Here is a 55,652-nt window from a genome sequence, read left to right on the forward strand (position 1 = left end):
CAACTTCGTGTCGCTGCGCGATGCGGGGGACCCCGTGGAACAGGCGCGCCTCTATGACGCCGAGGGCGCCGACGAGATCACCTTCCTCGACATCGGCGCGACGCATGAGAACCGCGGCACCATGCTCGACGTCGTGTCGCGCACCGCGGAGAAGGTCTTCATCCCCCTCACCGTCGGCGGCGGCGTCCGCTCGGTGGAGGATGTGCGCGCCCTGCTCCTGGCCGGCGCCGACAAGGCCTCGATCAACTCCGCCGCCGTGGCCGATCCCGACCTCGTGCGCCGCGCGGCGGAGGCCTTCGGCTCCCAGGCCATCGTGGTGGCGGTGGATGCGCGCAACGTCGCACCCGGGAAGTGGGAGGTCTTCACCCATGGCGGCCGCTGCGGCACCGGCATCGACGCGGTGGAATGGTGCCGCCGCGTCGCCGCGCTCGGCGCGGGCGAGCTGCTGCTGACCTCCATGGACCGGGACGGCACGAAGTCCGGCTTCGACCTGGATCTGCTGCGCGCGGTGCGGGCGGCGGTGCGGCTGCCGCTGGTCGCCTCCGGCGGCGTCGGCACCGTGTCGCATTTCGTGGAGGGCGCGCGGGCCGGGGCCACCGGCCTGCTCGCCGCCAGCGTGTTCCACTATGGCGAGATGCGCATCGGGGAAGCCAAGGCGGCGCTGGCCGCCGCCGGCCTGCCGGTGCGCCCGACCAGCGAGGCGGAGGCCGCCTGACATGGCCAGGGACAGCAAGAGCGCCCGCGGGGATCTCGCCAAGGGCAAGAAGAAGCGCGCCACCGCCATCCCGGCCGCGAAGGGGAAGCCGAAGGCGGCCGCCAAAGGCAAGAAGAAGGCCGTCCCCCTGCTGCCGCTGCCGGAAACCCTGCCGGCCGTGCCGCTGCCGCCCGCCAAGCGCGCCCGCGTGGCGGAGAAGAAGCATCTCCTGCCGCTCGACATCCCGGCGCGGGGCGATGCCACGATCCTCGACCGGCTCTGGCAGACGGTGGAGCAGCGCCGCCTGTCGGGGGATGTGAACGCCTCCCACTCCGCGCGGCTGATCGCGCGCGGCACCGCCAAGGTCGCCCAGAAGCTGGGCGAGGAGGCGGTGGAGTGCGTGATCGAGGCCACGCTCGGCAACCGTCCCGCCACGGTGCTGGAAAGTGCCGACGTGCTCTATCACCTGATCGTGGTCTGGGTGGATGCGGGCATCCGCCCCGAGGAGGTCTGGGGCGAGTTGGCCCGCCGCGAGGGCATCAGCGGCATCGCCGAGAAGGCGGCCCGGCCCAAGGGCATCCTGCGCGCGGCCAGGACCACCAAGCTGCCCTGACGGCCCCCGGGGCTGAGGACGGCCGGCGATCACGGCTGCGCCGCCCCCCTTGCGTCCCGCCACGGCGCGTCCCAGGAAGAGGGGGACAGACGCGTCCCGGAGGAGCCTCACCATGCCTGTCAGTGGTCTTCCGCCCTATGACGACGGCAACATCTTCGCCCGCATCCTGCGCGGCGAACTGCCGGCGAAGACGATCCATGAGGATGAGTGGGCGGTCGCCTTCCATGACATCGCGCCCCAGGCCCCCATCCATGTCCTGGTGATCCCGCGCGGCCGCTACGTTTCCCTGGCGGATTTCGCCGGGAGCGCCAGCGAGGCCGAGATCGCCGGCTTCTGGCGCGCCGTGGCCAAGGTGGCCCGGGACCTGGGCCTGGAGCAGCCCGGCTACCGCACCCTGTCCAACATGGGGGAGAATGCCGGGCAGGAAGTTCCGCATTTCCATGTCCACCTCTTCGGCGGCAGGCCGCTGGGACGGATGCTCAGCCCGGCCGAAGGCTGAGAGGCCGTGGCCCCTCTGGTGAACCCCCTGGCGCCCCCCTGGCGGTCCCTTGGGCATGAGCGCATCCCAGGCCGAGGCCCGGGCCGCGCTGGACGCGGCCGGCAGCCTCCCCGACCCGGAGCTGGACCTCGTCACCGTCGCCCTCCAGTTCGCGCGCATCGACGCGCCGGAGGCCGACTGGCAGGCGGCGCAGGAGCGCCTTTCCGCCCTGGCGCGCGAGGCGGTCCAGGCCGCCATGGCCGATCCCGAAGCGGATGGCGGCGACCCGGAGGCGCGGCGCGCCCTGCTGGCGCAGGTGATCCACGGCGCGGGCGGCTATGTCGGCGATGCCGAGAGCTATGACGATCTCGCCAACGCCAACCTGATCCGCGTCACCGAGCGGCGGCGCGGCCTGCCGGTGGCGCTGGGCATCCTCTGGCTGCACGCGGCGGAGGCTGCCGGCTGGGGCGCGCACGGCATCGACTTCCCGGGGCATTTCCTGCTGGGCATCGAGGGCGGACGCGGCCAGGTGGTGACCGACCCCTTCTCCGGCGGCCAGTCCCTGGGCCCGCGTGAGCTGCGGGGCCTGCTCAAGGCCGTGGAGGGCGACCGCGCCGAGCTGCGCCCCGGCCTGCTGGCCCCGATGGGCAAGCGCGCCGTGCTGCTGCGCCTGCAGAACAACATCAAGCTGCGCCGCCTGCGCGCCGGCGACGTGGCGGGTGCCCTGTCCTGCACCGAGGACATGCTGCGCCTTGCCCCCGATGCCGCCATGCTGTGGCGGGAGGCCGGGCTGATGAACCAGCGCCTGGACCGCATCGGTGCCGCCATCGCCAGCCTGGAGCGTTTCCTGGAACTGGCCGGCGCGGGCGAATCGGCGGAGCGCATCCGCCAGCTCATCGAGGAACTGCGGCAAAGGCTGAACTGAGCAGGTTTCCCCTTTTGGCCGGTGCCGGGGCGCGCTTAGATGACGGGGATGAGTGAAGTCGTCAGCCTGCGGCCCTCCCAGGGCCTCTCCTCCCGCGGTTCTCCGGAGGACAGGATCTGGGCGGTGATCGCCTCGGTCGGCAAGACCGACCGCGTGGCCAATATCTATGCCAGCCGCGACGCCGCCCTGGCGGACCGGAACTGGCGCGAGCAGCAGGTCCGCGCCTACGCCACCTTCCTGCGCAGCAGCCAGCAGCCCGTGCCGCATTACAGCGTGTCGCCGATCCGCCGCGCCGACCTGCCGCGCAAATGGTCGCCCCTGCCGGCCCTGGGCTTCCTGCGGGGGCAGTTCGCCTAGGCGGTGTGGAACGGGGCGATGTGGCGCGGGGCGGCTTGCGTCATGAGGCGGCTCCGGGCGCTGGTCACGCCACCCGCCTGAGCCGGCGGAGAAGCCGCCCATCCAGCGCCAGCAAGCCCAGGCCCACGAGCGACATCCCGCCGAGCTGCGACGCCGAAAGCCGTTCGTGCAGGATGCCCACGCCCAGCAGGATCGCGCTGACCGGGACCAGCATGGTGACCAGCGAGGTGTTCGTGGCCCCGACCGCGCCGATGAGGCGGAAGTAGATGATATAGGCCAGGGCCGTGGAGAGGAGCGCCAGGCCAGCCAGGGCGCCCCATGTGGCCGCGCCCGGCGCGGCGATCTGCCAGGGGCGGTCGACCAGCAGCGTGAGCGGGAGGGCCATGGCCATGGTGCTCGCGATCTGCCCGAAGGCACCCAGGGCAGGCTCGATGCCCATCCTCCGGAAGCGCCGGCCATAGGTGTTGGCGAGGCCGTAGCACAGCGCAGCCCCCAGGCAGGCCAGCACGCCGGGAAGCGCACCACCCGATCCGGGCGCGATCTCCCCGCCCAGAAGGACGATGACGCCCGCGAGCCCGAGGGCGACCCCGGCCAGCTTGCCGAGGGACAGCTTCTCGTCATCGGTCAGGGCATGGGCGACCAGGATGGAGAAGACCGGCGTCGTGGCGTTGATGATGGAGGCCAGCCCGCTGCCGATGAAGGTCTGCCCCCAGAAGATCAGCGTGAAGGGGAGGAGGCTGTTCAGCATCCCCATACCGAGAAAGGCTCGCCACAGGCCGGCCCTGGCCGGGACCGGGATGCCGCGCAGCCGCAGATAGAGCCACAGGGCGCCGGTGGCGATGCTGACGCGCACCAGCACCACGGTCAGGGGCGGCAACTCGGCCAGGGCGACCTTCGAGAAGAAGAACGATCCACCCCAGAGGAGCGAGAGGAGACCGAGCAGCCCCCATTCCGACAGGCGCATGCCATGGGGCTTGGACAAGGGGCGGAACCTCGTGGTGGTGCTGGCGGATCGCCCAACGGGCGGATTCGGCCGTCTTCGACGTTTCGCCACCCTTTTGCCGGGTTCCGTCGCCACCCCCAAGCGCGCCCCGGACAAAGCAGGTGGAGCACCGCTCCGGCCCGGGCGGCCGCGCCGCGCCCCGCCTCCGGGGGCAGTCCTTCCGCGCGGGGCGGCGCGCCGCTTGCCCAGGCGCCGCCGCTCCCCTCATGCTCCCCGTCCCGGTGCGGCGCGAGGAGCGCCCGCCGCGAGGGGAGAGAAACCGCATGTGCCCACCCGGCTGCCTGGACGCCGTCTGCCGCCATGTCGGCCGGCGCGGCCTGTTCCGCACCGGCTTCGCCGCCACTGCCGTGGCCGCCGCCGGCCTGTCCGCCGCCCCACAGCCCGCCCAGGCCGCGCCCGGCCCCGTCACCTTCCGCGAGGCGCTGGACCTGACGCATCCGCTCTATGAGGGCTTTCCCACCTTCGACGGATCGAAGTGGTTCAGCATGGAGCCCTTCCTGACCTATGCGAAGGACAAGCTGAACATCAACCGCTGGACGCTGATGGAGCACACCGGCACGCATATGGACGCGCCGCTGCATTTCTCGGCGGATGGGCGCAGCGTGGATGCCATCCCCGTCGCCGACCTGATCGTGCCCATGGCCGTCATCGACATCCGCCGGCGCGCCCAGGAGAATCCGGACGCCACCGTGACGCCGGACGACATCCGCGCCTGGGAAGCCCGCAACGGCCCGCTGCCCCAGGGCTGTTGCGTGGTGATGAATTCCGGCTGGCATGCGCTGCTCGACTCGCCCCGCTTCGCCGGCAAGGGCGCCGATGGCCGCAACCACACGCCCGGCTTCCATGGAGAGACGGCGCATCTGCTGCTGGAGCGCGACGTGAAGGGCATCGGGGTGGACACGCTCTCCCTCGATGCCGGGATCGAGACCGGCCCCTTCCCCGTCCACTACAGCTGGCTGCCCGCCGGTCGCTGGGGCGTGGAGTGCCTGGCCAATCTCGACGCGGTGCCGGAGAAGGGAGCGCATCTCGTGCTCGGCGGGCCGAAGGTGAAGGGCGGCACCGGCGGGCCGAGCCGGGTGATCGCGCTGGTCTGAAGGCCGTCCGCCACGAAAAAGGGCGGCGCACCCTTCGGCGCGCCGCCCTTTTCTCGTTCCGGTCCCGGGGCGCGTGGCCCCGGGGGCATGGCTCACGCCGCCGCGCTCTCCGAGCGGCGGGCGTGCTTCTTGCGCTCGTGCGGGTCGAGGTAGCGCTTGCGCAGGCGGATCGCCGAGGGCGTCACCTCCACCAGCTCATCCTCCTCGATATAGGCGATGGCCTGTTCCAGGCTCATCCGCCGGGGCGGCACCAGCAGCAGCGCCTCGTCCTTGCCGGCGGCGCGGATGTTGGTGAGCTTCTTCTCCTTGATCGGGTTCACTTCCAGGTCGTTGTCCCGGGAGTGCTCGCCGAGGATCATGCCCACATAGACCTTCACGCCCGGGTCCACGAAGAGCGTGCCGCGCTCCTGCAGGTAGAACAGCGCGTACTGGATCGCCTCGCCATCGGAGTTGGAGATCAGCGAGCCGTTGCGGCGGCCCTCGATCGGCCCGGCCCAGGGCTGATAGCCCAGGAAGAGCCGGTTCATCATGCCGGTGCCGCGCGTGTCCGTCAGGAACTCGCCGTGATAGCCGATCAGGCCGCGCGAGGGCATATGGAAGGTCAGCCGCACCTTGCCGCCGCCCGAGGGGCGCATGTCCTGCATCTGCCCCTTGCGGATGGAAAGCTTCTCCACGACGACGCCGGAGAACTCCTCGTCCACATCGACGAGCACCTCCTCGAAGGGCTCCTCGCGCTCGCCGGTCTCGGGGTTCTCGCGGGTCAGCACGCGCGGGCGGCCGATGGTGAGCTCGAAGCCCTCGCGCCGCATGGTCTCGATCAGCACGCCGAGCTGCAGCTCGCCGCGGCCGGAGACCTCGAAGCTGTCGGCCTCCTCGCTGTCCTTCACGCGGATCGCGACATTGCCCTCGGTCTCCTTGAAGAGACGGTCGCGGATCTGGCGGGAGGTGACCTTCTTGCCCTCGCGGCCGCCGAGCGGGCCGTCATTGATGCGGAAGGTCATGCTCAGGGTCGGCGGATCGACCGGAATGGCCGGCAGCGGCTCCGTCACCTCGGGGGCGGCGATGGTGTCGGGGATGGTGGCGTCCGACAGGCCGGCGATGGCGATGATGTCGCCCGCCTGCACCTCCTCCACCGGCACGCGGTCCAGGCCGGAGAAGGTCATCAGCTTGGTCAGGCGCCCGGTCTCGACCAGCGAGCCGTCCTGGCGCAGCACGCGGACGGGCATGTTCAACTTGGCCACGCCCTGCTCCACGCGGCCGGTCAGGATGCGGCCGAGGAAGTTGTCCGCCTCCAGGATCGAGGCGTTCATGGCGAAGGGCTTGTCGAGATCGACCTTCGGCGCCGGGACATGGCTCAGGATCAGGTCGAACATCGGAGACAGGTCCTTGCGCGGCCCGTCCATCGAGAGGTCGGCCCAGCCCTGGCGGCCCGAGGCGAACATGGTGTGGAAGTCGAGCTGCTCATCCGACGCGCCCAGGGCGGCGAAGAGGTCGAACACCTCGTTGTGCACCTCGTCCGGACGGGCGTCCTGGCGGTCCACCTTGTTGATGACCACGATGGGCTTGAGGCCGCGGGCCAGCGCCTTGGTCAGCACGAACTTGGTCTGCGGCAGCGGCCCCTCGGCGGCATCGCAGAGCACGATGGCGCCATCGACCATGGAGAGGATGCGCTCGACCTCGCCGCCGAAATCGGCGTGGCCCGGCGTGTCCACGATGTTGATCTTGACGCCCTTCCACTCGACGGCGGTGGACTTGGCGAGGATGGTGATGCCGCGCTCGCGCTCCAGGTCGTTGCGGTCCAGGGCGCGTTCGGCGACCGCCTGGTTGGCGCGGAAGGCGCCCGCCTGCTTCAGCAGGTTATCGACGAGCGTGGTCTTGCCGTGGTCGACGTGCGCGATGATCGCGACGTTGCGAAGTTCCATGAGCAGGGATGTCCCGGTAGCGTTGCGCAAGCCGGAAATGCCCCGACAGCGCCATGTTGCGGCACACAAATAGGCGACCGGGCGGCAAAAAGCGAGTGTTGAAGCCTTGCACCGGGCTCGCCACAGACGCGCGCGCCTGCTCCCTGGGTTGGGAAAGGCGGGTCCGGATGGCATCTGAACCCGGAATCCCACTCTTGGGAAGCCGCTCCGGGGCACGCCATCCCGGGAAACACCGGAAAAATCCACCCGGCCCATTCCAGGACAGGCTGGGGACCAGCCCGGGACCTGTCCGGACCGTCCCCAGCCGCGATGCTCAGCGCATCGGCGGCGGCGGCATGACGCCCGGAGGAGGCGGGGGCATCGGCCGGCCGTCGCGCGGCGGCGGGGCGGGGCGGGCCAGTGCCGCATCCGCCTCATCCAGCGCGGCCTGCGTGCCCCGGATGTCGCGCTGGGCCAGCGCGGCCCGTGCCTGGGACAGAGCCCGCACCACGGGGCCCTCATAGGGCCGCGCGGCCCTGGCCAGGACCTCGGCATTGGCGGCGGAGGCGCTGGGCGCGGTCACCGACAGGCTGCGGGTCAGGATGCGGCTTTCCGCCCGTTCTATGAACTCGTTGGCCTGGCCGAACTGGCGCCGCGCCAGGGCGGCGCGCGCCGAGGTCAGGAAGCCATGGATGTCGTTGATGTCGCTCTGGTCCGCCTGCCGGGCGATCTGCTCCTGGCCAGGCAGCGGAGGCAGCGCGGCGTTGTTACCGGCGGCACCTTGCGCCCGGGCCGTCCCGGCGGTGGCCAGCGCCATGGCCGAGAGCGCGATCGCGCTCAGGGGCAGGGATAGGAAGCGCATGGACATGAGTTTCTCCTCGTTTCTTCCAATCGTCTCGGCGAGACCGGGGCGACTCCCATTTCGGGAGAGATCCGGAGCCACGGAATCCGGTCCGGCGGGAAGCAGCTTGGGTAACCGGCAGGCCGGATGGAAGAGCCGGCCGCCTGCGGCCACCCCTTTCGCCCGGCCGGAACGTCTCCGGCTCAGTTCGTGATCCGGGCCGGCGAATTGGCATCCACCGTCGGTTCCATGCCGTCCGGGCTCGGGCGGAGGGAGGCCAGCGGGTGGTCCATGTCCCGCCCTGGCACGAGCTGGGTCGGGCCGAGGCCCGCCGAATAGGGCGAGGTCGCCGCCGCAGCCCCGGCGCCGGGCGGCCGGCCGCCGGCGCAGGCCGCCAGCCCGGCCAGCATGGCGGAGGCCATGGCAAGGCGGATCAAGGCTCTGGGCATGGTCTTCTCCTTATCGGAGGTCAGGTTTGTCCGGGGGGACACGGGCGATCAACCTCCCCGGAACGGGAAGGTTGCCATCCTGTCCCCGGTCCATGGCGACAAAAGGGCCGAAGCAGGGCCGCCCGGTCTCCTCAGCCCGCGCCGACCAGCGCCTTCAGATCCGCCTGCGGGCGGGCGCCGAAATGCGAGATGACCTCGGCCGCCGCGACGCTGCCCCAGCGGCCGCACTCCCCCGGCGGCAGGCCGCGCGTATAGGCGGCCAGGAAGCCAGCCGCATAGGCATCGCCCGCGCCGGTCGTGTCCACCACCCGTGTCGGCACGGCGGCGACCTCGTGCACCTGCCCGTCCAGGGCCACGATGCTGCCCTTCTCGCTGCGCGTCAGCACGGCCACCCGCACCTCGCGCTGCGCGGCGGCCAGCGCCTCCTCGAAGCTCTCCGTCTCGTAGAGGCTCAGGATCTCCGTCTCGTTGGCGAAGAGGATGTCCGTCCGCTCCTTCACGAAGGCCCGGAAGGCATCGCGGTGGCGGCCCACGCAGAAGGGATCGGACAGGGTGATCGACACCTCCCGCCCCGCGGCGCGGGCAATGTCGGCGGCGGCGCGGAAGGCCTGCTGCGCCGCCGGCGGGTCGAAGAGATAGCCCTCCATGTAGGTCACCTTCGCGCCGCGCACGGCGGCCTCGTCCACATCCGCCGGGCCGAACCCGACGCAGGCGCCGAGATAGGTGTTCATGGTCCGCTGCCCGTCCGGCGTCACCAGGATCAGGCAGCGCGCGGTGGGTGTGCCGCCCGTGGACGGCGCGGTCGGGAAGTGCACCCCGATCGAGCGCATGTCATGGGCGAAGACCTGGCCGAGCTGGTCGTCCGCCACCTTGCCCAGATAGCCGACCTTCGCCCCCAGCGCGGCCGCGACGGCGCAGGTGTTGCCGGCGGAGCCGCCGCTGCTTTCCGTCCCCGGCCCCATCACCGCATAGAGCGCATCGGCCTCGGCGGTGTCGATCAGGCGCATCTCGCCGGGCGTCAGGCCGCGGCTGCGCAGCAGGTCCGGCTCGGCACGGGCGATCACATCCACGATGGCATTGCCGATGCCGAGGATATCGAGGGACGGGGCGGTCATGCGCGGACTCCGGAAAGGGAGTGCGGGCGTAGCAGGCATGGCGCCGGGCGTCAGCCGGGCAGCGGCATTCCGCGCACGCGGACGCAGGGATGGCGATTCTGCAACACCTGTTGTGCCGATCAGCCACAATTGATGATCGTCACGCCACCGTGCTAGCCGGAGCTTCCCGGAACTGCGCGGCGGGGGCCGTGCCAGCCGGGACTGCCGGGCCGAGGGGAGACCGTTCCGGTGGTCGCTCAACGCAAAAAAGGGGGAGCAGCTTCATGTCCGTCTTCCGACGCAAGCGGGAGGATGCTGTTCCGCCCGCGCCCGAGGCTTCGTCGGCCGCAGTGCCTGTTGCCCGTGACCCAGAACTGACCGTGCCGCCTTTTCGCCCGGCACCGCCGGCGGGCGCCGCCGTGAAGGACCCCGCCATGAGCCTGCCGCCAAAGCCGAACGCCATGCCGGGCCTGCCCCAAGGCATGAACCCCGGAGGAATGAATCCCGGAATGAACACCCCGCCCAACGCCCAGCCCGGCCCCTTCCCCGGCGCGCAGCCGCGCCCCGGCGCGCCGTCCGGTCCCCTGCCCGCCTCGGCCGCGCCGCAGCGCCCGCAGGCGCCGCAGGAGTCCGAGCGCCGCACCCTCGTGGTCGGCAAGGGCATCAGCCTGCAGGGCACCGTCTCGGATGCCGAGCGCCTGGTGGTCGAAGGCACGGTCGAGAGCCAGATGATCCACGCCCATGAGCTGAACATCAGCGGCACCGGCGTGTTCAAGGGCGAGGTCGAGGTCGAGAATGCCGAGGTCGCCGGCGTGTTCGACGGCACCATCACCGCCCGCGGCAACCTGGTCATCCGCGCCACCGGCCGGGTGCTGGGCGTGGCCCGCTGCCGCCGCCTGCAGGTCGAGGATGGCGGCCAGCTTTCCGGCCGCATGGAGATGCTGACGGACAACAACCCGCCGCGCATGGGCGTGCCGGCCTTCCCCAGCGCCGAGCCTGCCGAGGTCTGATCCATGGGGCGGCACCATGCCGCCGCACACCGGATGCAAGGGGGCAGGCTCTTCAGGGCCTGCCCCCTTCTTCTTGCGCTCCTTGTGGCGCCCCTGCTGGCCGCCTGCGCGGGACCGGCGGACGGGTTGCCGGACCGCGGCGCGGTCCTGGACGAGGTGATGCGGAACTACCGCGCCAGCCTGATCGCCGTGTCCGGCGAGAACCCGCTGCCCGGCGCCGGAGAGGGTGGAAAGGCGCAACCGATGACGGCCCCGCAGCCGGCCGTGGCGCTGCGCCCTGGCGCCCCGCCCGCCAGCGTGGCCAGCCTGCGGGGGCAGACGGGACCGGCGGTCCGCGCCGCGCTCGGTGCGCCCGTCTTCCGGCGGGCCGAGGGGCCGGCGGAGATCTGGCTCTACAGCGGCCAGCGCTGCCAGCTCGACCTGATCCTCTACCCGAGCGGTCGGGAGTTGCTGGTCGCCTGGGCCGCCGCACGCGCCGCCGGAACGGAGCGGGTGACCGAGGAAGCCTGCCTGCGCGAACTCGGCGGCAGGCCGCCGGGCGTGTGATGGCGGCCCCGCCGCCTGGCGGATGGAACCCTGCACCCCGTCGCCTTCCCCGCCGTTAGGCTGATGCCCTCCGGCCGGTCCGGAAGGCCGGCACGGGAGGAGGCGGCATGAAGGCGTTCCTGGATTTCGAGGCATCCTCGCTGGAGAAGGGCGGCTTTCCGGTCGAGGTCGGCTGGGTCCTGGAGGATGGCACGGAGGAGGCGCACCTGATCCGCCCCGCCCCGGACTGGACGGTCTGGTCGGCGGAAGCCGAGGCGATCCACCACCTGTCGCGTTCCCGGCTGGAGGCGGAGGGGGAAGTGCCCGACGCCGTCGCGGCGCGGATGATGGAGGCGCTGTCGGGTCACGAGATCCTGGCCAGCGCTCCGTCCTGGGACGGGCAATGGCTCAGCCGACTGCTGCGCGCGGGCGGGCTGCCGCGCCACGCCCTGCGACTGGGCGACACGGACGCCGCCGAGGAGGCGGAGGCCGAACGCATCCTTCGTGAGGCGGGCCTCCCGGTGGCGGAGCGCGCCACGCAGGTCCGGCGGATCGTGGAGGAGGCGCGGCAGGCGGATGAAGCGCTCGGCCCGGCGGAACACCGCGCTTTGGCCGATGCCCGGCGGTCCCGGCGCCTCTTCGAGGCCGTGCGCCAGGGTGCACGGGCCATGGCGGAACAGCACCAGGCCGCCAGGACAGCCCAAGGGTGATCCGGCGATAAGAGGGGCCGGCCGTCAGCCGGTGCCGCCGTCATCCGTCTTGTCGCTGCGGGCCTGTTCCCGCAACTGCTCCAGCGTCAGGCCGGCCGGGGTGGAACCCGCCAGTGTCCCGTCGCCGGCTTCCTCATGGGCCTTGTCGGTCGGGGCGCCCTGCGGCGTGTGGCTGGGGCCTTTGGCCTTGCTGGGGTCCTCCGCGCCGCGATCCCCTGGCTTGCGCGCATCATTCATCGGGCTTCTCCGGTTTCCGGGGGTGCCATGCCCCTCTCCCCGGACCAACGCCCGGAGGCCCGTGAGGTATGCCTCGTCAATGCCGCGCGGATTCCGCGACCCGCCGGAATGGCAGGTCGCGCGCCAGCCAGCAGCCGACCCTGATCTCGGCGATCCCCCCGGCATCGCCGCGCAGGGCGCGCAGTGTCCAGTCGCCCGGCGGGGCGAAATCCAGCGCGCGGGGGCAGGGCAGCAATAGGATGTCCGAGGCGAAGGGCAGCAGCGGCTGCATCATCCCCTCCCCCAGCCGGCCGGAGAAGGCGCCGTAGAGCACGCCGCCCGACGCAACGATGGTCAGTTCCGCCCCCAGTTCCTCGCAGCGGAATCGTCCCTCGAAGCCGCGGCCCGGTTCGCCGTTGCGCGGCTCCAGCCGCGTCCGGAGATTGTCGCCGGCGCGTTCCAGGATGACGGCCTCGCCTTCCCGGAACAGGCGGCTCGCGCCGCCGCCGGCACTGCCGTCCTCGCGCCCCGACAGGAGTTCCGGCCCGCCCGAGAAGCCCAGCCGCAGGCGTCCGTCCGGCATCGCCTCCACCCGGGTCGCCAGCCCGGTCTCGGGCTCCAGGTAGCAGCCTGCCAGCCTGGGATCGGCGGCGGGCGGGACCGGATCGGCGGGCAGGTCCAGCAGCGCGCCAAAAAGCTCCGCGGCGGCAGCGCGGGGATCGGCCATGTGATTGAACAGCACCACCACGGAAACGCGTTCCGCTGCCGCATGGGCCCGGAAGCTCCGCCAGCCACGCAGGCCGCCGCCATGGGCGGTGATCTCGCGCCCCAGCAGCCTGCCGCGCCCCAGGCCGAAGCCATAGGCGGCGGGCTTCCCGTCGCGGAAGGTCACGGGCGCGGAAAGCCGGTTGTACAGCCCGCCGGCCTCGTCCCGCGTCGCGTCGATGAAACGCTCCCAGGCGATCATGTCCTCCAGCGAGGCGGCGAGGCCGGCATCGCCCGTCCAGTGGATATGGTTCTCCGCCATGCGGAAGCCGCCGGCGAGCGAGCCCTCGTAGCCGATCGTGCCGTCCCGCACCGTGGAGGTGTCCGGGTTCAGCCCCGCCCGCGGCATCTCCGCGCGGTCGAGGATGCGTTCGCGCAGCAGTTCCGCGAAATCCCGGCCGGTGCGGCGCTCGATGATTGCGGACAGGAGGCGGAAGTTCTGGTTGACATAGGAGAAGCGCGTGCCGGGCCGGAAATGCAGGCTCCGCGTCCGCCCGATCAGCCAGCGCGCCTCCTCCGGCCCGAAATGCCCCTCCACCGGCGCACCGCAGAGCATCGCCTCGGCCCAGTAGTCCCGCAGCCCCGACTGGTTGTGGCAGAGGTCGAGGATGCCGGGCGCCTCCCCCGCCAGCTCCGGCATCAGCCGGCGGATCTCCCCGTCCAGCGCCTTGGGGTCGGGAAACAGGTCCAGCAGCAGGGCACAGGTGAACTGTTTGGTGATGGAGCAGACCAGGAAGGGCGTCCGTTCCGTGAAGGGCAGGCGCCGTGCGGCATCCGCCCAGCCCCAGCAGCGGCTCGCCACCACCCGCCCCTCGCGCAGCACCGCCACGGCGCCGCCGGGGCCGGGATAACGGGCCGGCAGGCTGTCGAGGACTCGGTCGAGGCGGCTGGCGGTCTGGCTCATGCGCCGCATTGAAGCCGCTCCCGCCCTGCCCGCAAATCCCCGCCCCCCCTGCGGACACCCGGGTGCCCGCCGGGGGGGCGGCCGCGCCGGTCAGCCGATCGCCGCGACGATCTCCCCCAGCATCGGCTTGAGGTGGAAGTTCTCGCCCGGCTGGATCGCGACATGGCCGCCAGCCTCCTCCACCGCCCGCGCCACCAGCGGGCCGACAGCGGCGATGCGGGTGCGCGCCAGGGCCTCGGCCAGCAGATCCTCCTCGCCGGCGGCCTTCGCCACCTCGCGCAGGCGCCGGACCTGCGGCGAGGAGGTGAAGGCGATCAGGTCCACCGCCCCGTCCGCCATCTCGCGGATCACCGCCAGCACCCGCCCGTCATCCTCCTTCGAGGCATAGGCATAGGGCACCACCGGGTCGGGCCGGGCGCCACGGTCGCGCAGGAAGCCCAGCAGCGCCTCGTTGGGATTGTCGGGATAGAGCTGCACCGCCACGCGCCGCCCCTCCAGCGGCAGGGATTCCAGCGCGGCGATCACCCCGGCCGTGGTCGGCGTGGCCGCGGAGATGTCGGGCCCCAGCCCCAGGCTCCGAAGCCGGGCGGTCGGCTTCGGCCCGCGCACGATGCGGCGCGCCCCGGACAGCGCGGCGCGGAAGCCTTCCGCCAGCCCGGCCCGCTCCGCCACGCCCATCAGGCGCGACAGCCCCTCCCCGGTCAGCAGGATCAGGTCGTCCGGCGGCGTCGCGATGAAGCGCCGCAGCCAGGCCTCGGCGGGTGCCGGGTCCTCCAGGTCGAGAATGGCGACCAGCGGGCAGCGCAGCACCGCAGCCCCCTGGCGCTCCAGCATCCGGGCCATGGTCTCCAGCTCGCGCGTTTCCGGCACCACGACGCGGCGGCCGGCCAGCGGCCCGGCCATGGGTGAGGCCGTGCCCCGGTTCCCCGCCTCGCCATCCACAGGACTGCTCATGGGCTCTTCCTTGGCTTCTCGCTCCGGCCGGGAGTTACCCGCATGGCGCAAAGGCCGCGAAACCCGTGCCGGATGCGAACGTTTGGAGAACAATCAACGCAAGGATGCCAGATCCATGGCCCAGAAGCACGGCCAGCACGCCGAATCCGCCCATGAGGCGGCCCAGGCCGGGGCGGAGAATCCCAAGGCCGATCCCAACCCTGGCTCCAACACGGTGAAGGACCCGGACGACTGGACCACCGGCGGCGAGGCGATGACCGGTGCCCAGGCCAGCTATCTCAGGACGCTGAGCGAGGAAGCCGGCGAGGAATTCGATCCGTCGCTCAGCAAGGCGGATGCCTCGAAGCGGATCGACGCGCTGCAGGCCAGGACCGGGCGCGGCCGCGACCACTGAGGCTGGGCCGCCATGGGGCGGCCTGATGGAACGGCCTGATGGAACGGCCTGGGCTGGAAGCCCGCCACCCCTCCGCGCCTATCCCCCCCGCAGGCCCAGCTTCGCCGCCGCCTGGGCCACACAGAGTTCGAACACATCCAGCGCGTCGAAGGCCCGGTCCCGTCCGTCCGGCGGCAGCACCATGGGCAGCCCCCCGCCATCCAGCACCGCGCCGGGGATCATCAGGTTGTCGGGCGCGCCGAAGCCCTCGATGGTGATGCCCTCCAGCGGGTCCGGCAGTGCCGCCACCTGCGCGCGGCTGCGTGCCTCGAACAGGCTGGCACTGTTGGAATAGCCGAAGACCGGCTTGCCGCGCCCAAGGAACCAGCCGACCTCCACCAGCGTGCCCGAATCGGCGGAAGGACCGCGGAAGGGCGTGAGGTTCGCGATCACGATGTCGCATTCCTCCATCATCGCCACATCCTTGCGATAGATGCCGAGCCAGGTCGTTTCCGCCGCCAGCCCCTCCGCATCCTCGTTCAGCGGCGGGCGCCCGGTGATGCCGTAGCGGGCGCAGATCGCGGTCTTGCGGCGCGCATGCTCGCGCGCCTTCGGCAGGAACACGTCCGGCCCGGCCAGATAGGCCCTCATCCCCGTTGTCTCCCTCGGCTGCCCCGGCCCTCTGTCGCGCAGGCGCCGCCCGGCGTCCAGGGGCGGTCCGCCAGGCCCTTCACCTTTGCGAAGTGCATTGAAGTGGCCCGCGCGGGCATTCTAGAATCGAAACGTCACAGGGCGGATGGCCATGTCTCGCTGGACGGAAGTCCTGGCCGGTGCCGGGCTCGGTTGCCTGATGGGTCTGATGCTGGGCCTCGCCGCCACGCCGGTCGTGGCCAGCGCCCTTGCCGCCCTCACCGCCCTTCTGGCGGCCTTTTTCGGACTGGTGAAGGCTGAGGACAGCCCCGACCGCGCCCTTCGCATCGGCAGTTTCGGTGCCGCCTGCAGCCTCGCCCTCCTGCTGGGCCTCGGCCTCCGGACCCATGACCTGCTCTCCCCCAGTATCCGCGCCGAGGTCCGCCAGTGGACCGATGCCGGATTCGAGGAAAAGGAGGCCCGTGCCATGGTGGCTTTCCAGCGCCTGGGCATCGCGCCACCCGATTCCGCGAAGCCCGCCGACAGGCCGGCCAAGGCCGACGCGCCCGCCCGCCCGCAGCCCGGCACCTATGCCACCGCCCTCTTCGCCAGCACGACCGATATGTGTGGCCGGATCGTCCCCTTGCCGGACGAGGCCGTGCTGGACCTGTTCCGGCACGAACCCGAGCGGATCTGGCAGAGCTTGGCCGCGGCCGCCGACAGGGCCCCCACCGGGGCGCGCCCGGCCATCCTGGACGCCATCCGGAGCACCTTGTGCGGATAGCCCGCCCCCGGCCCGCCGTGCCGCTGGCGCCCGTGCTTCCGGCCGCGCTCTGCCTGCTCGCGGCCATCCCGGCCCAGGCGCAGCAGGGCCCTGCCGGCGACGTGCTGGCACGCCTGGCGCCCGCCGTCGTGCGGGTGATCGCCCGGGACTGCAGCGGCGCGGAGGACCGGAGCGGCAGCGGCTTCGTCTGGCAGACGCCGCAACAGGTCGTCACGGATTTCCACGTGGTCAGCGGCTGCAGCAGGCTGATCGTCAGCTACCAGGGACTGCGCGAGGTCGAGGCCCGGGCGGAGCGCGTCTATCTTCCCGCCGACCTCGTCGAGCTGCGCGTGCAGCCGCCACCGGGCTTCGCCCTGCCGGCGACGGTGCTCTCCTCCATCGGGCAGGTCCCCAGGCCCGGCGAGACCGTCAGGGTCTATGGCTATGCGCTCGGCGTTCCCACGCGCGACGACAAGCCCCTCACCGTGACCCAGGCCAATCTCGACGCGCCGTTGCTGAACGACAGTGTGGATGCCAAGGCCCGCGAGGAGCTGCGCCGCCTCGGCGCGCCGAGCCTGCAGACCGAGGTGCTGCGCCTCGACGGCAATCTCCTGCCCGGCCATTCCGGCGCCCCGATCCTGGACCGTGACGGGCAACTCGTCGGCATCGGCTCGGGCGGGTTGCAGAACGGCACGGTCGGCACCGGCTGGGCGGTACGCGCCCGCTATCTGACCGAATTGCTGCGCGCCCCGCCCGGGGTCCTGCCAGCCCCCTCCGGCTCCTCCGGACCACTTTTCGCCCAGCCCGCATTGCCGCCGGATGGCCAGGTCAGCCAGATCCGCTGTGGCGAGCTTTCCCTGGTGCGAACGCGGCGGCTGTCGCTGGAGGCGCTGGTGGCCAGCTCCGATGACCCGGTCGGCCTCTACCAGATCGCGGCCACGACACAGCGTCCGCTCGACAGCTTCCGTGACCTGCAGTTCGACATCTGGACGGAACGGAACAGCGGCGCCGGCATCGCCGTGCCGACCGGGGCACGGCTGGATAGCCGCGCCGATGGTTGCGCCGCCATCTGGCACGGCGGGGCGGTCGAGATGCGGATCGCCGGGGCGAGGCTGCCCGATGCCCCGCCCTCGGAGATGGGCTGGCAGGCGCAGGTGCAACGCACCTCCAGTGCCTTCGAGATGGCATGGGCGCGGGAGTTCCTGCCGGCCCTCCAGCAGAACCCGGCCTTCTCCTACATCATGCCGCAGGAAAGGCGGGGCGGCATGGTGGTGAACCGCAAGTTCTTCGCGGGCATGCGGCCGGACCATCCCTATCCCTATGGCATCTTCGAAACGCTGATGGCACGCCGGACCGCCTTCATCGGCGTGGCCGCCATCGACCGCCGCTACATTGCGGCGCCGCCTTTGCCGGAAGAGATCTTCCGCACCTGGATCGCCGCCGGTTTCGCGACCCATCTCTCCACCTTCCCCCCTGAGGCGGGGCCAGCGAAAGCCCCGATGGCGGCCGCGGCGGCAGCCCGCCTTGCTGCGGACCCCATGCCGGTGCCATTGAACCCGGATGGCCCCGACACGCCGCTTCCCCCTGCCCGCGCCACTTGGCCTCGCCCTGCTGCTGGCCGCCTGCGCCACGCCGCAGCCCCCGATCGTGGCGGGCCAGCCCCTGCCACCGCGGGAGCCGGTCTCGGTCGATGTCACCGATGACCCGGCGCAGCCTTTCCTGGTCTACAGCGTCACCCCCAGAATCGAGGAATATCCGGACGGCCCGCCCCTGCCCCGCGTCCTGACCGCGCTGGGCGCCGGGCGGGCGCGGCAGGATGCGCGGGAAAGGGTGTTCCGCGCCACGGTCGAGGTGACCTATGCCGGCCCGGGTCGGCAGCGCTTCGTGAGCATCAGCATCGCCAACCATGTCCCCGCCCCGATCCGGGAGATCGACCACACGCTGCGCTGCGGCCAGGGCCCTTCGGGGCGGGACTGCCTCTACACGGAAACCGTGGCCAGCTTCTTTCCGGAGGTGGAGCTGCGCGCCGCGGCGGCGAAGAACCAGCCGTTGCGCTTCCGGCTCAACGGCGCCCGGCCGGTCGAGGCATCCCTGCCGCCGGACCGGGTGCGGGCCCTGCTCGCCAGGATGGACGCCGCCGGGGCCTGAGCCTGCCTCCGTCCCCTGGGCCAGGATTCAGAACTCGGCCTCCAGGTCCAGTTCCGTGACATGCTCGGGCTCGACCCTCGCGGCCTCCACCCATTCCGCCATGTCGGGCCAGGACATGATGGTGTCGGCATAGCGGGCCGCCGCACCGTTCAGGCGGACGTCATAGGTCAGGAAGCGCGTCACCACCGGCGCGTACATGGCATCGGCGATGCCGGGCCTGCCGCCGAAGAGCCAGGGGCCGCCCCATTTGCCCAGGCACTCGTTCCAGATCACCAGAATCCGCTCGATATCGGCCTTCGGCCCCGACCAGAGCGTGAAGCCCGGCACATGCGCCCGCAGGTTCATCGGCAGCGAGGAGCGCAACGCCGAGAAGCCGGAATGCATTTCCCCCGAGATGGAGCGGCTGCGCGCCCGCGCTGCCCGGTCCTCCGGCAGGAGGCCGGCCCTGGGGAAGGTCTCGTTCAGGTATTCGGCGATGGCCAGCGTGTCCCAGACCGTGACCTCGCCATGGATCAGGCAGGGCAGCAGGATGGAGGAGGAGCGCATCAGCAGCTCCGCCCGGGCCGCCGGATCGTCCGCCGCCGCAACGGAAACCTCGACCTCCAGCCCCGCCAGGCGGCAGAGTAGCCAGCCGCGCAGCGACCAGGAGGAATAGTTGCGACTGCTGATCAGCAATCTGGCATCCGCCATGGCACCCGGCCTCCAGCCCTGAATCCGACGCGACGCAGCTTAGGCGCTCCGGAACCGCCAGGGAATCGTGGGCTTGCCCCCGTGGCCCATGCCAGGGGGAAGCCCGCCGGGTGCATCGCGTTCAACCCGGCATCGCATCCCACCGGATCGTGTTTCGCTTGGGTCTCCCGGGCCTCCCGTTGTATGTTGCAACGCAACAAATCCTTCTGGCCGGCGCGGCTTGCCCCGATCCGGCCCATGGCCATGCGCGGAGACCGATCGGCCCCATGAACTACGCGCTCTACCAGTCCGGGATCGATGCCCTCGCTCCCTGGCAGGGCTTCGCCCAGGGGCTGGCGCCGCTGCTCCGCCCGCTGCATCCTCTGCAACCGGGCGCGCCCCTGCTCCGCCGGGCCTCGGCGGCGCTGGAACTCCTGTCCGAGTTCCGCGTCACCCACAAGCGGCCGGCCTTCAACCTCGCCCCCGTCCGCATGGGCAACGCCCTGGCCGCGGTCGGGGAGGAAGAGGTCTTCGCCACCCCCTTCGGCCGCCTGCTGCATTTCCGCAAGGACAGCCACCTGCCGCAGCCGCGCGTGCTGGTGGTGGCGCCGATGTCGGGGCATTTCGCCACCCTGCTGCGCGGCACGGTGCAGGTCCTGCTCCAGGACCATGACGTCTACATCACCGACTGGGCCAATGCCCGCGACGTGCCGGTCGGGGCCGGGCGCTTCGACCTCGACGACTGCATCGGGCACATCATCCGCTTCCTGGAGGAGATGGGGGGCGAGGAGCGCGCGCCCACCCATGTCCTCGCCGTCTGCCAGCCCGCCGTCCCGGTGCTGGCCGCCGTCTCGGTCATGGCGCAGACCCGCAACCGGCACCAGCCGCGCTCCATGACACTGATGGCCGGGCCGATCGACACGCGGCTGAACCCGACCGAGGTGAACCGCCTCGCGCAGTCGAAGCCCATCGAGTGGTTCGAGCGGGAGCTGATCGACACCGTGCCCTGGCGCTTCGCCGGGCATGGGCGGCGCGTCTATCCCGGCGTGACCCAGCTCACCGCCTTCCTGTCGATGAACCTGCAGCGGCATGCCCGTGCCTTTGCCACGCAGTACGAGAACATCGCCGCCGGTGCCCTGGCCGCGACGGAGGCGCATCGCCGGTTCTATCAGGAGTATTTCGCGGTGATGGACCTCACGGCCGAATTCTATCTCCAGACCATCCGCTCGGCCTTCCAGGAGAATGAGCTGCCGCGCGGCATCATGCAGTGGCGCGGCGAGCCGGTGCGGCCGGAGGCGATCCGCCGCACCGCCCTGCTGACCGTGGAAGGCGAGAACGACGACATCTGCGGCATCGGGCAGACCATGGCGGCGCTGGACCTGTGCAGCGGCATCCCCGTCGCGATGAAGCGCCATCACCTGCAGACCGGCGTCGGCCATTACGGCGTCTTCAACGGCCGTCGCTGGGCGAACGAGATCTACCCGGTCGTGCGCGAGATGATCCAGACGATGAGCTGATGCCGGGCGCCCCCGCGCTCCGGTGATGGCGGAGCGATGGTGGTGCGGGTCGGAACGAGGCGCGGCGCTTACAGGAGCAGCCGCCCCTCCGCCTCCGTGTCCAGCGGCCGGATCGGGCGGGCCACCCTCGACCAGGGATAGCGGCGGTAATCCGTGGCCAGGAGTCCGTCGCCGGTCGCGTAGAGAACAGCCGCGGAGATCGGCGCGAAGGACGCATGGAAATGCTGGTTGGACTTCACCACCAGCAGCCTCTCGCCGGCCGGGTCGATCCCCATGTTCGAGAAAAGGTCATGGCCCATGGCCTGGCGCCGCCGGGACACCAGCACGGCGCCGACCCCCTCCGTAGTGCGGATCCCGACGGCATCCCCGAGATCGACCGGCCCGCCGGCGAAACTCTGATACGCCTCAGGCACACAGGACAGGATCTCCACCTCCGCATCCAGCGGCTGCCCCGAGGCCCAGCAGGCCTTGCCCCCGATGCGCAGGCGCATCCGCGCACCGGGCCCGGCGTCGAAGGCCATGCGGACCGCGACCGGATCCCAGATCGGCCCGACCGAGGCACCGGCGATGCCACCCTCGGTCAGCAGGCGCAGGAATGTGGTGTTATCCGACGGAGCGCCGCCGCCGGCATTGTCTGAGGTATCGGCGATGGTCACGGGCGCTTCCGCCGCCGCGGCAAGCCGCAGCCCCTCGGCGAGTGCCTCCGCCGGCTCCAGGAAATGCTTCGCGGGGCGGGCATGGATCGCGGCCATGGCCTCGCCGAATTCGCGGGCCAGACGGTCACCCACGGGCTTGGCATCGTCCGTGACGACCAGCACCCGCGCACCGCTCTCCGGCACGTCGCCCGACGGGAAGCCGTGGCCCAGCGAGATGGAGAGCACGCCCGCCCGTCCCTCCAGCGCCATCGCGCGATCGACCAGCCCCCGCATCGGCTGTTCGGTTGTGGGGAAGGAGGCGATCAGCCGACAGTCCCAGAGCGACATCACCGGGCGGATCCGCCCGCGCAGGGCCGCCAGGACCAGGTCGAGCAGCTCCTCGCCGCGTTCGACGAAATCGGTGTGCGGGTACTCCTTGTACAGGACGATGATGTCCGCGAGCTCGCAGCGCCGGACAGTGAGGTGGCAATGCGGGTCGAGCTCGACGCCGATCACCGCCTCCGGGCCGACCATGCGGCGGACATGCTCCAGCAGATCGGCTTCGCAGTCGTCATAGCCCTGCGCCACCATCGCGCCGTGCAGGCCGAGCATCACCGCATCGACAGGCAGCGCTGCCTGGAGCTGCGCCAGTATCTCGTCACGCATCCGCTCATAGGCGCTGCGGCTGGCCATCCCGCCCGGCATGGCCCAGAAGCAGGAGCCAGGGATGAATTCATACCCATCGGTCGCCGCGCGGCGGCGGGTCACCCAGAAGGCAGCCGTCTGCATGGTCGGCTCGGCCGGATGCTCGCCGGGCCGCCAGGCCTGCTGGTCCAGGAAGCTTTGATAGCTCGTCGGCATCGGCGAGAAGGTGTTGGTCTCCAGAGCCAGACAGGCGGAGAAAATGCGCATGGCGAATCCTCGTGTGGAGATACACGGCGCGCCATGATCCCAGGGCGGCGGCCGGATATACCATGGTGCGGGGATGTCATTCCCCCTGTCGCGGCGCTTTTCCGCCAGATCGGCCATCAGTCCCAACCCAGGGAGAGATTCGCCTCATGCCGGACCGGTATCGCCCGGGATCTTCCGCAGATCCGTCCGCCGGCTCCTTCCTGGCGCGATCTCGGCCAACCCGGTCAATGCCGCCCTGCTGGAGCGACTGCCGGCGCTGGGCCTGCCGCAGGGCTTCCTGACGGCGGGCTGCCTGTTCCAGGCGGTGTGGAACCACCGCTCCGGCCGCTCCGCCGGGAAGGGCGTCAAGGATTACGACGTCTTCTACTTCGACGACCGGGACCTGTCCTGGGAGGCGGAGGATGCCGTGATCCGGCGCGTCGCCGAGGCCACGCGCGACCTGACGGAGAGGATGGGCGCCGTGATCGAGGTGAAGAACCAGGCCCGCGTGCATCTCTGGTACGAGCGCCGCTTCGGCTCGCCCTATCCCCGGCTGGCCTCCGCGCGGGACGGCATCGGCCGCTACCTCGTCGCCTGCACCTGCCTCGGCATCGAACTGGCCAGCGGCGCGATCCACGCCCCCGATGGCTTCGGCGACCTGGAGGCCGGAATCCTGCGCATGAACCCGTTGAGCGGGAACCGGCCCGACCTGTTCCGGCGCAAGGCGGAATCCTACCGCGCCCGCTGGCCCTGGCTGCGCATCGTGGCGGCGGGCTGAGCGGGGCGCGGCCTCAGCCCATGAAGCTCCCCGGCCCGAAACTGTCCGGCAGCAGTTCGCCCAGCCGCCGCAGCAGCACCGTCTCCCCCGCCGCATCCACCATCCGCACGGTGGTCGCTGCCGTGCCGAATTCCCGCAGCTTCTGCCGGCAGCCGCCGCAGGGGGTGCAGGGCTCCTTCGCCGCGGCGGCCACCACCACCTCCGCGATGCGCCGACTGCCACCGCCCATCACCATGGCGGCGATCGCCCCGGCCTCGGCACAGGTGCCCTCGGGAAAGGCGGCGTTCTCCACATTGCAGCCGGCGAAGACCGCGCCATCCTCCGTGCGCAGCGCGGCGCCGACCTGGAAGCGGGAATAGGGCGCATAGGCCCGCGCCCGCGCCGCCAGCGCGGCCGATACCAGTTCGTCGGGCCCGGACATGCTCAGCGCTCCTTCACATAGGGAATGCCGCTGGCCCTGGGCGGGACGGAGCGCCCGACGAAGCCGGCCAGCAGGATCACCGTCAGCAGATAGGGCAGCGCCTGCACCGCCTGCACCGGGAAATCGCCGATCAGCGGCACGGGCACGCCCTGCATGCGGATCGCCACCGCGTCCAGCACGCCGAAGCCCAGGCAGGTGAGCAGGATCGGCCAGGGCCGCCACTTGCCCAGGATCAGCGCCGCGAGCGCGATGAAGCCCCGCCCCGCCACCATGTCGCGCACGAAGCCCGCCCCCTGCGCGGTGGCGATCGTCGCCCCCGCGATGCCGCAGAGCAGCGCCGCGATGACGACGCCGGAAAAGCGCAGCCCGGTCACGGAAATCCCCGCCGTGTCCACCGCCGCCGGGTTCTCCCCCGCCGCGCGCAGCCGCAGCCCGAAGCGCGTCCGCCCCAGCACCCAGGAGGACAGCGGCACCAGCAGCAGCGCCAGATAGACCGGCAGGGTCTGCCCGCCGATCACCACGCCCCAGAGCCGCCCCAGGAAGGGGCCCACCACCGGCACCTCCGCCAGCGTGGCGGCACCGGGAAAGGGGATGCCCAGGAAGCGCCCGGAAGCCGGCAGTGGCGGCGTCTGCCCGCCCTGGCGGAACCAGGCCAGCGCCAGCACCGCCGTGAGCCCCGAGGCCAGGATGTTGATCGCCATGCCGGAGACGACCTGGTTGCCGCGCAAGGTGATGCAGGCCCAGCCATGCACCAGCCCCAGCGCCAGCGCCGCCGCCATGGCCGCCAGCAGGCCCAGCAGCACATTGCCCGTCACCGCCGCGGTGGCGGCGGCGGCGAAGGCGCCGACCAGCATCTTGCCCTCCAGCCCGACATCCACGATGCCCGAGCGTTCGGTGAAGAGCCCCGCCAGCGCGGCCAGGATCAGCGGCGCCGCGGTGCGCAGCGTCGCCGCCAGGACGGAAAGGACGAGGTCCTCCATCAGATGGCCACCCGCCGGGGCGCCAGCAGCCGCGCCAGGGCCGGGCGGAACAGGTTGCCCAGCGCCCCGGTGAAGAGGATGACCAGCCCCTGGATCATGATCACCATCTGCGCCGGCACGTCCGGCATCTCGAAGGCCAGTTCCGCCCCGCCCTGGGTCAGCGCGCCGAAGAGCAGCGCCGCCAGCACCGTGCCGAGGGGGTGGTTGCGCCCCATCAGCGCCACGGCGATGCCGGTGAAGCCATAGCCGCCGGTGAAGCCGATCAGCAGCTTGTGCTGCGCCCCCAGCAGCTCGTTCACGGCGACGCCCGAGGCCAGCGCGCCGGACAGCGCCATGACCAGCACGATCTGCCGCCTCGCGTCGATGCCGGCATAGGCGGCCACGGCGGGGCTGACGCCCGAGACCCGCACGCCGTAGCCCCAGGGCGTGCGCCAGACCAGCAGCCAGACCGCGAGGGCGCAGAGCAGCGCCAGCGGCAGGGCGAGGTTCACCGGCACATCGGGCGAGAAGCCGAGGAAGCCCAGCCCCGGCAGATGCGCCGCCTCCGTGAAGCCGCGCGTTTCCGGCGCCATGGAGCCCGGCGCGATCAGCACGTTGACGATCAGGTAGACCATCAGCGAGGCGGCCAGGAAGTTGAACATGATGGTGGTGATGACGATGTGGCTGCCGCGATGCGCCTGCAGCCAGCCCGGCACGGCGCCCCAGGCCCCCCCGAAGGCGGCGCCCGCCAGGATGGCGAGCGGGATCAGCAGCGGCGCGGGCAGGAATTCCAGCTTCAGCGCCACCAGCGCCACGCCGAGCCCCGCGATATAGGCCTGCCCCTCCCCGCCGATGTTGAACAGCCCGCACTGGAAGGCGAGCGCCACGGCCAGCCCGGCGAAGATCATGTCGGTCGTGTAGTAGAGCGTGTAGCCCAGCGCGTCGAAGGAGCCGAGGCTGCCCAGCACCAGCGCCTTCAGCGCCTCCAGCGGCGGCTGCCCCACGGCCAGGATCACCCCGGCCGTCACCAGCAGCGCCAGGAACAGGTTCACCAGCGGCAGCAGCACCAGATCCGCCCAGCGCGGCAGTTCCGCCGCATTGCTTCCGCTCATGCCCGGACCTCTTCCCCCGCGCCCATCCCGGCACCCGCCATCATCAGGCCGAGCCGTGCCTCGTCGGCCTGCTCCGCCGGCAGTTCGCCCATCACCCGGCCGCCGCACATCACCAGGATGCGGTCGGACAGGCGCAGGATCTCGTCCAGCTCCACCGACACCACCAGCACCGCCTTGCCCGCCGCCCGGGCCGCGAGCAGCCGCGTGTGGATCGCGTCGATGCCGCCGATATCCACGCCGCGCGTCGGCTGCCCGACCAGCAGCAGGTCCGGGTCGCGTTCGATCTCACGCCCCATGATCAGCTTCTGCTGGTTGCCACCGGAGAAGAGCGCGGAGCGCAGCCGCGGCGCCACCGGGCGTACATCGTGCTCCCGCATCAGGCGTCCGGCATGGGCCTCGATCCGCGCCGGGTCCATCAGCCCCGCGCGCCGCCAGGCAGGGTCGTGCTCATAGCCCAGGATCGCGGAATCCATCGCCGGGAAGCTGCGCACCAGCCCGGTCCGCAGCCGGTCCTCCGGCACATGCGCCACGCGGCGGCGGCGCATCTCCGCCGGGCCGGGCATCCGCCCGCCCGCGCCACCCGGGAAGATTTCTTCCCCCCGCAGCCTGATGCGGCCCGCCGTGGGCGCCCGCATCCCGGCCAGCACCTCCAGCAGCTCGCTCTGCCCGTTGCCGGCCACGCCCGCCACGCCCAGCACCTCGCCGCCCCGCAACGCGAAGCTCACGCCGGACAGCCGATCCACCCCGGCGGCATCGCGCAGGCCCAGCCCCTCGACCTCCAGCAGCACCGGCCCGGGCCGTGCCGGCGGCCTGACATGGTCGCGCCGCAGCCGGCGGCCGATCATCAGCTCGCCCAGCTCCTCCACCGAGGTCTCCGCGGTGGTCCGGTGCGCCACCATCTGCCCCGCCCGCATCACCGAGACCTGGTCGGTGATCGCCATGATCTCGCGCAGCTTGTGCGTGATCAGCAGCACCGTCTTGCCCTGGTCCCGCAGCGCCCGCAGCACGCGGAACAGGTCGTCCGCCTCCTGCGGCGTCAGCACGCCGGTGGGCTCGTCGAGGATCAGCACCTCCGCGCCCCGGTACAGCGCCTTGAGGATTTCCACCCGCTGCTGCGCGCCCACCGGCAGCTCGCCCACGATGGCGTCCGGATCGACCGAGAGCCCGTATTCCGTGGCGAGCCGCCCAAGCTCCGCCCGTGCCCGCGCCCGCCCCTTCGCCAGCAGGGCGCCGCCCTCGGCGCCAAGCATGACGTTCTCCAGCACGGTGAAGTTCTCCACCAGCATGAAGTGCTGGTGCACCATCTCGATGCCGAGCGCGATGGCGTCGGCACTGGTGGCGATCCGCACCTCCCGCCCGCCCACCAGGACCCGCCCGGAATCAGCTGTGTAGAAGCCGTTCAGGATCGACATCAGCGTCGATTTCCCGGCCCCGTTCTCGCCGATGATGCCGTGGATCTCGCCGCGGCGGACCACGAGGTCCACCGCGCGGTTGGCGTGCACCGCCCCGAAGCGCTTGTCGATCGCCACCAGCTCGATGGCGGGCGCGCTCTCGGGCGGGGGCGTGCTCAGTTCGGGCACGAATTGTCGGTCATGTAGTCATGCACCTTGACCTTGCCCGCGATGATGTCCTGCTTCGCCTGGTCCACCTTCGCGCGCATCTCCGCGGTCACGATCGTCGCGTTGTTCTCGTCGAAGGCGAGCGAGACGCCGTCATCCTCCAGCCCCAGCACGCGCGTGCCGGGCACGAACCTGCCCTCGCGCGCCTCCTGGAAGGCTTTCTGCACCGCGACGTCGAGGCGCTTGACCATGCTGGTCAGCACATGGCCCGGATGCAGGTGGTTCTGGTTGGAATCCACGCCGATGCCGTACTTGCCCGCATCGGCGGCGGCCTGCAGCACGCCGATCCCCGTGGCGCCGGCCGCCTGGAAGATCACGTCCGCCCCGCGCTCGATCTGCGAGCGCGTCAGTTCCGCCCCGCGCACCGGGTCGTTCCAGGCGGTCGGCGTGGAACCGGTCATGTTCTGCAGCACCTCGATCCTCGGGTTCGCCGCCCGGGCGCCCTGGACATAGCCGCAGGCGAACTTGCGGATCAGCGGGATGTCCATGCCGCCGACGAAGCCGACCTTGCCGGTGCCGGAGCGCAGCGCCGCCAGCATCCCGGCGAGGTAGGAGCCCTGCTCCTCGCGGAACACCACCGACTGCACGTTCGGCGCCTCGACCACCGTGTCGAGGATCACGAAATGCAGCTTCGGGAACTCCGCCGCCACGACCTTGAGCGCGCTGGCCTGGTTGAAGCCCACCGCCACGATCGGGGTCTGGCCGCGCCGTGCCAGGTTGCGCAGCGCCTGTTCCCGCTGCGTGTCGTTCTGCGGCTCGAACTCCCGCACCTCGATCCCGGTGGCCTTGGTGAAGGCCTCGGCGCCGTTGTGGACGGCCTCGTTGAAGCTCTTGTCGAACTTGCCGCCCATGTCGAAGACGACGGCGGGCTTGATCTCCTCCGCCCGGGCGGGCGCCGGGACGGAAAGTGCGGCCATCACGGGAAGGGCGCAGAGCGCGCTCAGCAGCAGGCGTCGCATGGGCAGGGTCCTCGCTCGTTCGGGCTGTTTCGTGGGGGGATGGGGCGCGATCGGGAAACGCGGCCAAGCCGCCCTGTCCGGACAGGGCGGCCTCAGCCGAAGGAGACCCGGAACTTCGCGAAGCCGCCCGGCGCGTCGCCCAGCGGTTCCGCCTTCAGACCCGCCGGCAGCGCGACCTTCGCCGCCGCCGGGGAGGTGACGTAGGACACCACGACATTCGCCGGCAGCGGCACGATGGACCAGTTGCCGTCCGCCTTCGGGTCCACGCTCTTCTGCTCGACGATGTAGCGCACGATGACGTCGCGGTTCAGGTCCGGCGCGTCGAGCACGATGGTCTTGCCATCCGCGCCCGGGAAGTTGCCGCCGCCCCCGGCGCGGTAGTTGTTGGTGGCGACCAGGAACTCCGCCGTCTCGTCGATCGGCCTGCCCTCGAAGCGCAGGTCCAGGATGCGGTGAGCATCGGGCGCCACCAGCCTGCCATCCAGGTCGTAGCGGGATTCCTGCGTCACATCGATGCGGTAGGTGACGCCGTCGATGACGTCGAAGTTGTAGGACGGGAACTTCCCGTTGATCAGCTCCTGCTCGGCGTTGGAGGACGGGTCGATCCGGTTGAAGATGCCCGCCGAACGTTCCAGCCATTCCCGCACCTGCGCGCCGGTGACCTTCACCACGCGCACGGTGTTCGGATAGAGATAGATATCCGCCATGTCCTTGATGGCGAGCGGCCCCGGCTTCACATCGGTGTAGTAGTCCGGCCCCGAGCGCCCGCCCGCCTTGAACGGCGCCGCCGCCGAGAGCAGCGGCAGCTTGTCCAGCCCCGACCCGGCGGCGATGCTCCGGATGTACCAGGTCTGCGCGTTGCTCACGATCTGCACCGAGGGATCGTCGGCCACCAGCGCCCAGTAGCTGTTGATCGGCGCCTTCGTCTCGCCCACCGGCTGGCGCACATAGGCGAGCGTCGCCTCGTGCTCCGCCTTCGCCGCCTCCAGCACCGCTGGCGCCGCCGTGGTCAGGGCCGCGATGCTGCGATCCGGCTTGCGCTCATAGATCGGCCGCGCCTCGACCTTGAAATCGGCCACCTTCCAGACGCCGTTCTGCCCTTCGAGCTCCAGGTCGATCACGCCCAGATGGCTGCCCCAGAAGCCCGCCATCACCGCCGGCACGCCGTGCAGCGTGCCGCGCGTGGCATCCACGCCGTCGATATTGGCGAAATCCTTGCCCGGGAAGACGAGATGCTGGTGCCCGGTGAAGATCACGTCGATGCCCGGCACCTTCGCCAGATGCAGCGCCGCGTTCTCGTCGCCCTTCTGGTGCTCCCCGCCCGCGATGCCGGAATGGCACAGCGCCACCAGCAGGTCGCATTGCCGCCGCAGCTCCGGCACGTAGCGCACCGCCACATCCACGATGTCGAGGGTGGTGGCCTTGCCGTCGAGGTTCGCCTTGTCCCACTGCGTGATCTGCGGCGGCACGAAGCCGATCACGCCGACCCGCAACAGGCGCCTGTTTCCCTTCTCGTCCACCATCTCGCGCTCGAAGACGCGGGTGGGCGCGACCAGGGGGGAACCGTCGGCCTTGAACACATTGGCGCAGACACTGGGGAAGTTCTGCCCCGCCAGCGAGGTGCCCAGATAGTCCAGCCCGTAGTTGAACTCGTGATTGCCCAGCGTGCCGCAGAGATAGTCCAGCCTGTTCATCGCGGCGATGATCGGATGCACCTGCCCCGGCTTCAGCCCATGGCTATAGGCCATGTAGTCGCCCATCGGGCTGCCCTGGATCACGTCGCCATTGTCGAAGAGCAGGCTGTTCTTCGCCTCCGCCCGTGCCGCCGCGATCAGCGTCGCCGTCTTGGCCAGGCCCACCGTGTCGTCCGTCCGGTCCCGGTAGTAGTCATAGGGATAGACGTTCACATGCAGGTCGGTGGTTTCCAGCAGCCGCAGCCTGATCCGCGTCGGCTCCGTCACCGTGCCGGTGGTGCCGGCGCTGGTCTGGGCCAGGGCCCTGGGCGCGAGTGCTGCGGGGGCGATCGCCGTGGCGACACCCGCCAGGAGCAGGGAGCGGCGGGAGAAGGGAGGCTGGCTCATGGGCACCTTGGGGTCCGTGCGGCGGCGATAGTCTTCCCCCGCCCCCGCGCGCCGATCAATCCCCGTCCCCGGTCACATTGAGCCGTGGCCACAGGGCCCTCCGGCGGGACCGGGTGGGCCTCAGAAGAACCGCACCAGCCCGCGTTCGAGGCGGCGCCCGGCCTGGTCCAGGTCCTCCGGGGTGGAAAGGTGGAACCACACCCCGTCATGCACCAGGGCGAAGGCGCGTCCTTCCGCGATCGCCTTGTCGTAGAGCCGGTTCATGGACCATGCCCCCTCCGGCGCGCCGTCGAAGAGGCGCGGATGCAGCACCTGCACCCCGGCATAGGTATAGGGCACCACCTCCCGCTCCTTCGGCCGGCGGATGCGCCCCAGCGGGTCCAGCGCGAAATCCCCGCGCCCCACATCGCCCTCCACCGTCGCGGCGCGCGCCACCAGCAGCAGCACGTCCATGACCTCCGGATCGAAGGCCGCGCAGAGCCGCCGCAGCGCCGGCACCGGGCCGTTCAGCCAGAAGGAATCGCCGTTCACCGCCACGAAGGGGTCCGGCCCCAGCCTCGGCAGGGCATTGCGGATGCCGCCGCCGGTCTCCAGCAGCTCCGGTTCCACGATCGCCTCGCAGGCGGGCTTCCGCCGCGCGGCGCAGGCGACCTCGATCTGGGGCGCCAGATGATGCGCGTTCACCACCACGCGCCCGATCCCGGCCGCGTCCATCTGGTCGAGGATATGGTCCAGCAGGCTTCGCCCCTGCAGCCGCAGCAGCGGCTTCGGCGTGGTCTCCGTCAGCGGGCGCATGCGCGTGCCGAGGCCGGCAGCCAGCACCATCCCCGTGCGCGGGCTGATACCCGGCGCCGGCAGGGCGGGAGCCGGCAAGGGAGGCTCCCCGGGGGCCCGGGGGGTTGCGGAGGCGTCGGTCGGTTCGCTCACGCGGCCAGTCCCTTCAAGAGCCCTGCGGGGGCGGGTTCATCCGGCTCGCCAATGGCACATGCGCATCCAGGAAGGAAGCGAGCGGCCGGGCCGCCGGATGCGCCAGCGATGCCGCCAGCAGGCGCCAGCAGCGCGGCCCATGGGCGAGGTAACGCGGCTTGCCGTCGCGGCGCGCCAGCCGCACCCAGAGCGCGGCGACGCGCAGGTGCCGCACCGCGCCATGGGCGGCCATGGCGGCCTCCAGATCCGGCACGTCCCGTGCCCGGCGATAGGCATCGATGGCGGCGGCCCGGGCCTCCGGCGCCACGTCGCGCCGCGCGTCCTCCACCAGGCTCAGCAGGTCATAGGCGGGGTGGCCCAGCGCGGCGTCCTGGAAGTCCAGGATGCCCACGGCGCGCCGGCCCTGCCGCCCCGGCACCACCGTCAGGTTCGCCGGGAAGTAGTCGCGATGCACGATGCCGCGCGTGCCGCCGAAGGGTGCGATCGTGTCGCGGACGGCCTGGGCGAATGCCTCGCGCTGCGCCGCGGAGGGGGCCTCGCCCAGCGCCGCGGGCCACCACCAGTCCAGGAAGGTGCCACCCGCCGCCCGGGCCATCGCCGCGCCATCCCAGGCCGGCAGGTCCGGCGGCGGCGGCACCGCATGCAGCGCCGCCAGCGCCTCGCCCGCCGCGGCATAGAGCGGCGCCGGCATGGCCCCCGCATCCAGCAGATCGGCATGGGTGCGCTCGCCCAGATCCTCCACCAGCAGCAGCCCGGCGGCCTCGTCGCGCGCCAGGATGCGCGGCACGGAAAGCCCGGCCGCGGCCAGCGGCGCCTGCATCCGGAGGAAGGGGTGCAGGTCCACATCCGGCTCGGCGGAACAATCCATCAGCAGGGCGGGCGCCGGCCCGCCCCGCAGACGGGTATAGCGGCGGCGCCCGGCATCGCCGGGCAGGGGCTCGCGCGCCGCGCCGGCATAGCCGCTCGCGGCCAGGAAGGCATCGATGCTCGAGACATCGATGGCCGGGGCATCCACGGTCATAAGGCCAGGATCATAGGGAAAGTCTTTCGATTCGTCCGGGCCAGCCCCGCAGCGCAGCCCGCCGCGCCTCGCCCTCCAGCGGCGTCAGGCGGATGCGCAGCGCATCCTCCGGCGCCAGCTCCTCCAGCCGCTCCGGCCATTCCACCAGCACCACCCCGTCGCGCGCCTCCTCCCAGCCCAGTTCCTCCACCTCCTCCGCCCCGCCGAGGCGGTAGAGGTCGAAGTGATGGGCCATGCGGAAGGGCGCGGCGGGCGGCATCTCGTAGCCCTGCACCAGGGTGAAGGTGGGCGAGGGCACCTCCAGCCCAGGATCGCCGGCCGCCGCCCGCAGGAAGGCCCGCGCCAGGGCGGACTTCCCCGCCCCCAGCGGACCGTCGAGCAGGATGGCGTCACCGGGCCGGGCCAGACGGGCCAGCCGCGCCGCGAGCGCCTCGGTCGCGGCAAGGTCGGGCAACAGGATATCAAGGGAAGCGGGCGCCATAGGGGACGCAACATGCCCTGGTGCATCGCACAGGGACAAGCGGGCTGAACCAGCTTAGCGCTGGTGGCGGCGAAACGGTGCCGCGATGCATCACCCGCAGCCCTTCGCGGCTGGCCCCCGGAAGAGGCTCCGCCTCTCCCGGACCCACTTCGCCCATGACCAGGATGAGGGACCGAAGCCGGTCCCCGGACCCCGGGCTTTCGTGGGCACCGGTGGATGCCATTGTTCCGTAGCCCGATCCCTGGGCGCAGGTGGACCAGTGGGGCTCCCGAAAAGAAGAACGCCTTTTCCGCACTGATGGCATCGGCATTCGCCGGGGAGCCATGCTCTCCGGCGCGATCCGGCCGCAGCAGGAACCAACGAACCGGGTCCAGGGCGCGCAGCGTCCTGGCGGATAGGGGGTCCGGGGGAAAGGCAGCGCCTTTCCCCCGGGACAGAGCGGCGCCCAAAATCAGAGGCGCCAAGCCAGGCGGATCAGACCACCGTCAGCCCGACACCCACATTGTTACGCGTGGCGTTGGAATAGGGGCAGATCTGGTGCGCAGCCTGGACCAGCTCCTCGGCCTTGGCGCGCTCGACGCCCGGCAGGGAGATCTTCAGGTCCGCGGTGATACCGAAGCCGCCCTCGGAACGCGGGCCGATGCCGACCGTGGCGGTCACCTTGGCGTCGTTGGGCACGCGCACGCCCACCTTGCCGCTGACCGCCTTCATGGCGCCCAGGAAACAAGCGGAATAGCCCGCCGCGAAGAGCTGCTCGGGGTTGTTGCCCTCGCCGCCGGCGCCGCCCAGTTCCTTGGGCGTGGTCAGCTTCACGTCCAGCGAGCCGTCCTCGGTGGTGGCGCGGCCGTCACGGCCCCCAGTGGCGGAGGCGGTGGTGCGGTACTTGACGTCAACGCTCATGCTCTTCTCCTCATCGCCGCCTCCCTCGCCGGGGCAGGCGGCCGTGATCAGGCCGCCCGCAAGGCATCGCGCAGGCGGATCAGGTTGTCGCGCAGCCCCCCGATTTCGGTGGGGGAACGGTCCATCGCGCAGGCCAGGCGGCCGGGGATCTCCCGCGTCTTCTCCCGCAAGGACCACCCCGCTTCGGTCAGGCGGACCCGGACCAGGCGCTCATCCGATGGATCGCGCGTCCGCCGCACCAGCCCGGCCGCCTCCAGCCGCTTCAGCAGCGGCGTGAGGGTGCCGGAGTCCAGGAACAGCCGCTGTCCCATCTCCTTCACCGTCAGGCCATCCTTCTCCCAGAGCACCAGCATGGCCAGGTACTGCGGGTAGGTGAGCCCCACCGGTTCCAGCAACGGGGCATAGGCACGGCCAAGCGCGTTCATCGCCGAATAGAGGGCGAAGCAGAGCTGGTCATCCAGCAGGGTGATGTCCTGCGTTCCGTCCGACATGCCGCGTCTCCATTCGGGGATTTATCTGGGTCGTTTTTTGGTTGTTCGCAATTGAATTGCTTTCAATAAAATGTGAGCCCGGCCATCCAGGCCGTCGCCAACCCGGCATCTCCAAACCTCACGAAATCGTGATATTAGATGCTCAACTCCTTGTTCGCGCACCGAATCCCAGCCTGGATGATCTCCTCGCCGGGGCAGGCACCACATTCGCCCCTTGTTTTCCGGGATGCACTTCCCCACCCTATGGCCCATCAAGTGTTTGGTTCGGCCTGCTCTCCGAGCTCGTGACGGAGCGCCGAGCCTGGTGTCTGCATCCTTTCCAAAGGCTTGGTTCGCCGTGCATGTCTGCACGGCGGGGATTTCTGCCAAGGATCGGAAAACACCATGGCAACCGGCACTGTTAAGTGGTTCAACGCAACCAAGGGCTATGGCTTCATCCAGCCGGATGATGGCTCCAAGGATGTGTTCGTCCACATCTCCGACGTTGAGCGCTCTGGAATCGGCAACCTGAACGAGGGCGACAAGCTCGAGTTCGAGATGCAGCGCGGCAATCAGGGCAAGGTCTCGGCCGGCAACCTGAAGCGCGCCTGAACAGGCGTGACCGGGGCCGCAAGGCCCCGTCGGCCACTCCCCGCATCCGCCGGCCATGCCGGCCGCGGGGATGATGGCCGCGACGGCAGAGGGTGGTTCCAACCTCCCTCCGCAACACTGGAACGGCAAGCTGCCGTGGCCTGAACTTCCGTGACCGCTGTCACGCGACGATCGCACAGGGCATTAGGCCCCTTCACGGGCGCCCCGCGGTCCATGTCCCCGCCACCGACATCGTTCCGGTGATCCTCTTCCAGGCGAAGGCCGCCTGATCGATCGCCCCCACCACGCTGGCTTCGCCCGCGATGACGGATGGCGATCTTCATCATGAAGTCACCGACTTCGGGCCATTCTCCACGTTATCTTACATCGGCACCGAACGGCTCCAGTCCCGGAGGCCGCGGCAAAAGGAATACCATGAACAAGATTTCCAGTACCCATTCCGGCCATCCGGCCGTCATCGCCAGCCTGCCTTTCCCGGCGGTCCTGGCTTCCACCCCCTCCCTGCCCCCGCGCCCGGAATCCTCCGGCCTGAGCAGCGAGGAAATCCGCCGCATCGTGCAAGAGATCATGGGCTGACCCGCAGCGGGTTTCCCCTCTTGCCCCGGATCCTCCCCTGCCGGCTCTTCCCTTAACCGGTACCTGTCCGCGATCCGGGCCTGCCCGGCGGGCCGCACGCCCCGCCCCGGCCTTTCCCTCCCCCTCATATTCCCCCGGTCCGGCCCCGTGTGGAGGCTTATTTCCGCCCCAGGCTGGCAGGTGGCGACCGCGGCGCGCTTGCCTGTATCACCCAGCCCCGGACTTGCCCGCAGCGATGGGAATTGGGGAGACAGGGATGACCGCGCGCATCGAAACCGACGTCGCCGTCATCGGGGCAGGCCCTGCCGGCCTGTTCGCCGTGTTCGAATGCGGCATGCTGAAGATGCGCTGCACGGTGATCGACACACTGGATGCCATCGGCGGCCAGTGCACGGCGCTCTACCCCGAGAAGCCGATCTTCGACATCCCTGCCTTTCCGCGCATCCCGGCCGGCGAGCTGATCGACCGGCTAGAGGAACAGGCGCGCCCCTTCACCCCCACCTATCTCCTCGGCCGCCGGGTGGAGCGCCTGGCGCGGGAGGGCGACAACCTCGTCCTCGGCACCAGCGCGGGCGACACGGTGGTGGCCAAGGCGGTGATCCTGGCCGCCGGGGCCGGCGCCTTCGGCCCCAACCGCCCGCCCCTTCCCGGGCTGGCGGGCTATGAGGCGGGCGGCGCCGTCCGCACTTCGTCGCCCGGCGCGAGGATTTCCGCGGCAAGCGCGTGGTGATCGCCGGCGGCGGCGACTCCGCCGTGGACTGGACCCTGTCGCTGAAGCAGGTGGCCGCCAAGGTCATCGTCGTCCACCGCCGCCCCAAATTCCGCGCCGCGCCGGAAAGCGTCTCCCAGATGGAGGAGGCCGCCGCGCGGGGCGAGATCGAGATGGCCATCCCCTACCAGCTCCACGGGCTGAAAGGCGATGGCACGAAGCTCACCCATGTCACCCTCTCGACCCTGAAGGGGGAGGAGCGGGACGTGGAGGCCGACCATCTGCTGGCCTTCTTCGGCCTGGCCATGGAGCTCGGCCCCATCGCCGAATGGGGTCTGGGGCTGGACAAGACCCATGTCACGGTGAACCCGGCGACGATGGAGACCAGCATCCCCGGCGTCCATGCCATCGGCGACATCGCCACTTATCCCGGCAAGCTCAAGCTGATCCTGCAGGGCTTCGCCGAGGCCGCCGTGGCCGCCCATGCCGCCCATGGCCGCGTCTTCCCTGGCGAGGCGCTGCACTTCGAATACTCCACCAGCAAGGGCGTTGCCGCCGTCCCGGCGGAATAAGGGAGCAGTCCTATGTCCGAAGGCCGCCTCGTCATCGGCACCAAGCGCTATTCCTCCTGGAGCCTGCGCGGCTGGCTCGGCGTGCATCTCGCCGGGCTGGAGGTGGAGGAGGTGGTGATTCCCCTCGCGGGCGGCGGTGGCACGGAGGCCATCAAGCAGGCCACCCCGGCCGGTCTCGTTCCCTATCTGGAACATCGCGGCGCACGCGCCTGGGAGAGCCTCGCCATCCTGGAATACTGCGCCGAGCAGAATCCCGCGCTCTGGCCCGCGGACCGCGCGGCGCGCGCCCAGGCCCGCTCCGTGGCGGCGGAGATGCATGCCGGCTTCCGGGCCATGCGCATCGCCATGCCGATGAACCTGGGCCGCGACTATGCCGGCCTGGGCCGCAACCCGGAAAGTCTGGCGGACATCGCCCGCATCGAGGCGGTCTGGGCGGAATGCCTCGCCGCCCATGGCGGCCCCTTCCTCTTCGGCGCGGGTTTCGGCGCGGCGGATGCGATGTATGCCCCCGTGGTCGCCCGCTTCCTGACCTACAGGCCGGAACTCTCGCCCCGCTCCCTCGCCTATCTGGAGGCCGTGCGCCGCCACCCGCTGATCGAGCGCTGGTATGCCGAGGCCGCCGCCGAGCCGAAGGAATGGCTTCTGCCGAAATACGAGAACCTGGCTTGACCGGCCCCGCCGCCGGCGAGGAAGGCAACGGCACCGCCTCGGATCTCGACCATATCGGCGTCTGCACCCGCGACGGCCCCGCCCTCTGGGCGCAGTGGGAGCGGCTGGGCTTCGCCCTGACCCCCATCGCCCGCCAGTCCGCCCCGCGCCAGCCCGGCGGCCCGGCGGAGCCGCTGGCCACCGGCAACCGCTGCGCCATGCTGCGCCGGGGCTATCTGGAACTCCTGGCGATCCTCGACCCCGCCTGGCCGGATAACGGGCTGGGCCGCTTCCTCGACCGCTACACGGGCATGCACATCCTGGCGCTCGCCACCGAGGATGCGGAGGCCAACCTGCCGCGCCTGCGCCGCGCCGGGATCGACATCCGTGACGTGGCGATGCTGGAACGCCCAGTGGACGATCCGGAGGGCCCCCGCGCCCGCTTTGCCCGCGTGCCGCTGCCCGACGCGCCGGAAGGCCGCGTCCAGCTCATCGAGCACCTGACGCCGGAGCTGCTCTGGCAGGCGCGCTGGCTCGACCACCCCAACCATGCCGTGGCCCTGGCCGAAAGCATCCTGGTCGCGGAGCGGCCCGCCGAAAGCGCCGCGCGCCTGTCCCGCCTCGCCGGCCAGCCGCTGGAGCCGGACCCGGCGGGCGGCTATGTCCTGCCACTGGACGAGACGCGGGTCCGCATCCTGCCGGCGGAATCCCTGGATGCCCTGCTGCCGGGCGTCGAACCGCCTGCCCTGCCCTTCCACGCCGCCATCACCGTGCTGACCGGCGACGGGAATGCCGCCGCCCGGCGCCTGCTGGCCGGCATCGCCACGGAAACCCCGCTCGGCCTCACCGTTCCGCCGGAGGCCGCCGGCGGCGTCGCCGTGGTGTTCCGTGCCGCGGACAGCCACGGATGAACCAGGCCGCCGCGATCGGCCGCTCGCTGCGGACCTATTACGCTCCCGGGCGGGCGGAGGCGCTGGACGCGCATCTGCGCCGCTTCCTTGGCCCCGGCGAGTTGGGCTTCGATCTCGGCGCCCATGTCGGCGACCGCACGGCGAGCTTCCGCCGCCTCGGCGCCCGCGCCCTGGCCGTGGAGCCTCAGCCCCGCCTCGCCCGGCTGCTGCGCCTGATCTTCCGTGGCGATCCCGGCGTCACCATCCTCGCCGCCCTGGTCGGCGCGGCGGAGGGCGAGGCCGAGCTGCGCCTGAACAGTGCCAACCCCACCGTGGCCACCGCCTCCGCCGATTTCGTGGCCGCCGCCCGGGATGCCCAGGGCTGGGCGGAGCAGCGCTGGGACGGCACGCTCCGCCGCCCCGTCACCACGCTCGACACGCTGATCGCCCGGCACGGGCCGCCGCATTTCGCCAAGCTGGATGTCGAGGGCTACGAGGCCGAAGCCCTGGCCGGGCTGAGCCGCCCGCTGCGCGCTCTGAGCTTCGAGTTCACCACCATCCAGCGCGATGTCGCGCGCCGCTGCCTCGACCGGCTGGCGGGCCTCGGCCCCTACCGCTTCAACGCCTGCCTCGGGGAGGATGCCCGCTTCCTCTTCCCCCGGCCTCGCGGCGCGGCGGAGACGGCCGAATGGCTCGCCGCCCTGCCGCAGGTGGCCAACAGCGGCGACATCTATGCCAGCCTCGACCCCGAGCGCCTGATCCCTGGCGCCTGACCTCCTCTTCCTGACCCATCGGCCCTGATGCAGTTCCAAGCCTTCCTCCAGCATCTCGGCTTCGCCGCGATGCTCGCCCTCCTCTCGGCCGCGCTGGTGCGGGCGATGATCGCCTTCCCCATCCTGGACCGTCCCAATGCCCGCTCCGCCCATGTGGTGCCGACGCCCCGCGGCGGCGGCGTGGGCGTGGTGGCGGCCTTCGTCGCGGGCATGGTCGTGCTCTATTCCGGTGCGCAATACGCCCGTATCGCCGAGCCGCAGTTCATCGGCGTGATCCTGGCCGCCGTTGCCATTGCCGCCGTCTCGCTGGCCGACGACATCGTGAACTTCCGCTTCTCGCTCAAGCTCGCCGCCCAGGGCGCGGCGGCGCTGGTGGCGATGGGCAGCGGCCTCGTCATCACCCGCGTCGCCCTGCCGGAGATCGGCCTGACCGAGCTGGGTCCCCTCGGCCCGGTGCTGACGCTGTTCTGGATCCTCGCCTGCACCAACGCGGTGAACTTCATGGACGGGCTGGACGGGCTGGTCGGCGGCTCGCTCCTCATCGCCTCCATCGCCCTCTGCGGCATCGCGGCGCTGCTGGGTGGCTGGTTCGTCTATGCCGCCGCGCTCTTCCTCGCCGCCGGGCTGCTGGGCTTCCTGCCTTTCAACCTCACCCCGGCGCGCATCTTCATGGGCGATGTCGGCTCGCAGTTCCTGGGCTTCATGATGGCGGTGCTGGCCGTGGCCGCCGCCCGCTTCGAGTACACCCAGGTCTCCTTCCTGATCGTGCCGCTGCTGCTCTTCGCCCTGCTCTTCGACAGCGGCTTCACCCTGCTGCGCCGCATGGCGATGGGGGAGCGCGTGGCCCAGGCGCACCGCACCCACCTGTACCAGATGGCCCAGCGCGCCGGCATGCCGACCGCCCAGATCGCCGCCGCCCACTGGGGCTTCGCCACCTTCCACGGGCTGCTCGCGCTGGTCTTCCTGTCCCTCGCGCCCTGGGCCAAGCCGCTGGTCCTGCTGCCGGCGCTGCTGGTGCAGATCGCCTGGCTCCTGCTGGTGGCGCGGCTGGTCCGGCGGGCGGGGCTCAGCTGGCGGGCGGGATGAGGACCTCGATCACCATCGGGCGCTCACCGCCGACCCACTGTTCAGAGCGCCAGATCGCCCCGGTCTCCGGCACGGCCCAGTAGCGGTTGGTGAAGGAGACGCCGCCACCGCAGCGCTCCTCCACCAGCAGCCCCTCCTCGTTCCGCGCCGCCCGCAGCCGGCATTCCAGGCCCAGGCCGAAGCGCATGTGGTCGGGCGAACGGTCCGGCTGCATCAGGTCCACCCAGCGGCGCAGCGAGGCGGGCCGTTCCAGCAGCGCCGTCGGGTCCTCCAGCGGGTCCGCCCCATCCAGCCGCGTCCCGGCCAGATAGGGCCGCACCCCCGCCGTGGCCACCACGCGGGCCCCGTCCGTCGCCACCACCAGCCCGTCCGGGCTGCGCCACAACCGCCGCTCGCCATTCTCCTCGATCATCGCCGCCACCACCCGGCGCGTGCCGTAGCGCACCGAAAGGGCCGGCTCCGCCGGCATCCCCGCCTCCTCCGTCCGGAGCCGGCTGCGCGGCAAGGGCTGCCCGGCGGATTCGCTTGCGGGATCGCCCAGGACGGGGCGCATGAGGTCGGCCATGACCCCTTCGCCGCAGGCAGCGAGGAACAGGGGCAACAACGCGAGGAAGAATCGCATATCCGCCACCATAAGTTGTTAAAGCGGCCACGTGGAGATGTTCCAGAACGCCATCGGCGCCCCATCCGGAGGCGGCTGGCCTTCACCACCCGGTGCGACGTGGCGCCCGCACCGTCAGCAGCACCAGTGCCCCCGCCGCCAGGAAGATCCCGATCGTCGCCATGCCCAGGCGCTGGCTGCCGCTGGCCGCCGTCACCGCCGCCAGGACGGCGGGGCCGAGGAAGCCGGTGATGCGCCCCGACAGGGCGAAGAGGCCGAAATGCGCCGCCATCTCCCCCGGCGGCGCCAGCCGCGCCAGCAGGGTGCGGGAAGACGCCTGGACCGGGCCGAAGAACAGGCCCAGCAGCAGCGCCAGGCCCCAGAAGACCGTCTTCGAGGCCACCACGACCAGCGCCGCGCTCAGCAGCAACAGCGCGAGCAGCGAGAACAGCACCGTTCGCTTCGAGCCCAGCCGGTCGTCGAGCAGCCCACCCGCCGCCGCGCCGATCCCCGCCGTGACGTTGAGCGCGATGCCGAAGAGCAGGATCTCCTGGATCGCCATGCCATGCACCCCGGCGGCGAAGATCGCGCCGAAGGCGAAGAGCGTGTTCAGCCCGTCCGTGTAGAGCATGTTGGCCAGCAGGAAGCGCCATAGCTCCCGCCGCCGCGGCAGGCGGCGCAGCACGGAAACCAGCTCCTCCAGCCCGCCCCGCGCCGCCGCCGCCCAGCCCGGCCGCACCTGCCCGGGGCCGGGCACAGGGTCCGGCACGGCGAGCAGCACCGGCCAGCCGAAGCCCAGCAGCCAGGCCGCCGTCAGCAGCGCCGCCGCCCGCACCGGCTCGGCACTCGCCTTGTCCAGCCCGAAGAGCGGTGGGTCGGGCCGGATCAGCAGCACCAGCGCCAAAGCGAGGCAGGCCAGCCCGCCGGCATAGCCCAGCCCCCAGGCGAGCCCCGAGACCCGCCCGATCCGCCCGGGCGGCGCCACCTGCGGCAGCATGGCGTTGTAGAAGACGGTGCCGACCTCGAAGGCCACGGTCGCGCCCCCGACACAGGCGAGCAGCCACAGCGTCCAGGACGGATCGGGCCGGGCGAACCAGACCAGCGCCGTCAGCGTGGCCGCGGCCAGGGTGCAGAGGCCGAGCAGCAGCCGCCTCCGCCCTCCGGCATCCGCCACCGCGCCCAGGATGGGCGAAAGCAGCGCGATCGCCATCGCCGCCGAGCTCTGCATCCATCCCCACATGGCCTGCCCCCGCGCCGGGTCGGGCGCCACGGCCTGGGTGAAATAGGCGGCGATGACGAAGGTGGAGACCATGGTGGGAAAGGCGCTGTTCGCCCAGTCGTAGAGCGCCCAGGCGAAGGCTCTGCGGTCCAATCCACTCCCCCTTTCTGCCGCCCCCCGGCGGCACGGCCCCGGGGCGGGGAACGTCATCTCCCCCACCCCAACCTTCTCTTATCCTGGCATTCCCTTATCCAGGCAGGCGCGCCAGCACGCGCAGCGCCACGGTCACGGCCGCCAGGTCCGGCACCGAGGCCGCCTCGCGCGCCGTGGCCAGCGCCGCCTCCGCGCCCGCCGCCGGATCGCGCCCTTCCAGCAGCACCCGGGCGAAGCGCGCCTGCAGCCCGTCCAGCTCATCCAGCAGCGCCGCCCGGGCGCGGGCGCCGAAGCTCCCGCCCGCCGGGGCCGACTGGGCGGCACCGCGCAGCGCATCCAGCCCCATGCGCCGCCCCGCCTCGGCCCAGGCCTGGGCGGCCTCGCCCGGCGCGGCCCCGGCGGCGGCGGCCAGCCGCAGCACGCCCAGCGCCGGCAAGAGGGCCGGAGCAGCCGCCGCCAGCCGCGCGGGTTCGGGCGGCAGCATCGGGTCCACCTCCCCCACCGGCACCGCCGCCACCAGCGCCGCCGTGCCGGGCAGCAGCCCGTCCAGCGCCTCGTCCAGCGGCCGGCGCATCTCCCGCCCGGTCAGCAGCCCGCGCGCCGCCGTCTCCTGCAGGGTCCGCAGCGCCAGCAGTGCGTCGCGCCGCCGCGGCCAGGGCGCGGCGGAACGGTCGATCGCATCGGCCGCCGCGTCGATGCGGAACAGCGCGCCCGCCAGCCAGGCCGCCCTGGCCACGGTGGCCGGGTCGGATTCCGCCGTCAGCCGCGCCAGCCCCGCCGGGCCGATCCGGTTGGCGACGAGGTTGCCCAGCACCGTCGCGATCAGTTCGCGCCGCAGCCGGTGCCGCTGCGCCTCGGCGGAGAAGCGGCGCCGCAGCGGCGTCGGGAAGTAGTCCACCAGCAATGGCAGCAGCGCCGGGTCGTCCGGCAGGTCGCTGGCCTCGATGGCATCCGTCAGCCAGAGCTTGGCCACCGGCAGCAGCGCCGCGATTTCCGGCCGCGTCAGGGCGTCCCCGGCGGAGATCCGCGCCGCCATCGCCGCCGCATCCGGCAGGCCCGCCACGGCGCGGTCCAGCAGCCCGGCGGATTCCAGCCGGGTCATCAGCAGCGCATGTGCCGGCAGCGCCTCGGCGCCCGCCGCTTCCTCCAGGCTGACGGCCAGCGACTGCTCGACATTGTCGGCCAGCACCTGCCCCGCCAGCTCGTCGGTCATCTCCGCCAGCAGCGCGTCGCGCCCCTGCATGGTCAGCGCGCCGGAGCGGGTCGCATCGGCCAGCAGGATCTTGATGTTCACCTCGTGGTCCGAGGTGCTGACGCCGGCGGAGTTGTCGAGCGCATCGGTGTTCAGCCGCACCCCGGCTCGAGCCGCCTCGATCCGCCCCGCCTGGGTGATGCCGAGATTGGCGCCCTCGCCCAGCACCCGGGCGCGCAACCGGCCGCCATTGACGCGCAGCGCGTCGTTGGCACGGTCGCCCGCCTCGGCCTGGCTCTCGCCGGAGCCTTTCACATAGGTGCCGATGCCGCCGAAATAGAGCAGGTCCACGTCCAGCGTCAGGATCGCCTTCATCACCTCGGCCGGCTCGGCGCGGTCCTTCGCGATGCCCAGCAGCGCCTGCGCCTGCGGGCTCAGCGGCAGGAACTTGGCGTTGCGCGGGAAGACGCCGCCGCCCTCGCTGATCCGCCGCGCCTCGTAATCCGCCCAGGAGGAGCGCGGCAGGCGGAAGAGCCGCTCGCGCTCGTTGTAGGACGCTTCGGGATCGGGGTCCGGGTCGAGGAAGATATGCCGGTGGTCGAAGGCCGCCACCAGCCGCGTCTTGCGCGACACCAGCAGCCCGTTGCCGAAGACGTCGCCGCTCATGTCGCCGACGCCCGCCACGGTGAAGGGCTCGGCCTGGATGTCGTGCCCCATCTCGCGGAAATGCCGCGCGATCATCACCCAGGCGCCCTTGGCGGTGATGCCCATCGCCTTGTGGTCATAGCCCTGCGAGCCGCCCGAGGCGAAGGCGTCGCCCAGCCAGAAGCCGTATTCCGCCGAGATGCCGTTGGCGATGTCGGAGAAGGTGGCGGTGCCCTTGTCCGCCGCCGCGACGATATAGGGGTCGTCGCCATCCCGCCGCACCACGCGCTCCGGCACCACCACGCCGCCATCGGCGCCGTAATTGTCGGTGACGTCGAGCATGCCGCGCACGAGTTGGCGATAGGCCGCCTGCCCCGCCGCCATGAATCCCTCGCGGTCCGTGGGCACGCTGCCCTTCAGCACGAAGCCGCCCTTCGCGCCGGTCGGCACGATCACCACGTTCTTCAGCCGCTGCGCCTTCATCAGGCCCAGGATCTCGGTGCGGAAATCCTCCCGCCGGTCGCTCCAGCGGATGCCGCCGCGCGCCACGGGGCCGGCGCGCAGGTGGCAGCCCTCCATCGTCGCGGCATGCACGAAGATCTCGCGCCAGGGGCGCGGCAGCGGCATCTCGCCCGCCGCCGCACTGTCGATCTTGAGCACCAGCCGGTCGCGCCCCTGGAAGTAGTTGGTGCGCAGCACCGCATCCAGCAGGCGCCGCAGCCGGGTGAAGATGCGGTCCGCATCCGGGTCCGCATTCGCCTCCAGCAGCGCGTCCCAGCGCTGCACCAGCGCCGCCTCGGCCGCCTCGTCGCGCGGCCGGGCGGGATCGAAGCGGGTGTTGAACAGGTCCACCAGCAGGCGCGCCGCCTCGGGCTGCGCCGCCAGAGCGCCCGTCACCGCCTCCTGGCTGAAGGCGAAGCCCACCTGCTTGAGCCAGCGGAACATCGCCCGCAGCAGCCAGCTTTCGCGCCAGTCCAGCCCGGCGCGCAGCACCAGCCGGTTGAACCCGTCCGCCTCGGCCCGGCCGGTCAGCAGTGCATCCAGCGCCTCCAGCAGCGCCGGGAACCGCTCCGGATGCGCCTCGCAGCCGGCCTCCAGCGTGAAGACATGCAGCACCGCCGGCGGCCCGCCCGCCGGGCTCAGCCGGTGCGGCACCTCCTCCAGCGCCCGCAGGTCCAGCGCCTCGAACAGCGGCAGCGCATCGGCCAGCGGCAGCGGGCCGCCCGGACTCACCAGGCGCAGCGTCAGCCGCCGCCCGTCATCGCCCGGCGCGCGCTCGATCCGCGTGGCGAGCCGCCCCCGCGCGATCGCCTCCTCCGCCAGCCGCAGGTCGGCCACCGCCTGCGCCGCCGGCGTCTCCTCGCGATAGGCGGGCGGGAAGCCCTCGGCCCAGCGGTCCAGCAGCCGCGCCGCCTCGTCCTCTCCCCGGTCGCGCGCCAGCGCGTCGCCCAGCCGGTCGGCGAAGGAGCGTGCGACCTGCGCCATGGCCGCCTCCAGCACCGCGTCGTCCACCCGTGGCACGGCGCCCGGCGTGGTGGCGATGATGTAGTGGACCCGCGCCAGCGGCCCGTCGCCCAGCGCCACGCCGACCGAGGCGAGCCGCCCATCGAAGGCCCCGGCCAGCAGCCGCCCCACGCGCTCGCGCAGCCGCGTGTCGAAGGTGTCGCGCGGCAGCCAGGCGATGGCGGCCACCGAGCGCCCCGAGGGATCGCGCCGCAGCATCAGCGCCGGGCGCGGCCGCAGTTGCAGGTCCAGCACCCGCCGCGCCGCCGCCAGGATCTCGGCCTCGCTCGCCTGGAACAGCTCGTCACGCGGCCAGGTGTCCAGGATGAAGCGCAGCGCCCGCTCGTCATGGCTCTCCGGCATGGCGCCGGCGGCATCGAGGATCCGCTGCACCTTGGAGGACAGCCAGGGGATGGAGCGCGGGTTGCGGTTGTAGGCCGTCGCCGCGAAAAGGCCGAGGAAGCCGTGGACGGCCACGACCCGCCCCTCCAGCACGACCGGCGTCAGGATCAGGTCCAGATGCACCGGCCGGTGCACACGGGCGCGCGTCCCCGCCTTGGCCACGGTCAGGGCGGGAATCACGGCCGGCGCCGCCTCGCTCTCCGGCAGGGCAGGCAGGGCGTCGAAGACCGGCAGGGCGGGGTCGCGCAGCAGCCCCAGCCCCTCATCCTCCCGCGCGGCCTGTGCCGGTGGAGCCCCGGCCGGCCCCTCCAGCCGCAGGCGCCGATGGCCGAGCAGCACGAAATTGTCCTCGTCGAGCCAGCGCAGGAAATCGCTGACCTCCGCCCCCGATGGCGCCCCCGCCACGTCCTGCGCCGCGCGGCGGAGCTGCGCCCGCATGGCGGGATAGTCGGACACGGCCTGGCGCAGGTCGGCCAGGGTCCGCCGCAGCGCGGCCTCCACCCCCGGCCAGTCCTCCGACGGGATGGCGTCCTCGCCCAGCAGGCGTGCCGGGGCGGGCGAGATCTCGATCCGCATCATGCTCTCGGCCGGTCCCTGCGGATCGAAGCCCAGCAGCCGCCCCCCGGCGTCGCGGCGCACCGTCATCACCGGGTGCAGCAGCCGGCGCACCGTGCGCCCCGACAGGGTCAGCGCCGCCATGGCGCTGTCCACCAGAAAGGGCATGTCGTCCGTCACGATCTCCAGCAGCGCGCCGCCACGCCCGGGCCCCGGCGGCTGCAGCCGCAGCTTCGCCTCGGCGGGCTTCCGCTCGGAGGCCAGGGACCAGAGCGAGATCGCCGCCGCGGCCAGCGCCTCGGGCGATTCGGCCGCCAGCTCGGCGGTCGGCAGCGCCCCGAAGAGGTGGCGCAGCAGCACCGGCAGATCCTCCGGCAAGGCCGGCGCCAGCCGGCGCGCCGCCTCGCCGGCGGCGCCGAGGATCTCCTCCCGCAGCCGGTCGGGGCCGCCCTCCGGCCCCGGACCTGCTCCCGGGCTGGTTTCCAGGCTGGTTGCTCCTGGCACTCCACGTCCGGCGGGGCTCACGTCCTGCGGCATGGTCTTCGTCCTCGTGTTCTGCCCCGGCTCCGGCCTGCTTGCTGCGGCCCGGTTGCACAGGGTCGTTCCTGGCGTCCCCGCTGGTATCGGCGCCCTGTCCCAGGGACGCAAGGCATGCACCGGTGAAGCTTCCGCGCGCCGCCCTGCCGGTGGCAGCCGCCCCTTCGATGCAACCGGGCCACAGGTGCCGGCGATGCGCGCAAAGGGCGGAGGGGGTGGCGATGACGGCCGCCCGGCCCTCGGCTAGGCTGCGCGCCATGGCCCTGTCGCTCTCCGATCTGCTGTCGCCGGTCACGCCGGAACGCTTCTTCGCCGAGTTCCATGACCGGCAGCCCCTGCACATCCCGGGCGGGGCGGCGAAATTCGCCTCCGTCCTGTCCTGGCGCGCGATCGACCGGCTGCTGGACATGACCCATATCTGGTCCAGCCAGTCGCTGCGGGTGATGATGGACACCCAGGCCGTGCCGCCGGAGGCCTATTGCATCCGCGCCACCGGCCGCGACGGGCAGCCGGTGCAGCAGCCCGATTCCCGCAAGCTGCGCGACTGGGTGGCGCGCGGGGCCTCGATCGTCATGAACGACGTGGACAGCCTGACCCCCGGTCTCGCCTCGGTCAGCGACGCGCTGGAGGATGCGGAGCTCGGCAAGGCCCAGGCCAACGTCTACATCTCCTTCCGCCAGCACAAGGCCTTCCCCGCCCATTTCGACACGCACGACGTCTGGGCCGTGCAGGTCGAGGGCGAGAAGGTCTGGAACATCTGGGCGAACCGGGCGGAATGGCCGATCAGCCATCCCTCCTTCCGCAATCTGGGCCAGGCGCATCACGAGCAGGCCAAGGGACCGCTGCGCGAGAAGGTGGTGCTGAAGGCCGGCGACCTGCTCTATCTGCCGCGCGGCTGGTACCACGACGCCATCACCGAGGCCGACACCTCCGTCCATGTCGCCTATGGCGCCAATGCGCCGCTGGGGCTGGACCTGCTGTCGATGCTGTTCGAGCGCGCCATCCAGGACCCGCTCTTCCGCCAGCCCCTGCCACGCCAGGACGGCACCCCCGCCACGCAGTTCGCCCTGAACACCCGCGCCGGACAGCTCGGCACGCGCCTGTCGGAATATTGCCGCGAACCCCGGGTGCTGGAGATGCTGGGCCGCCTCGTCGCGGAGCACCGCTTCCACCGCGGCGGCAACAACCTCCTCGCCACCCGCGGGCTGGCCACGCCGGAGGAAGAGGCCGCCGCCCCGGCCGAGACCGGCGAAGGCGGCTTCCGTGTCGTGGCGGAGGGCGCGAAGCCCGTGCGGCGCGGCAGCGAATGGCTGCTGAAGACCGGTTCCGGCACCCTGCCCCTTTCCCCCGCCGAGGCCGAGGCCGCCGGCTGGGTCCTGTCGCGGCGGGAGGTTGACGAGGCCGGACTGAGCAGGGCGCATCCGGGCGTGGACGCCGCCGGCTTCCTGCGACGCCTCGCCGGGGCCGGGCTGCTCGCCCAGGCGGCCTCGTGATGCTCCCGCCGCTGTCCGGCCTGCTGGCCGCCCTCCTCGCCCCCACGCTCCTCGCCCTGGCCGCCAGCCAGACCGCCGCCCAGGCCCCGCGCCGGGATTTCAGTTGCGTCGGGGCAGAGCAGTTGGAGGATGATGTCTTCGCCATCCCCTTCCGCTCCGGCAATGCCCAGGTCACGGAGGCGGCCCGCAGCGGCCTCGCCGCCGCCGCCCAGCTGATCAAGGCGGAACCGGACCGCGATGTCTGCGTGCTGGGCCACAGCGACCGCGAAGGCGGCCAGGCCAGCAATGTCCGCCTCGCGGCCAGCCGCGCGCGGGCGGTGGCGGAGGCGCTGACGGCGCAATACGGCATCCCCGCCGCCCGCCTGCGGAGCGAGGCGCGCGTCGCCGGCTTCAGCCGCAGCACCGAGAACCGCACCCAGCGCAACGTCACCATCGTGGTGCTGCCGGCCCGCGCCCCCGAACCGGCACCGAAGCCCCCGGCAAAGCCCCAGACCCCGGCCACGCCGCCGTCCGATTCCAAGCCGCCTGCGCCCCAGGCCCCAGCTTCCCAACCTCCGGTGTCCCAACCCTCCGCGCCGGAAACCCCGGCCTCGCCGCCGGCCGCCGCACCGGCGAAGCCGCAGGGAGAGAAGCCGCCGGCGGACAAGCCGGAAGCGCCGAAGTCCGCCGCCGAACCGAAGACGGGGTCGCCGGATAACGAGAAGCCGGCAACCCCGGCACCCTCCACGCCACCCGAGGCCCCGGGCGAAGGCGTCAAACCTCCGCCAGACGAGAAAAACCCCGATCAGCCTGGAAGCACTGAAGCGCCAAAACAGACTCCCTGAGCCATCTTCCAGCCCGGCCGTTCTGTCCGGCGTCACGCTGTCCCGGGGGACAAGGCTCCGCCTTTTCCCCCAGCCCCCTTATCCGCCAGGACCCTGCGGTCCCTGGACCCGGTTCGTGGGCGCTCGCTGACACCAGCGCGGACAGGGTGTTTTTCTTCTTTTCGGGAGCCCCGCCGATCCACCTGCTCCACGGATCGGGCGTCAGGCTGGCGGCGCCACCGACACCAACGAAAGCCCGGGGTCCGGGGACCGGCTTCGGTCCCCGGCGGAGTGGGGGTCCGGGGCGAGAGGCAGCGCCTCTCCCCCGGCGGCCAGCCACGCTGCGAAGCGCCAGGGAGAGCCGATCAGGCCGCGGCGGGCAGACTGCGCGCGGTGGCGGCGGCCTTGGCCAGATCCTCCACGAAGCGGTCGTATTCGCGGGCCTTCATGGCGGAATCGGGGATGCGCAACAGGTAAGAGGGATGGACGGTCGGGTAGAAGAGCCGCCCATCCGGCGCGCGGAGCACATTGCCCCGCACCTTGGTCACCGGCATGGCCCGGCCGGTGACAGCACGCAGCGCCGTGGCGCCGAGCGTGACCAGCAGGCGCGGCGCCACCAGGGCGATCTCGCGCTCCAGGAAGGGCCGGTAATAGGTGATGTCCCCGGCATCCGGCGTCTGGTGCAGGCGCCGCTTGCCGGTCGGGGTGAATTTGAAGTGCTTCACCGCGTTGGTGACATAGGCCTCGTCCCGTGAAACACCCGCTTCCTCCATCGCCTTGCCGAAGAGCCGTCCGGCCGGGCCGACGAAAGGCCGCCCGGCGAGGTCTTCCTCGTCGCCCGGCTGCTCGCCCACGAACATCAGCATGGCGCCGGGCGGCCCCTCGCCGAAGACGAGCTGCGTCGCCTGCCCGGCCCAGCCCGGCAGGTCGTTGCGGGTCTCGATCTCGCGCTTCAGCGCGGCGAGGGCGGCGGGGACGTCGCTGTCCGCCCGGGTCTCGGCATGGGGCATGGCTGGCATTCCAACGCACGAAACCGCCGCCGGGTGCAGTCTGCCCGAATGGCCACCCGGTATGGAGACGGGATGCGCTGTCCGCTGCCGCCGCGGGGCGGGCGGGGTGGCGCCGCGCTCCACCATGGCGGCGACCCGGGCCGGGGCCTCGGCGATCAGGCGCGGGATGTCGCGAGCCTCGGGCAGGTTGCGCCAGTAGCGACGGGGCATCTCGGCCAGCATCGCATCGGTCTTCAGCCGGGCGGGGTTGAAGATGGCAGCGAAATAGGTCCGCCACAGATCCTCCGCCGCATCCTCCGCCGGGGCGTCGGCGCGGCGGGCACCGGGGCCAAAACAGACCTCTCCACTTTCTGGCCCCTCCCAGTGCGCCGAACCGCTGGGCGTCAGGATGCTCCAGCGCAGCGCCGCGAAGCGCCGCCGGAAGAATCCCGCCTCGGCCCGGAGGATGTGGTGCCCCGGTTCGAACCAGGCGACGAAGCGGGCACCGCCCTCCCCTTCCGCGACCCGCATCTCCCGGAAGCGAACGAAGGCGTGCATCTTGTGCGCGTCCCGCCGCACGGCGCGGGCCATGGCCTCGGCGCGCGCCACATCGGGGTCGGAAGCCACCTCCAGCAGCCCCCGCTCCTCCTGGAGGCGATGCAGCAGCCGGTGCAGCAGGGCGAAGCGCCCCGGGTCGCGGTGGCGGATCACCAGTTCGGCCAGTTCCGGAAAGGCCTGTGGCACGCGCGGCGCCGGGGCATCCTCCGGTGCCTCCGGCGGCGGTGGGCCGGCCAGCAGGGCGGGTGGATCGGCGGGGCTGGACCAGGACACATGTTCCGGCGCGATGCCGGCGATCACCAGCGCGCGCGCCGCCACCCGCCAGCCGGCGAAGTCGTCGGGTGCCTCCAGGGCGACGCTATGCATGCGCGCCTTCTCCATGAGCGCCTTATGCATGCATGCCTCCTGGGCCAGGGAGGGCGGCGAAGAGCGAGAGCTGGCGGGGGCGCCCCGGCGGCGCCATGGGCAGGGACGCGGCCAACCCTCCCTCCGGGGACAGCAGGGCGCGCAGGTCGGCGCGGTCGAGCAGCCCGGCGCGCGGATGGTGCCCGGCGGCGATCAGGAAGGGCGCCACTTTCCGCAGCGGAATGTGCAGCCGCGCCAGATCCTCCAGCCGCAGCGTCCGGTGCCGCCGCGCGGCGATGACGCGCTCCACCGTCTTCGCCCCCAGCCCCGGCACGCGCAGCAGCATCTCCCGCCCTGCCCGGTTCAGGTCCACCGGGAAGCGGTGCCGGTTGCGGAGCGCCCAGGCGAGCTTGGGATCGATGTCGAGATCGAGCATTCCCGGCGTGGCGCCGCCGTCATCGGAGGGCGCCACGATCTCCCCGGCCTCGAAGCCGTAGAAGCGCATCAGCCAGTCGGCCTGGTACAGCCGGTGCTCCCGGACCAGAGGCGGCGCCATGGGCGGCAGCAGGGCAGGCGCGTCGGGAATGGGCGAATAGGCGGAGAAATACACCCGCCGCAAACGGTAGGAGCCGTAGAGCACCGCCGTGGTGCCCAGGATCTGCCGGTCGTCGGCGCCATCCGCCCCCACGATCATCTGTGTGCTCTGCCCGGCCGGGGCGAAGCGCGGCGGCGTGGCCCGGACCCGCCCGGCCTCGTGCTCCCGCCTGGCCTCCGCCGCCTCCTCGATGCGCAGCCGCAGGCCGCCCATGGCGCGCCTGATGGCGCCGCTGTCCTTCTCCGGCGCCAGCTTCGCCAGGCTCTCCACCCTGGGCAGTTCGACATTGATGCTCAGCCGGTCGGCATAGGCACCCGCCTGCGCCACCAGCGCCGGATCGGCGTCGGGGATGGTCTTGAGATGGATATAGCCCCGGAAGCCGTGATCCTCCCGCAGCGAGCGCGCCACGCGGAGGATCTGCTCCATCGTGTAGTCCGACGAGCGGATGATGCCGGAGGACAGGAACAGCCCCTCGATATAGTTCCGCCGGTAGAAGTCGAGGGTCAGCCCGACCAGTTCCGCCACCGTGAAGCGCGCCCGCCGCACGTTCGAGGAAGCCCGGTTGATGCAATAGGCGCAGTCATAGACGCAGGCGTTGGTCAGCAGCACCTTCAGCAGAGAGATGCAGCGCCCGTCCGGCGCATAGGCGTGGCAGATGCCCATCCCCTCGGTGCTGCCCAGGCCGCCGTCGCGGCTGTCCCGCTTCTCGGAACCGGAGGAGGCGCAGGAAGCATCGTATTTCGCCGCATCGGCGAGGATTTCCAGCTTCCGGCGGAGGTCCATGGCGCGGCTCTGCATGAATGTTCATATTATGTTCCGAACGGCGCCGGCAAGCGCCGCGGCGGGCTTCGGCGGCGAAAATCCGGCGGCCGGAAGCCGGAATGACCTGACGGATAGAAGCAGGCAAATTTTCCGTAATCTTCCGGCCCATGTTTCCGGATGGCCATGAGGTCTAGCTGACAGAAGACTGCCTGCTGGGAGCATGCCCTCTTGCCCACCCCCTCCTCCCGAAAAGACCAGATCAAGAACGTCTTCCGGGTTGCCTCCGGCAACTTCCTGGAGATGTACGATTTCACGGTCTACGGCTACTACGCCGCCGCCATCGGCCGGACCTTCTTTCCCTCGCAGAACCCCTTCGCCTCGCTGATGGCCTCGCTCGCGGCCTTCGGCGTCGGCTTCCTGATGCGTCCGCTCGGCGCGCTGGTGCTGGGCGCCTATATCGACCGCCATGGCCGCCGCAATGGGCTGCTGCTGACGCTGGCGATGATGGCGGTGGGCACGCTCTCCATCGCCGTGGTGCCAAGCTATGCCACGATCGGGCTGATGGCGCCTGTGCTGGTGCTGATCGGCCGGCTGCTGCAGGGCTTCTCCGCCGGCGTGGAGCTGGGCGGCGTCTCCGTCTACCTCTCGGAGATCGCGACCCCCGGCAACAAGGGCTTCTACGTCTCCTGGCAGTCGGGCAGCCAGCAGGTGGCGGTGATCTTCGCCGCCCTGCTCGGCGTGGCGCTGGCCAGCCTGCTGTCCCCGGCGCAGATGGATGCCTGGGGCTGGCGCGTGCCGCTGCTGGTGGGCTGCCTGATCGTGCCCTACCTTTTCTACATCCGGCGCTCCCTGCCGGAGACCGAGGCCTTCCTGGAGCAGACGCGCCACCGCCGCCCCACGGCGGGCGAGATCCTGCGCTCGGTGGCCGCCAACTGGCAGGTGGTGCTGCTGGGCATGATGATGGTCACGATGACCACCGTGTCCTTCTACATGATCACCGCCTATACTCCGACCTATGGACGAGAGGTGCTGCACCTCGCCTCCACCGACGCGCTGGTCGTCACCCTCTGCGTCGGCGTCTCCAACCTGATCTGGCTGCCCATCGGCGGCGCCGTCTCCGACCGGCTGGGCCGCTTCCCTGTGCTGGTGGCCTGCACCGTGCTGGCCATCGCCACGGCCTATCCGGTCATCTCCTGGCTGGTCGCCGCCCCCTCCTTCGACCGGCTGCTGCTGTCCCTGCTCTGGCTGTCCTTCCTCTACGGCTCCTACAACGGCGCCATGGTGGTCTACCTGACGGAGATCATGCCGGCGGAGGTCCGCACCTCGGGCTTCTCGCTCGCCTATTCGCTGGCCACCGCCACCTTCGGCGGCTTCACCCCGGCGATCTGCACCTGGCTGATCGAGGTCACCGGCAACCGCGCCATCCCTGGCCTCTGGCTCTCCGTCGCGGCGGTGCTGGGGCTGGTGGCGGTGCTGCTGTCGCATCGCCGCGCCATGGCGGCGGAACGGGAAGCCGGCGTGCTGGTGCCCTGACGGGAGGCTCCCGGCGAATCAGGGACCCGTTCCCCTTGCCGGAAAACGCGACGACGGAGGTGAAGCGCAGCCGGCACCCTGGGCACGCTTTCGAGGCGAACGCCCAGGTCGCGGCGCGAGCCTGCACAAGCCGGCGTCAATCGCGCCGGCCAACGGCGCCACCCAGGCAAGCCCCAGCCACCATTCCGCTGGATTCCCACCCGGTCGAGGCAGCAAGCTAGGCGCTCGACGATCGGGCGGAAACCTTGAGCGATGCGGCGCAGACAGTTCCTCGCAGGCGGTGCGGCCCTGGCGGCGTGCGCCGGCCTCGCCCGGCCCTCCCTGGCGGCCACGCCGGCCAGTACGCTCCGCTTCGTGCCGCAGGCCGACCTGTCGAGCCTCGATCCGGTCTGGACCACCGCGACGGTCGCCTTCAACCACGGCATGATGGTCTATGACACGCTCTACGGCATCGATGCGTCGCTGACGCCGCAGCCGCAGATGGTGGCGGGCCACGAGGTCACGGAGAACGGGCTGAGCTGGACCTTCACGCTGCGGGACGGGCTGCTCTTCCATGACAACGAGCCGGTGCGCGCCATCGACTGCGTCGCCTCCATCAACCGGTGGGGCAGGCGCAAGGGTTTCGGGCAGCAGCTCCTGGCCCTGGCCGACGAGATCGCGGCGCTGGACGACCGGCGCTTCCGCATCCGCCTGAAATCGCCCTTTCCGCTGATGACCTTCGCGCTGGGCGGGCCGGATATCTGCATGATCATGCCGGAGCGCCAGGCGAAGGTGGATGCCTTCGCCCAGGTCACGGATGCCATCGGCAGCGGCCCCTTCCGCTACCTGCCGGGCGAGCGCGTCTCCGGCTCCTTCTCCGCCTGGGAGCGTTTCACGAAGTACCAGCCGCGGCCGGAGCCGCCCTCCTTCTGGGCGGGCGGCAAGGTGGCGAATGTCGCACGGGTCGAATGGCGCGTCATTCCGGACCCGGCCACCGCCGCCAATGCCCTGCAGCAGGGCGAGGTGGACTGGCTGGAAAGCCCGCTCTTCGACCTGCTGCCCACGCTGCGCCGGCAGCCGGGGGTGAAGCTGGTCTCCACCTCCTCCCTGCCCACGCCGGGTGTGATCGCGCTGAACCACACCCAGCCGCCCTTCGACAACCCCAGGCTGCTGCGCGCGATCATGCCGGCCATCGACCAGGCGGAGTTCATGACCGCCGTGGTCGGCGACCAGACCGATCTGATGACCGTGCCGACGGGCGTCTTCACTCCTGGCACGCCGATGGCCAGCGATGCGGGGATGGAGGTGCTGACCGGAAAGCGCGACCTCGCCCTGGCGCGGAAGCTGGTGGCAGAGAGCGGCTACAAGGGCGAAAGCGTGGTCTTCCTGTCCGCCTCGGACCAGGCGGCGCTGGTGCCGATCGCCCAGGTGGGTCAGAGCCTGTTCCGGCAGATCGGGCTCAACGTCGATTTCCAGACCATGGACTGGGGCACGCTGGTCGGGCGGCGGGCCAGCGACAAGCCGGCCGCGGAGGGCGGCTGGAACGCCTTCTGCACCTCCTGGGCCGGGCTCAGCCTGAGCAATCCCGGCAGCCACTTCCCGCTGCGCGGCAATGGCAAGGGCGGCTGGTTCGGCTGGCCGACCAGCCCGAGGCTGGAGGGCCTGCGCGACGCCTGGTTCGCCGCGCCCGACCTCGCGGAGCAGAAGCGGATCTGCGGCGAGATGCAGCGCATCGCGCTGGAGGAAGTGCCCTTCGTCCCGGTTGGCTCCTACAACCTGCCCTCGGCGCTGCGCAGCCATCTCGACGGGGTGGTCCAGGCCAGCGGAACCATGTTCTGGGGCGTGCGGAAGGGCTGAGGCCCCTTCGCACGCTCCATCCCTACCCCGCCGGGTCGAGCGGGAAGCCCGTGTCGATCGCCGCCGCCACCTCGATCCGCTGCTTCAGCACGCCGAACTCCACCGCCCGGTCGGCCGCCTCCTGCAACTCCGCCAGCAGCGCGCCGTCGAGCGGCACGGCATGGGTCCGCTGCTTCTC

Annotated in this window: 53 protein-coding genes and 1 pseudogene (2 of these 54 cut by a window edge); 26 read left to right on the top strand and 28 right to left on the bottom strand. The window is 71.6% G+C overall.

All coding sequences use genetic code 11. From position 1 onward, the window contains the following. From hisF to MVG78_RS00330, 5 genes are all read left to right on the top strand, one after another. Positions 1-715, top strand: the 3' portion of a protein-coding gene (gene hisF / locus MVG78_RS00310; RefSeq protein ID WP_247560556.1) for an imidazole glycerol phosphate synthase subunit HisF. 62 nt of this gene lie to the left of the window's left edge; the window shows 715 of its 777 coding nt (coding positions 63-777); its start codon lies off the left edge, out of view; the stop codon is at positions 713-715. A gap of 1 nt (position 716) precedes the next feature. Continuing rightward, positions 717-1,307: a phosphoribosyl-ATP diphosphatase gene (locus MVG78_RS00315; RefSeq protein ID WP_247556860.1), complete on the top strand. Its 591-nt coding sequence runs from the start codon at positions 717-719 to the stop codon at positions 1,305-1,307. 112 nt (positions 1,308-1,419) lie between these two features. Then, positions 1,420-1,806 carry a histidine triad nucleotide-binding protein gene (locus MVG78_RS00320; protein WP_247556863.1) on the top strand — a complete coding sequence of 129 codons (387 nt, stop codon included), beginning with the start codon at positions 1,420-1,422 and terminating at the stop codon, positions 1,804-1,806. Between the two features lie 55 nt (positions 1,807-1,861). Next, positions 1,862-2,710, top strand: coding sequence for a SirB1 family protein (locus MVG78_RS00325; RefSeq protein ID WP_247556865.1), 849 nt, complete (start codon positions 1,862-1,864; stop codon positions 2,708-2,710). 48 nt (positions 2,711-2,758) lie between these two features. After that, positions 2,759-3,067 carry a hypothetical protein gene (locus MVG78_RS00330; RefSeq protein ID WP_247556868.1) on the top strand — a complete coding sequence of 103 codons (309 nt, stop codon included), beginning with the start codon at positions 2,759-2,761 and terminating at the stop codon, positions 3,065-3,067. Between the two features lie 64 nt (positions 3,068-3,131). On the opposite strand, the gene MVG78_RS00335 is transcribed toward MVG78_RS00330, so the two are convergent. Then, a complete protein-coding gene (locus MVG78_RS00335; protein ID WP_247556870.1) occupies positions 3,132-4,049 on the bottom strand; it encodes a DMT family transporter in 918 nt (305 codons plus the stop codon). Positions 4,050-4,333: 284 nt separating this feature from the next. Between MVG78_RS00335 and MVG78_RS00340 the strand changes: the two genes are divergently transcribed. Beyond that, a complete protein-coding gene (locus MVG78_RS00340) occupies positions 4,334-5,164 on the top strand; it encodes a cyclase family protein (protein ID WP_247556873.1) in 831 nt (276 codons plus the stop codon). 92 nt (positions 5,165-5,256) lie between these two features. Here the strand turns inward: MVG78_RS00340 and typA are convergent, their stop codons facing one another. The 4 genes from typA to MVG78_RS00360 form a co-directional block, all read right to left on the bottom strand. Beyond that, positions 5,257-7,086, bottom strand: coding sequence for a translational GTPase TypA (typA, locus tag MVG78_RS00345; protein ID WP_247556892.1), 1,830 nt, complete (start codon positions 7,084-7,086; stop codon positions 5,257-5,259). A 313-nt stretch (positions 7,087-7,399) separates the two neighbouring features. Further along, a complete protein-coding gene (locus MVG78_RS00350; RefSeq protein WP_247556895.1) occupies positions 7,400-7,933 on the bottom strand; it encodes a hypothetical protein in 534 nt (177 codons plus the stop codon). A 176-nt stretch (positions 7,934-8,109) separates the two neighbouring features. Next, complete coding sequence (locus MVG78_RS00355) at positions 8,110-8,355, bottom strand: hypothetical protein (protein WP_247556897.1); 246 nt, start codon at positions 8,353-8,355, stop codon at positions 8,110-8,112. Positions 8,356-8,486: 131 nt separating this feature from the next. Then, a complete protein-coding gene (locus MVG78_RS00360; RefSeq protein WP_247556899.1) occupies positions 8,487-9,470 on the bottom strand; it encodes an adenosine kinase in 984 nt (327 codons plus the stop codon). 488 nt (positions 9,471-9,958) lie between these two features. Between MVG78_RS00360 and MVG78_RS00365 the strand changes: the two genes are divergently transcribed. From MVG78_RS00365 to MVG78_RS00375, 3 genes are all read left to right on the top strand, one after another. After that, positions 9,959-10,459, top strand: a complete 501-nt coding sequence (locus MVG78_RS00365) for a bactofilin family protein (protein WP_428480717.1) — start codon at positions 9,959-9,961, stop codon at positions 10,457-10,459. A 126-nt stretch (positions 10,460-10,585) separates the two neighbouring features. After that, positions 10,586-11,005: a hypothetical protein gene (locus MVG78_RS00370; RefSeq protein WP_247556905.1), complete on the top strand. Its 420-nt coding sequence runs from the start codon at positions 10,586-10,588 to the stop codon at positions 11,003-11,005. 107 nt (positions 11,006-11,112) lie between these two features. Continuing rightward, positions 11,113-11,694: a 3'-5' exonuclease family protein gene (locus MVG78_RS00375; protein WP_247556908.1), complete on the top strand. Its 582-nt coding sequence runs from the start codon at positions 11,113-11,115 to the stop codon at positions 11,692-11,694. A gap of 24 nt (positions 11,695-11,718) precedes the next feature. Here MVG78_RS00375 and MVG78_RS00380 read toward each other — a convergent pair whose 3' ends face one another. The 3 genes from MVG78_RS00380 to MVG78_RS00390 form a co-directional block, all read right to left on the bottom strand. Then, positions 11,719-11,931 (bottom strand): hypothetical protein, encoded by a 213-nt coding sequence (locus MVG78_RS00380; RefSeq protein ID WP_247556910.1) that lies wholly within the window; start codon positions 11,929-11,931, stop codon positions 11,719-11,721. 76 nt (positions 11,932-12,007) lie between these two features. Continuing rightward, entirely contained in the window at positions 12,008-13,579 is a 1,572-nt protein-coding gene (locus MVG78_RS00385; RefSeq protein ID WP_247556913.1) for a D-aminopeptidase, read from the bottom strand. A 90-nt stretch (positions 13,580-13,669) separates the two neighbouring features. After that, positions 13,670-14,533, bottom strand: a complete 864-nt coding sequence (locus MVG78_RS00390) for a uroporphyrinogen-III synthase (RefSeq protein WP_247556934.1) — start codon at positions 14,531-14,533, stop codon at positions 13,670-13,672. 115 nt (positions 14,534-14,648) lie between these two features. Here MVG78_RS00390 and MVG78_RS00395 point away from each other — a divergent pair, with 115 nt between their 5' ends. Further along, complete coding sequence (locus MVG78_RS00395; RefSeq protein ID WP_247556953.1) at positions 14,649-14,927, top strand: DUF3072 domain-containing protein; 279 nt, start codon at positions 14,649-14,651, stop codon at positions 14,925-14,927. A gap of 78 nt (positions 14,928-15,005) precedes the next feature. Here MVG78_RS00395 and MVG78_RS00400 read toward each other — a convergent pair whose 3' ends face one another. Further along, entirely contained in the window at positions 15,006-15,557 is a 552-nt protein-coding gene (locus MVG78_RS00400; protein ID WP_247556956.1) for a nucleoside 2-deoxyribosyltransferase, read from the bottom strand. A gap of 151 nt (positions 15,558-15,708) precedes the next feature. On the opposite strand from MVG78_RS00400, the gene MVG78_RS00405 reads away from it, so the two are divergent. From MVG78_RS00405 to MVG78_RS00415, 3 genes are read left to right on the top strand one after another with little or no spacing between them, the layout of a single operon-like run. Further along, entirely contained in the window at positions 15,709-16,320 is a 612-nt protein-coding gene (locus tag MVG78_RS00405; protein WP_247556959.1) for a hypothetical protein, read from the top strand. Further along, entirely contained in the window at positions 16,311-18,002 is a 1,692-nt protein-coding gene (locus MVG78_RS00410; RefSeq protein ID WP_247556962.1) for a S1 family peptidase, read from the top strand. Before MVG78_RS00405 ends, MVG78_RS00410 begins: the two co-directional genes overlap by 10 nt. After that, a complete protein-coding gene (locus MVG78_RS00415) occupies positions 17,947-18,447 on the top strand; it encodes a hypothetical protein (RefSeq protein ID WP_247556964.1) in 501 nt (166 codons plus the stop codon). The genes MVG78_RS00410 and MVG78_RS00415 overlap by 56 nt, the downstream gene beginning before the upstream one ends. Positions 18,448-18,474: 27 nt before the next feature. On the opposite strand, the gene MVG78_RS00420 is transcribed toward MVG78_RS00415, so the two are convergent. Further along, entirely contained in the window at positions 18,475-19,122 is a 648-nt protein-coding gene (locus MVG78_RS00420; protein ID WP_247556967.1) for a glutathione S-transferase, read from the bottom strand. Between the two features lie 281 nt (positions 19,123-19,403). Between MVG78_RS00420 and MVG78_RS00425 the strand changes: the two genes are divergently transcribed. Further along, positions 19,404-20,633, top strand: a complete 1,230-nt coding sequence (locus MVG78_RS00425; RefSeq protein ID WP_247556970.1) for a polyhydroxyalkanoate depolymerase — start codon at positions 19,404-19,406, stop codon at positions 20,631-20,633. Positions 20,634-20,701: 68 nt separating this feature from the next. Here MVG78_RS00425 and MVG78_RS00430 read toward each other — a convergent pair whose 3' ends face one another. Continuing rightward, positions 20,702-22,180, bottom strand: a complete 1,479-nt coding sequence (locus MVG78_RS00430) for a M81 family metallopeptidase (RefSeq protein ID WP_247556972.1) — start codon at positions 22,178-22,180, stop codon at positions 20,702-20,704. 73 nt (positions 22,181-22,253) lie between these two features. Here MVG78_RS00430 and MVG78_RS00435 point away from each other — a divergent pair, with 73 nt between their 5' ends. Further along, positions 22,254-22,937 carry a nucleotidyltransferase family protein gene (locus tag MVG78_RS00435; RefSeq protein WP_247556974.1) on the top strand — a complete coding sequence of 228 codons (684 nt, stop codon included), beginning with the start codon at positions 22,254-22,256 and terminating at the stop codon, positions 22,935-22,937. Between the two features lie 13 nt (positions 22,938-22,950). Here the strand turns inward: MVG78_RS00435 and cdd are convergent, their stop codons facing one another. The 11 genes from cdd to MVG78_RS00490 all read right to left on the bottom strand — a co-directional run bounded on the left by cdd (position 22,951) and on the right by MVG78_RS00490 (position 33,908). Next, positions 22,951-23,358, bottom strand: coding sequence for a cytidine deaminase (gene cdd / locus MVG78_RS00440; protein ID WP_247556994.1), 408 nt, complete (start codon positions 23,356-23,358; stop codon positions 22,951-22,953). A gap of 2 nt (positions 23,359-23,360) precedes the next feature. Beyond that, positions 23,361-24,338 carry an ABC transporter permease gene (locus MVG78_RS00445; protein WP_247556997.1) on the bottom strand — a complete coding sequence of 326 codons (978 nt, stop codon included), beginning with the start codon at positions 24,336-24,338 and terminating at the stop codon, positions 23,361-23,363. Continuing rightward, complete coding sequence (locus tag MVG78_RS00450) at positions 24,338-25,429, bottom strand: ABC transporter permease (RefSeq protein WP_247556999.1); 1,092 nt, start codon at positions 25,427-25,429, stop codon at positions 24,338-24,340. Before MVG78_RS00450 ends, MVG78_RS00445 begins: the two co-directional genes overlap by 1 nt. Then, positions 25,426-27,009 carry an ABC transporter ATP-binding protein gene (locus tag MVG78_RS00455; RefSeq protein WP_247557002.1) on the bottom strand — a complete coding sequence of 528 codons (1,584 nt, stop codon included), beginning with the start codon at positions 27,007-27,009 and terminating at the stop codon, positions 25,426-25,428. Before MVG78_RS00455 ends, MVG78_RS00450 begins: the two co-directional genes overlap by 4 nt. Continuing rightward, on the bottom strand, positions 26,997-28,007 hold the full coding sequence (locus MVG78_RS00460) for a BMP family lipoprotein (RefSeq protein WP_247557005.1): 1,011 nt from the start codon (positions 28,005-28,007) through the stop codon (positions 26,997-26,999). The genes MVG78_RS00455 and MVG78_RS00460 overlap by 13 nt, the downstream gene beginning before the upstream one ends. A 92-nt stretch (positions 28,008-28,099) precedes the next feature. Further along, positions 28,100-30,088, bottom strand: a complete 1,989-nt coding sequence (locus MVG78_RS00465) for a bifunctional 2',3'-cyclic-nucleotide 2'-phosphodiesterase/3'-nucleotidase (RefSeq protein WP_247557027.1) — start codon at positions 30,086-30,088, stop codon at positions 28,100-28,102. A gap of 120 nt (positions 30,089-30,208) precedes the next feature. Continuing rightward, entirely contained in the window at positions 30,209-30,913 is a 705-nt protein-coding gene (locus MVG78_RS00470; protein ID WP_247560558.1) for a nucleotidyltransferase family protein, read from the bottom strand. A 115-nt stretch (positions 30,914-31,028) separates the two neighbouring features. Continuing rightward, positions 31,029-32,036 (bottom strand): aminoglycoside phosphotransferase family protein, encoded by a 1,008-nt coding sequence (locus tag MVG78_RS00475; protein WP_247557045.1) that lies wholly within the window; start codon positions 32,034-32,036, stop codon positions 31,029-31,031. Between the two features lie 10 nt (positions 32,037-32,046). Next, the gene (gene tsaE, locus MVG78_RS00480; RefSeq protein ID WP_247557066.1) at positions 32,047-32,517 is read right to left on the bottom strand and encodes a tRNA (adenosine(37)-N6)-threonylcarbamoyltransferase complex ATPase subunit type 1 TsaE; all 471 of its coding nucleotides are present in this window, start codon (positions 32,515-32,517) and stop codon (positions 32,047-32,049) included. A gap of 474 nt (positions 32,518-32,991) precedes the next feature. Continuing rightward, positions 32,992-33,417, bottom strand: coding sequence for an organic hydroperoxide resistance protein (locus MVG78_RS00485; protein ID WP_247557069.1), 426 nt, complete (start codon positions 33,415-33,417; stop codon positions 32,992-32,994). A gap of 47 nt (positions 33,418-33,464) precedes the next feature. Then, positions 33,465-33,908 (bottom strand): MarR family winged helix-turn-helix transcriptional regulator, encoded by a 444-nt coding sequence (locus MVG78_RS00490; protein WP_247557102.1) that lies wholly within the window; start codon positions 33,906-33,908, stop codon positions 33,465-33,467. Positions 33,909-34,292: 384 nt separating this feature from the next. On the opposite strand from MVG78_RS00490, the gene MVG78_RS00495 reads away from it, so the two are divergent. The 7 genes and pseudogenes from MVG78_RS00495 (at position 34,293) to MVG78_RS00525 (ending at position 39,753) form a co-directional block, all read left to right on the top strand. Further along, positions 34,293-34,499, top strand: coding sequence for a cold-shock protein (locus MVG78_RS00495; protein ID WP_019460229.1), 207 nt, complete (start codon positions 34,293-34,295; stop codon positions 34,497-34,499). A gap of 414 nt (positions 34,500-34,913) precedes the next feature. Continuing rightward, a complete protein-coding gene (locus MVG78_RS00500) occupies positions 34,914-35,075 on the top strand; it encodes a hypothetical protein (protein WP_247557105.1) in 162 nt (53 codons plus the stop codon). A gap of 256 nt (positions 35,076-35,331) precedes the next feature. Continuing rightward, positions 35,332-36,356 (top strand): annotated as a pseudogene (locus MVG78_RS00505) (NAD(P)/FAD-dependent oxidoreductase). A gap of 12 nt (positions 36,357-36,368) precedes the next feature. Further along, positions 36,369-37,025 (top strand): glutathione S-transferase, encoded by a 657-nt coding sequence (locus tag MVG78_RS00510; RefSeq protein ID WP_247557107.1) that lies wholly within the window; start codon positions 36,369-36,371, stop codon positions 37,023-37,025. After that, the gene (locus MVG78_RS00515) at positions 37,022-37,915 is read left to right on the top strand and encodes a VOC family protein (RefSeq protein ID WP_247557110.1); all 894 of its coding nucleotides are present in this window, start codon (positions 37,022-37,024) and stop codon (positions 37,913-37,915) included. The genes MVG78_RS00510 and MVG78_RS00515 overlap by 4 nt, the downstream gene beginning before the upstream one ends. After that, positions 37,912-38,667 carry an FkbM family methyltransferase gene (locus tag MVG78_RS00520; protein ID WP_247557128.1) on the top strand — a complete coding sequence of 252 codons (756 nt, stop codon included), beginning with the start codon at positions 37,912-37,914 and terminating at the stop codon, positions 38,665-38,667. The genes MVG78_RS00515 and MVG78_RS00520 overlap by 4 nt, the downstream gene beginning before the upstream one ends. 27 nt (positions 38,668-38,694) lie before the next feature. Next, the gene (locus MVG78_RS00525) at positions 38,695-39,753 is read left to right on the top strand and encodes a glycosyltransferase family 4 protein (RefSeq protein ID WP_247557131.1); all 1,059 of its coding nucleotides are present in this window, start codon (positions 38,695-38,697) and stop codon (positions 39,751-39,753) included. Here the strand turns inward: MVG78_RS00525 and MVG78_RS00530 are convergent. From MVG78_RS00530 to MVG78_RS00540, 3 genes are all read right to left on the bottom strand, one after another. Next, positions 39,734-40,318, bottom strand: coding sequence for a YjbF family lipoprotein (locus MVG78_RS00530; protein ID WP_247557133.1), 585 nt, complete (start codon positions 40,316-40,318; stop codon positions 39,734-39,736). The two genes, MVG78_RS00525 and MVG78_RS00530, sit on opposite strands and share 20 nt — an antisense overlap. Positions 40,319-40,457: 139 nt before the next feature. Continuing rightward, the gene (locus tag MVG78_RS00535; protein ID WP_247557136.1) at positions 40,458-41,726 is read right to left on the bottom strand and encodes an MFS transporter; all 1,269 of its coding nucleotides are present in this window, start codon (positions 41,724-41,726) and stop codon (positions 40,458-40,460) included. 94 nt (positions 41,727-41,820) lie between these two features. Next, positions 41,821-46,560, bottom strand: a complete 4,740-nt coding sequence (locus MVG78_RS00540) for an NAD-glutamate dehydrogenase (protein WP_247557139.1) — start codon at positions 46,558-46,560, stop codon at positions 41,821-41,823. A 221-nt stretch (positions 46,561-46,781) separates the two neighbouring features. On the opposite strand from MVG78_RS00540, the gene MVG78_RS00545 reads away from it, so the two are divergent. After that, positions 46,782-48,053, top strand: coding sequence for a cupin domain-containing protein (locus MVG78_RS00545; RefSeq protein WP_247557142.1), 1,272 nt, complete (start codon positions 46,782-46,784; stop codon positions 48,051-48,053). Further along, positions 48,053-48,877 carry an OmpA family protein gene (locus MVG78_RS00550; RefSeq protein WP_247557145.1) on the top strand — a complete coding sequence of 275 codons (825 nt, stop codon included), beginning with the start codon at positions 48,053-48,055 and terminating at the stop codon, positions 48,875-48,877. Before MVG78_RS00545 ends, MVG78_RS00550 begins: the two co-directional genes overlap by 1 nt. 344 nt (positions 48,878-49,221) lie before the next feature. Here the strand turns inward: MVG78_RS00550 and MVG78_RS00555 are convergent, their stop codons facing one another. Further along, the gene (locus MVG78_RS00555; RefSeq protein WP_247557146.1) at positions 49,222-50,799 is read right to left on the bottom strand and encodes a UdgX family uracil-DNA binding protein; all 1,578 of its coding nucleotides are present in this window, start codon (positions 50,797-50,799) and stop codon (positions 49,222-49,224) included. After that, positions 50,792-52,141, bottom strand: coding sequence for a putative DNA modification/repair radical SAM protein (locus MVG78_RS00560; RefSeq protein WP_247557149.1), 1,350 nt, complete (start codon positions 52,139-52,141; stop codon positions 50,792-50,794). Before MVG78_RS00560 ends, MVG78_RS00555 begins: the two co-directional genes overlap by 8 nt. Before the next feature lie 264 nt (positions 52,142-52,405). Between MVG78_RS00560 and tcuC the strand changes: the two genes are divergently transcribed. Continuing rightward, complete coding sequence (tcuC, locus tag MVG78_RS00565) at positions 52,406-53,638, top strand: MFS transporter (RefSeq protein WP_282615033.1); 1,233 nt, start codon at positions 52,406-52,408, stop codon at positions 53,636-53,638. A gap of 252 nt (positions 53,639-53,890) precedes the next feature. After that, positions 53,891-55,474, top strand: a complete 1,584-nt coding sequence (locus MVG78_RS00570; protein ID WP_247557155.1) for an ABC transporter substrate-binding protein — start codon at positions 53,891-53,893, stop codon at positions 55,472-55,474. Between the two features lie 22 nt (positions 55,475-55,496). Here MVG78_RS00570 and MVG78_RS00575 read toward each other — a convergent pair whose 3' ends face one another. Continuing rightward, positions 55,497-55,652: the 3' end of an ABC transporter substrate-binding protein gene (locus MVG78_RS00575; protein ID WP_247557158.1), read on the bottom strand. The gene runs 831 nt beyond the window's last position; the window shows 156 of its 987 coding nt (coding positions 832-987); its start codon lies beyond the right edge, outside the window; the stop codon is at positions 55,497-55,499.

Origin of the sequence: Roseomonas gilardii subsp. gilardii (genome assembly GCF_023078375.1) — a bacterium.
Lineage (GTDB): Bacteria > Pseudomonadota > Alphaproteobacteria > Acetobacterales > Acetobacteraceae > Roseomonas > Roseomonas gilardii.

Bases quoted from the DNA above. Each gene is read 5' to 3' on its own strand.
- MVG78_RS00530 (WP_247557133.1), bottom strand. From the start codon at position 40,318: ATGGCCGACCTCATGCGCCCCGTCCTGGGCGATCCCGCAAGCGAATCC.
- typA (WP_247556892.1), bottom strand. From the start codon at position 7,086: ATGGAACTTCGCAACGTCGCGATCATCGCGCACGTCGACCACGGCAAG.
- MVG78_RS00315 (WP_247556860.1), top strand. From the start codon at position 717: ATGGCCAGGGACAGCAAGAGCGCCCGCGGGGATCTCGCCAAGGGCAAG.
- MVG78_RS00355 (WP_247556897.1), bottom strand. From the start codon at position 8,355: ATGCCCAGAGCCTTGATCCGCCTTGCCATGGCCTCCGCCATGCTGGCC.
- MVG78_RS00525 (WP_247557131.1), top strand. From the start codon at position 38,695: ATGCAGTTCCAAGCCTTCCTCCAGCATCTCGGCTTCGCCGCGATGCTC.
- MVG78_RS00520 (WP_247557128.1), top strand. From the start codon at position 37,912: ATGAACCAGGCCGCCGCGATCGGCCGCTCGCTGCGGACCTATTACGCT.
- MVG78_RS00375 (WP_247556908.1), top strand. From the start codon at position 11,113: ATGAAGGCGTTCCTGGATTTCGAGGCATCCTCGCTGGAGAAGGGCGGC.
- tcuC (WP_282615033.1), top strand. From the start codon at position 52,406: ATGTACGATTTCACGGTCTACGGCTACTACGCCGCCGCCATCGGCCGG.
- MVG78_RS00495 (WP_019460229.1), top strand. From the start codon at position 34,293: ATGGCAACCGGCACTGTTAAGTGGTTCAACGCAACCAAGGGCTATGGC.
- MVG78_RS00350 (WP_247556895.1), bottom strand. From the start codon at position 7,933: ATGTCCATGCGCTTCCTATCCCTGCCCCTGAGCGCGATCGCGCTCTCG.
- MVG78_RS00365 (WP_428480717.1), top strand. From the start codon at position 9,959: ATGAACACCCCGCCCAACGCCCAGCCCGGCCCCTTCCCCGGCGCGCAG.
- cdd (WP_247556994.1), bottom strand. From the start codon at position 23,358: ATGTCCGGGCCCGACGAACTGGTATCGGCCGCGCTGGCGGCGCGGGCG.
- MVG78_RS00470 (WP_247560558.1), bottom strand. From the start codon at position 30,913: ATGGTGCTGGCTGCCGGCCTCGGCACGCGCATGCGCCCGCTGACGGAG.
- MVG78_RS00425 (WP_247556970.1), top strand. From the start codon at position 19,404: ATGAACTACGCGCTCTACCAGTCCGGGATCGATGCCCTCGCTCCCTGG.
- MVG78_RS00360 (WP_247556899.1), bottom strand. From the start codon at position 9,470: ATGACCGCCCCGTCCCTCGATATCCTCGGCATCGGCAATGCCATCGTG.
- MVG78_RS00540 (WP_247557139.1), bottom strand. From the start codon at position 46,560: ATGCCGCAGGACGTGAGCCCCGCCGGACGTGGAGTGCCAGGAGCAACC.
- MVG78_RS00500 (WP_247557105.1), top strand. From the start codon at position 34,914: ATGAACAAGATTTCCAGTACCCATTCCGGCCATCCGGCCGTCATCGCC.
- MVG78_RS00510 (WP_247557107.1), top strand. From the start codon at position 36,369: ATGTCCGAAGGCCGCCTCGTCATCGGCACCAAGCGCTATTCCTCCTGG.
- MVG78_RS00400 (WP_247556956.1), bottom strand. From the start codon at position 15,557: ATGAGGGCCTATCTGGCCGGGCCGGACGTGTTCCTGCCGAAGGCGCGC.
- MVG78_RS00330 (WP_247556868.1), top strand. From the start codon at position 2,759: ATGAGTGAAGTCGTCAGCCTGCGGCCCTCCCAGGGCCTCTCCTCCCGC.
- MVG78_RS00430 (WP_247556972.1), bottom strand. From the start codon at position 22,180: ATGCGCATTTTCTCCGCCTGTCTGGCTCTGGAGACCAACACCTTCTCG.
- MVG78_RS00435 (WP_247556974.1), top strand. From the start codon at position 22,254: ATGTCATTCCCCCTGTCGCGGCGCTTTTCCGCCAGATCGGCCATCAGT.
- MVG78_RS00485 (WP_247557069.1), bottom strand. From the start codon at position 33,417: ATGAGCGTTGACGTCAAGTACCGCACCACCGCCTCCGCCACTGGGGGC.
- MVG78_RS00490 (WP_247557102.1), bottom strand. From the start codon at position 33,908: ATGTCGGACGGAACGCAGGACATCACCCTGCTGGATGACCAGCTCTGC.
- MVG78_RS00325 (WP_247556865.1), top strand. From the start codon at position 1,862: ATGAGCGCATCCCAGGCCGAGGCCCGGGCCGCGCTGGACGCGGCCGGC.
- MVG78_RS00570 (WP_247557155.1), top strand. From the start codon at position 53,891: ATGCGGCGCAGACAGTTCCTCGCAGGCGGTGCGGCCCTGGCGGCGTGC.
- MVG78_RS00475 (WP_247557045.1), bottom strand. From the start codon at position 32,036: ATGACCGTGGATGCCCCGGCCATCGATGTCTCGAGCATCGATGCCTTC.
- MVG78_RS00340 (WP_247556873.1), top strand. From the start codon at position 4,334: ATGTGCCCACCCGGCTGCCTGGACGCCGTCTGCCGCCATGTCGGCCGG.
- MVG78_RS00450 (WP_247556999.1), bottom strand. From the start codon at position 25,429: ATGAGCGGAAGCAATGCGGCGGAACTGCCGCGCTGGGCGGATCTGGTG.
- MVG78_RS00445 (WP_247556997.1), bottom strand. From the start codon at position 24,338: ATGGAGGACCTCGTCCTTTCCGTCCTGGCGGCGACGCTGCGCACCGCG.
- MVG78_RS00390 (WP_247556934.1), bottom strand. From the start codon at position 14,533: ATGAGCAGTCCTGTGGATGGCGAGGCGGGGAACCGGGGCACGGCCTCA.
- MVG78_RS00320 (WP_247556863.1), top strand. From the start codon at position 1,420: ATGCCTGTCAGTGGTCTTCCGCCCTATGACGACGGCAACATCTTCGCC.
- MVG78_RS00555 (WP_247557146.1), bottom strand. From the start codon at position 50,799: ATGCATAAGGCGCTCATGGAGAAGGCGCGCATGCATAGCGTCGCCCTG.
- MVG78_RS00545 (WP_247557142.1), top strand. From the start codon at position 46,782: ATGACGGCCGCCCGGCCCTCGGCTAGGCTGCGCGCCATGGCCCTGTCG.
- tsaE (WP_247557066.1), bottom strand. From the start codon at position 32,517: ATGGCGCCCGCTTCCCTTGATATCCTGTTGCCCGACCTTGCCGCGACC.
- MVG78_RS00550 (WP_247557145.1), top strand. From the start codon at position 48,053: ATGCTCCCGCCGCTGTCCGGCCTGCTGGCCGCCCTCCTCGCCCCCACG.
- MVG78_RS00380 (WP_247556910.1), bottom strand. From the start codon at position 11,931: ATGAATGATGCGCGCAAGCCAGGGGATCGCGGCGCGGAGGACCCCAGC.
- MVG78_RS00395 (WP_247556953.1), top strand. From the start codon at position 14,649: ATGGCCCAGAAGCACGGCCAGCACGCCGAATCCGCCCATGAGGCGGCC.
- MVG78_RS00385 (WP_247556913.1), bottom strand. From the start codon at position 13,579: ATGAGCCAGACCGCCAGCCGCCTCGACCGAGTCCTCGACAGCCTGCCG.
- MVG78_RS00405 (WP_247556959.1), top strand. From the start codon at position 15,709: ATGTCTCGCTGGACGGAAGTCCTGGCCGGTGCCGGGCTCGGTTGCCTG.
- MVG78_RS00560 (WP_247557149.1), bottom strand. From the start codon at position 52,141: ATGCAGAGCCGCGCCATGGACCTCCGCCGGAAGCTGGAAATCCTCGCC.
- MVG78_RS00465 (WP_247557027.1), bottom strand. From the start codon at position 30,088: ATGAGCCAGCCTCCCTTCTCCCGCCGCTCCCTGCTCCTGGCGGGTGTC.
- MVG78_RS00460 (WP_247557005.1), bottom strand. From the start codon at position 28,007: ATGCGACGCCTGCTGCTGAGCGCGCTCTGCGCCCTTCCCGTGATGGCC.